Source organism: Streptomyces sp. NRRL S-350, from assembly GCF_000719705.1.
Classification (GTDB): domain Bacteria; phylum Actinomycetota; class Actinomycetes; order Streptomycetales; family Streptomycetaceae; genus Kitasatospora.
On record NZ_JOHO01000008.1, the window covers coordinates 168,810 to 217,123 of the forward strand.

The 48,314-nt window shown below is 73.2% G+C and carries 39 protein-coding genes and 2 tRNA genes; 28 read left to right on the top strand and 13 right to left on the bottom strand.

Annotated elements, in window-relative coordinates; all coding sequences use genetic code 11:
* The first annotated feature begins 178 nt into the window (after window positions 1-178).
* Window positions 179-251: transfer RNA gene (locus tag IF30_RS0110825), tRNA-Arg, on the top strand.
* A gap of 106 nt (window positions 252-357) precedes the next feature.
* On the opposite strand, the gene IF30_RS0110830 is transcribed toward IF30_RS0110825, so the two are convergent.
* Window positions 358-1,236, bottom strand: coding sequence for a carbon-nitrogen hydrolase family protein (locus IF30_RS0110830; RefSeq protein ID WP_051709792.1), 879 nt, complete (start codon window positions 1,234-1,236; stop codon window positions 358-360).
* Window positions 1,237-1,278: 42 nt separating this feature from the next.
* Window positions 1,279-2,253 (bottom strand): phosphatase PAP2 family protein, encoded by a 975-nt coding sequence (locus IF30_RS43415; RefSeq protein WP_051709795.1) that lies wholly within the window; start codon window positions 2,251-2,253, stop codon window positions 1,279-1,281.
* A gap of 420 nt (window positions 2,254-2,673) precedes the next feature.
* On the opposite strand from IF30_RS43415, the gene IF30_RS0110840 reads away from it, so the two are divergent.
* Together IF30_RS0110840 and IF30_RS0110845 are read left to right on the top strand one after the other, a co-directional pair.
* Window positions 2,674-3,645 (top strand): sigma-70 family RNA polymerase sigma factor, encoded by a 972-nt coding sequence (locus IF30_RS0110840; protein WP_030235471.1) that lies wholly within the window; start codon window positions 2,674-2,676, stop codon window positions 3,643-3,645.
* A 172-nt stretch (window positions 3,646-3,817) separates the two neighbouring features.
* Window positions 3,818-4,129 (top strand): hypothetical protein, encoded by a 312-nt coding sequence (locus tag IF30_RS0110845; RefSeq protein ID WP_234322669.1) that lies wholly within the window; start codon window positions 3,818-3,820, stop codon window positions 4,127-4,129.
* A 49-nt stretch (window positions 4,130-4,178) separates the two neighbouring features.
* Here the strand turns inward: IF30_RS0110845 and mscL are convergent, their stop codons facing one another.
* The 5 genes from mscL to IF30_RS0110870 all read right to left on the bottom strand — a co-directional run bounded on the left by mscL (window position 4,179) and on the right by IF30_RS0110870 (window position 9,008).
* Window positions 4,179-4,598 (bottom strand): large conductance mechanosensitive channel protein MscL, encoded by a 420-nt coding sequence (gene mscL / locus IF30_RS0110850; protein WP_030235474.1) that lies wholly within the window; start codon window positions 4,596-4,598, stop codon window positions 4,179-4,181.
* A 30-nt stretch (window positions 4,599-4,628) separates the two neighbouring features.
* Complete coding sequence (locus tag IF30_RS0110855) at window positions 4,629-4,901, bottom strand: hypothetical protein (RefSeq protein WP_030235476.1); 273 nt, start codon at window positions 4,899-4,901, stop codon at window positions 4,629-4,631.
* A gap of 349 nt (window positions 4,902-5,250) precedes the next feature.
* Window positions 5,251-5,559, bottom strand: a complete 309-nt coding sequence (locus IF30_RS0110860) for an FmdB family zinc ribbon protein (RefSeq protein WP_030235478.1) — start codon at window positions 5,557-5,559, stop codon at window positions 5,251-5,253.
* A gap of 247 nt (window positions 5,560-5,806) precedes the next feature.
* Window positions 5,807-7,168, bottom strand: a complete 1,362-nt coding sequence (locus IF30_RS0110865) for an MFS transporter (RefSeq protein WP_420791133.1) — start codon at window positions 7,166-7,168, stop codon at window positions 5,807-5,809.
* A 355-nt stretch (window positions 7,169-7,523) separates the two neighbouring features.
* Window positions 7,524-9,008 (bottom strand): potassium/proton antiporter, encoded by a 1,485-nt coding sequence (locus tag IF30_RS0110870; RefSeq protein WP_030235482.1) that lies wholly within the window; start codon window positions 9,006-9,008, stop codon window positions 7,524-7,526.
* 240 nt (window positions 9,009-9,248) lie between these two features.
* Here IF30_RS0110870 and IF30_RS0110875 point away from each other — a divergent pair, with 240 nt between their 5' ends.
* Entirely contained in the window at window positions 9,249-11,966 is a 2,718-nt protein-coding gene (locus IF30_RS0110875; protein WP_030235483.1) for a penicillin acylase family protein, read from the top strand.
* Between the two features lie 81 nt (window positions 11,967-12,047).
* Here IF30_RS0110875 and IF30_RS0110880 read toward each other — a convergent pair whose 3' ends face one another.
* Window positions 12,048-12,623: a 5-formyltetrahydrofolate cyclo-ligase gene (locus IF30_RS0110880; RefSeq protein WP_030235485.1), complete on the bottom strand. Its 576-nt coding sequence runs from the start codon at window positions 12,621-12,623 to the stop codon at window positions 12,048-12,050.
* Window positions 12,624-12,685: 62 nt separating this feature from the next.
* Between IF30_RS0110880 and IF30_RS0110885 the strand changes: the two genes are divergently transcribed.
* The 10 genes from IF30_RS0110885 to IF30_RS0110930 all read left to right on the top strand — a co-directional run bounded on the left by IF30_RS0110885 (window position 12,686) and on the right by IF30_RS0110930 (window position 22,258).
* On the top strand, window positions 12,686-13,597 hold the full coding sequence (locus tag IF30_RS0110885) for a GGDEF domain-containing protein (RefSeq protein ID WP_051709798.1): 912 nt from the start codon (window positions 12,686-12,688) through the stop codon (window positions 13,595-13,597).
* Between the two features lie 51 nt (window positions 13,598-13,648).
* Window positions 13,649-14,569 (top strand): UTP--glucose-1-phosphate uridylyltransferase GalU, encoded by a 921-nt coding sequence (gene galU, locus IF30_RS0110890; protein WP_030235489.1) that lies wholly within the window; start codon window positions 13,649-13,651, stop codon window positions 14,567-14,569.
* Window positions 14,570-14,605: 36 nt separating this feature from the next.
* Window positions 14,606-15,967 carry a gephyrin-like molybdotransferase Glp gene (gene glp / locus IF30_RS0110895; protein ID WP_051709801.1) on the top strand — a complete coding sequence of 454 codons (1,362 nt, stop codon included), beginning with the start codon at window positions 14,606-14,608 and terminating at the stop codon, window positions 15,965-15,967.
* Window positions 15,968-16,070: 103 nt separating this feature from the next.
* Window positions 16,071-16,571: a cyclic pyranopterin monophosphate synthase MoaC gene (moaC, locus tag IF30_RS0110900; RefSeq protein ID WP_030235494.1), complete on the top strand. Its 501-nt coding sequence runs from the start codon at window positions 16,071-16,073 to the stop codon at window positions 16,569-16,571.
* Window positions 16,568-17,086 (top strand): MogA/MoaB family molybdenum cofactor biosynthesis protein, encoded by a 519-nt coding sequence (locus tag IF30_RS0110905; protein ID WP_030235497.1) that lies wholly within the window; start codon window positions 16,568-16,570, stop codon window positions 17,084-17,086. The genes moaC and IF30_RS0110905 overlap by 4 nt, the downstream gene beginning before the upstream one ends.
* The gene (locus tag IF30_RS0110910; protein WP_030235500.1) at window positions 17,083-17,709 is read left to right on the top strand and encodes a GNAT family N-acetyltransferase; all 627 of its coding nucleotides are present in this window, start codon (window positions 17,083-17,085) and stop codon (window positions 17,707-17,709) included. The genes IF30_RS0110905 and IF30_RS0110910 overlap by 4 nt, the downstream gene beginning before the upstream one ends.
* Window positions 17,710-17,859: 150 nt before the next feature.
* Complete coding sequence (locus tag IF30_RS0110915; protein WP_030235504.1) at window positions 17,860-18,873, top strand: hypothetical protein; 1,014 nt, start codon at window positions 17,860-17,862, stop codon at window positions 18,871-18,873.
* 104 nt (window positions 18,874-18,977) lie between these two features.
* Window positions 18,978-19,051, top strand: a tRNA-Ala gene (locus IF30_RS0110920).
* Window positions 19,052-19,412: 361 nt separating this feature from the next.
* The gene (locus IF30_RS0110925) at window positions 19,413-20,591 is read left to right on the top strand and encodes a glycosyltransferase 87 family protein (RefSeq protein ID WP_158834929.1); all 1,179 of its coding nucleotides are present in this window, start codon (window positions 19,413-19,415) and stop codon (window positions 20,589-20,591) included.
* A 44-nt stretch (window positions 20,592-20,635) separates the two neighbouring features.
* A complete protein-coding gene (locus IF30_RS0110930; RefSeq protein WP_234322663.1) occupies window positions 20,636-22,258 on the top strand; it encodes a DUF2079 domain-containing protein in 1,623 nt (540 codons plus the stop codon).
* A 103-nt stretch (window positions 22,259-22,361) separates the two neighbouring features.
* On the opposite strand, the gene IF30_RS0110935 is transcribed toward IF30_RS0110930, so the two are convergent.
* On the bottom strand, window positions 22,362-23,237 hold the full coding sequence (locus tag IF30_RS0110935; RefSeq protein ID WP_051709806.1) for a hypothetical protein: 876 nt from the start codon (window positions 23,235-23,237) through the stop codon (window positions 22,362-22,364).
* Between the two features lie 2 nt (window positions 23,238-23,239).
* Window positions 23,240-24,589 (bottom strand): VWA domain-containing protein, encoded by a 1,350-nt coding sequence (locus IF30_RS0110940; protein WP_037899586.1) that lies wholly within the window; start codon window positions 24,587-24,589, stop codon window positions 23,240-23,242.
* A gap of 207 nt (window positions 24,590-24,796) precedes the next feature.
* On the opposite strand from IF30_RS0110940, the gene IF30_RS0110945 reads away from it, so the two are divergent.
* From IF30_RS0110945 to IF30_RS0110960, 4 genes are all read left to right on the top strand, one after another.
* Complete coding sequence (locus IF30_RS0110945; RefSeq protein ID WP_063752570.1) at window positions 24,797-25,774, top strand: ATP-binding cassette domain-containing protein; 978 nt, start codon at window positions 24,797-24,799, stop codon at window positions 25,772-25,774.
* Window positions 25,771-26,457, top strand: coding sequence for a hypothetical protein (locus IF30_RS0110950; protein WP_051709810.1), 687 nt, complete (start codon window positions 25,771-25,773; stop codon window positions 26,455-26,457). Before IF30_RS0110945 ends, IF30_RS0110950 begins: the two co-directional genes overlap by 4 nt.
* Window positions 26,458-26,800: 343 nt before the next feature.
* Window positions 26,801-28,300 (top strand): amino acid permease, encoded by a 1,500-nt coding sequence (locus tag IF30_RS0110955; RefSeq protein ID WP_234322668.1) that lies wholly within the window; start codon window positions 26,801-26,803, stop codon window positions 28,298-28,300.
* 128 nt (window positions 28,301-28,428) lie between these two features.
* Complete coding sequence (locus IF30_RS0110960; protein WP_158834932.1) at window positions 28,429-29,853, top strand: glycosyltransferase family 87 protein; 1,425 nt, start codon at window positions 28,429-28,431, stop codon at window positions 29,851-29,853.
* Between the two features lie 23 nt (window positions 29,854-29,876).
* On the opposite strand, the gene IF30_RS0110965 is transcribed toward IF30_RS0110960, so the two are convergent.
* Together IF30_RS0110965 and IF30_RS0110970 are read right to left on the bottom strand one after the other, a co-directional pair.
* Window positions 29,877-31,646 carry a penicillin-binding transpeptidase domain-containing protein gene (locus tag IF30_RS0110965; RefSeq protein ID WP_030235531.1) on the bottom strand — a complete coding sequence of 590 codons (1,770 nt, stop codon included), beginning with the start codon at window positions 31,644-31,646 and terminating at the stop codon, window positions 29,877-29,879.
* A 192-nt stretch (window positions 31,647-31,838) separates the two neighbouring features.
* The gene (locus tag IF30_RS0110970) at window positions 31,839-33,629 is read right to left on the bottom strand and encodes a dolichyl-phosphate-mannose--protein mannosyltransferase (protein WP_030235533.1); all 1,791 of its coding nucleotides are present in this window, start codon (window positions 33,627-33,629) and stop codon (window positions 31,839-31,841) included.
* 105 nt (window positions 33,630-33,734) lie between these two features.
* Here IF30_RS0110970 and rsmI point away from each other — a divergent pair, with 105 nt between their 5' ends.
* From rsmI to IF30_RS0111005, 7 genes are all read left to right on the top strand, one after another.
* Window positions 33,735-34,640, top strand: a complete 906-nt coding sequence (rsmI, locus tag IF30_RS0110975) for a 16S rRNA (cytidine(1402)-2'-O)-methyltransferase (protein WP_078891299.1) — start codon at window positions 33,735-33,737, stop codon at window positions 34,638-34,640.
* A gap of 235 nt (window positions 34,641-34,875) precedes the next feature.
* Window positions 34,876-35,301 carry a hypothetical protein gene (locus IF30_RS0110980; RefSeq protein WP_051709825.1) on the top strand — a complete coding sequence of 142 codons (426 nt, stop codon included), beginning with the start codon at window positions 34,876-34,878 and terminating at the stop codon, window positions 35,299-35,301.
* 259 nt (window positions 35,302-35,560) lie between these two features.
* Window positions 35,561-37,186: a methionine--tRNA ligase gene (metG, locus tag IF30_RS0110985; RefSeq protein ID WP_030235542.1), complete on the top strand. Its 1,626-nt coding sequence runs from the start codon at window positions 35,561-35,563 to the stop codon at window positions 37,184-37,186.
* Window position 37,187: 1 nt separating this feature from the next.
* Window positions 37,188-38,066 carry a TatD family hydrolase gene (locus tag IF30_RS0110990; RefSeq protein WP_030235546.1) on the top strand — a complete coding sequence of 293 codons (879 nt, stop codon included), beginning with the start codon at window positions 37,188-37,190 and terminating at the stop codon, window positions 38,064-38,066.
* A 126-nt stretch (window positions 38,067-38,192) separates the two neighbouring features.
* Window positions 38,193-39,206 (top strand): 16S rRNA (adenine(1518)-N(6)/adenine(1519)-N(6))-dimethyltransferase RsmA, encoded by a 1,014-nt coding sequence (rsmA, locus tag IF30_RS0110995; protein ID WP_078891300.1) that lies wholly within the window; start codon window positions 38,193-38,195, stop codon window positions 39,204-39,206.
* On the top strand, window positions 39,203-40,237 hold the full coding sequence (locus tag IF30_RS0111000) for a 4-(cytidine 5'-diphospho)-2-C-methyl-D-erythritol kinase (protein ID WP_078891301.1): 1,035 nt from the start codon (window positions 39,203-39,205) through the stop codon (window positions 40,235-40,237). Before rsmA ends, IF30_RS0111000 begins: the two co-directional genes overlap by 4 nt.
* Before the next feature lie 112 nt (window positions 40,238-40,349).
* A complete protein-coding gene (locus IF30_RS0111005; protein WP_030235556.1) occupies window positions 40,350-42,173 on the top strand; it encodes an ABC-F family ATP-binding cassette domain-containing protein in 1,824 nt (607 codons plus the stop codon).
* Window positions 42,174-42,196: 23 nt separating this feature from the next.
* Here IF30_RS0111005 and IF30_RS0111010 read toward each other — a convergent pair whose 3' ends face one another.
* The gene (locus IF30_RS0111010; protein ID WP_030235559.1) at window positions 42,197-44,107 is read right to left on the bottom strand and encodes an FUSC family protein; all 1,911 of its coding nucleotides are present in this window, start codon (window positions 44,105-44,107) and stop codon (window positions 42,197-42,199) included.
* Window positions 44,108-44,548: 441 nt separating this feature from the next.
* Between IF30_RS0111010 and IF30_RS43420 the strand changes: the two genes are divergently transcribed.
* From IF30_RS43420 to IF30_RS0111025, 3 genes are all read left to right on the top strand, one after another.
* The gene (locus tag IF30_RS43420) at window positions 44,549-45,013 is read left to right on the top strand and encodes a hypothetical protein (protein WP_051709828.1); all 465 of its coding nucleotides are present in this window, start codon (window positions 44,549-44,551) and stop codon (window positions 45,011-45,013) included.
* Between the two features lie 43 nt (window positions 45,014-45,056).
* Window positions 45,057-46,712 (top strand): WXG100 family type VII secretion target, encoded by a 1,656-nt coding sequence (locus IF30_RS0111020; RefSeq protein WP_030235563.1) that lies wholly within the window; start codon window positions 45,057-45,059, stop codon window positions 46,710-46,712.
* Window positions 46,713-46,861: 149 nt separating this feature from the next.
* Window positions 46,862-48,181: a S8 family serine peptidase gene (locus IF30_RS0111025; protein WP_234322664.1), complete on the top strand. Its 1,320-nt coding sequence runs from the start codon at window positions 46,862-46,864 to the stop codon at window positions 48,179-48,181.
* Window positions 48,182-48,314: the final 133 nt, after the last annotated feature.

The following is a 48,314-nucleotide window of genomic DNA, read 5'->3' on the forward strand; positions in this document are numbered from 1 at the left end:
CGAACGCTTGCGGGCAGGCTACTTGACCCGTCCTGACACCCCGTCGGCGCCCGACCCCCGCACGCAGCCCGCTCCCCGCCGCGGCCCAGCCCCACCGCTCCCCGCCCCCACCACTCCCCAACCCGCCCACCATCCCCGATCCGGTACGCTGTGAACGGCCTCGCCGCAGCCTGGCCACGCCTCAGTAGCTCAGGGGATAGAGCACGGCTCTCCTAAAGCCGGTGTCGCAGGTTCGAATCCTGCCTGGGGCACGACGCGGAACGCAGGTCGCAGGCCCCCCGCCCACTCCGGGCCGGGGGGCCTGCCCCTTTTCCGGACGGCTGCGGCCGCCGACTCGTTCCGCCTCTCGCGCGCCGGTCAGGCCAGCGTGACGCGGGTGCGCCGCTCCGCCGGGCGGCCGGTGGTGAGGGCGAGGTCGGCGAGCAGGGTCTCGGTCTCGCGGGCGGTGCGCAGGACACCTGGATCGAGGTCGGTGACGACGAGTTCGCGCAGGTCCTCGCCCGCCTCGGCGATCAGGTGGCCGTCCGGGCCCCAGACCGCGCTGGCGCCGCAGGTGTGCCAGCCGCCGGTGTGGCCGACGTGGTTGGCGAGCACCGTGTAGAGGGTGTTGTCGAGCGCGCGGGCGGGGAACCAGGTGCGGGACTCGTGGAAGCCGTGGCCCCGGCTGAACAGCGCGCCGACCAGGTAGGCGTGGCAGCCGTCGAGTGCGGCGGCACGGGCGTGCTCGGGGAAGCCGGAGTCGTAGCAGACGCCGAGGCCGAGCCGCCAGCCGTCCAGTTCCACGGTGCAACCGGCCGTTCCGGGGCGGTAGTAGTCCCGTTCGCTCTTGAACAGGTACTGCTTGTCGTACCGGGTGGTGAAGCTGCCGTCCGGGCCGAAGACGAGGGCGGAGACCCGCAGGTCGGCGCCGTCCTGTACGGCGGCGCCGACGATGGCGGCGGTACCGGTGTCGCGGCAGGCGTCGGCGATCGGGGCGAGGCGTGGATCACCGGGCTGGACGGCGCACTTGAGCGGGTCGGCGCGGATCAGCTCGGGCTCGTAGCCGGAGAGGAACTTCTCGGCGAACAGCACCAGGCGGGCACCGGCCTGCGCGGCCTCGCGGATCAACCCGGCGGCCTGCGCGACGTTGGCGGGTATGTCGCCCGGCACGGCCTGGGCCTGGACGGTGGCGATGCGCAGTGGCTGCGCGGGGTATCCGGCGGGGGTGGCGGAGGCGGGAGCAGGTTCGGTGGACATGGCCGTCACGCTAGCGGAGGGTTCCGGACCGGTGAGGTGGCCTCAGCTGGCGGCCCGGTCCGGCCGATCGGCAGCGCCACGCGGCGCGCCGTCACGCCGTGCGTCGCCGCGGGCCGCACCGCTTCCCCGGGCGTCGCCGCCCGGTGCGGCATCTCCCAGCGCGTCGTTCCCGGGGGCGTCGCTGCCCGGGGCGTCGTTGCCCGCGGCGTCGTTCCTGGGATCGTCGTTGCCCGGGGCGTCGTCGTCGAGTGGGTCGGCGGTGCGGGGCGGCCGCACCGAAGGCACGATGACCCGCTGGACCCGCGGCCTGGTGCGCCAGTTGACCCGTCGGACGTCGCGGGCCAGTGCGCCGGGGCGCCACAGCTCGATCACGGCGGTGACGGTGCCGAGCACCACCCCGGCGGCCAGCCAGCCGGCCGGCACGTCGCTGGGCCAGTGCACTCCGAGGGCGATCCGGGTCCAGCCGATGGTGAGGACGGTCGCCGCCGCCACCACGCAGGCGGCGGTCCGGCCGCGGCGGTGGACCCGGTACCAGAGCAGGCCGACCAGCACGGCGCAGGTGATCGCCGACGTCATCGCGTGCCCGGAGGGGAAGGCCGGGCCGCCGGCGTGCGAGACCGGGTCGGTGAAAGCCGGTCGGCGACGGTCGAAGGCCAGCTTCAGCGCCCACTGGGCGCCCCAGCCGACCAGGGCCTGGGCGGCCACCCACCCGGCCAGCACCCGCGCGCCGATCAACCAGAGCCAGGCGGCTGCGAGTCCGAGGAGCGCACGCATCGTGACGGTGCCGCCGATGTCGGAGAGCGTCTGCACGGCGGCGGTCCAGATCCGGTGCCCCCGGGCGTAGGTGTGCAGTTCGCCGACCCACTCCTGGTCGAAGCGCTCGAGCGGCCGCCAGTGGCTTGTCACCAGAGCCGCCAGGACGCCGAACAGCGCGGCACAGCCCACCGCGAGCGCGGCATCCCGAAGGAGACTGCGGTGACGCGCAGTGACGGAGTTCGTGCGGTTGGTCAGGTGCATGGCTGACACCTTCCCAGTGTCCCGTGCCGTTGAGGAGCGGGGACGATAGCGATTTGGCATCGTTTGTAGGGAGGTCCTGCGTGCGCCGGGGTGTGGGCGCGGGCGGAAACGGGGGCGTGCGGGAACGCCGGCGGCCGTTCGCCGGTTCAACGAGTGGGCGACGGTCGCGTGTGGGTCGAGTGAAGGAATCCCTCCCCGAGCGGTCGGACCCGGGCGCGGAAGGTGTTCGGTCGGTCACCGAACGTCCAAGCTCGGAGTGAAATCCGGCAGCATACTGCATCGCCGGGAAGAATCGGAGTGACTTGGGAATGTTGTCCGGATTCTGTTCGTTGGATCGTTACGTGTGAGCCCGACGGGCCCGCACTTCTTGCCCTCATGGCAGGCAGGCAGACCTCGGCAACATCAGCAAAGGGAGCAAGCATGGCCACCCGTGCCGTCGTTCGCGACAGGGCCGACCGGACTCGCGCGGCCCGCCCGACCAACCTTGAGGCCGACCGCGACCTGGTCGGCATGTACCTCGACGAGATCGCCAGGACGCCCCTGCTCGATGCCGCCGAGGAGGTTGAGCTCTCCCTGCGGATCGAGGCCGGCGTGTACGCCCAGCACCTGCTGGAGGAGGGGCAACTCCCCAGCGGTGTCACGCGCGAGGAGCTGGAGACGATAGCCGCGGACGCGGAGCGCGCCAAGGACGTCTTCATCCGCTCCAACCTCCGCCTGGTGGTCGCGGTCGCCCGCCGCTACCCGCGCAGCGGCCTCCCGCTGCTGGACCTCATCCAGGAGGGCAACGCGGGCCTGGTGCGCGCCGTCGAGAAGTTCGACTACGCCAAGGGCTTCAAGTTCTCCACGTACGCGACGTGGTGGATCCGGCAGGCGATCACCCGGTCCATCGCCGACCAGTCGCGCACCATCCGGCTGCCCGTGCACCTGGTGGAGGAGCTGGGCCGGATCCGGCGGGTGCAGCGCGAGAAGTCCAAGGAGCTGGGCCGCGAGGCCGAGCCGGCCGAGATCGCGGCCGAGTTGGACACCACCGAGGCCCGGATCAAGGACGTGCTGGACTGGGCGCGCGACCCGGTCAGCCTCAACATGTCGGTGGACGACGAGGGCGAGACCCAGTTCGGCGACCTGGTCGAGGACACCGGGGCGACGTCCCCCGAGGACGCCGTGATGGTGATGCTGCGCCGGGAGGAACTGGACGGCCTGATCGGGCGGTTGGACGACCGTACGGCCTCGATCATCCGCTCCCGCTACGGGATGGAGGACGGTCGCGAGCGCACCCTCACCGAGGTGGGCAAGCAGCACGGCCTCACCCGCGAGCGGATCCGCCAGATCGAGAAGCACGCGCTGGCCGAGCTGAAGAAGATCGCCGACCACGCGGGCTTCGAGGCCGCCTGACGGACCACCCCGGCAGGCTGCCGGGGAGCCCGCGGACGTCCCGGTCGGCGCAGGGCCCGAGCCCTCATCCGGGCCCCGGTACGGAGCGTTCCGCGCCGGGGCCGGAGGCGTGCCACGGGGCTCTTAGGCTGGAGGGGCAGGACGAGGCGAGCGAGGACGGGGAGTGGACGCGGTGAGCGAGCAGCGACAGGAACAGTCGGCGCGACAGGGGCAGTCAGCAGGGCAGGGGCAGGGGCAGGGGCAGAGGCAGGGGCGGAGCGAGGTGCGCGAGCAGGGGCAGCAGGGGCAGCAGAACCCGGCCGAGGCGCCGACCCAGGGCCCGCGGAAGGATGCCGCGGTCAAGGCCCGGCTGGTCTTCCGCGACCCGTTGGACGAGCAGTCCCGGGACGACACCGATGCCGGTTGGGGCGACCGGCCCGGGGCGGGCGGTGGGCGGGGGCTGGACTGGTACCTGAGCCAGCGCCCGCCGCACCACGGGGGCTGAGGCAGCGGACCGCGAACAGGGTGGGAAACGGGAACGGGAACGGGGACGGTCAGCGGATCGGTGAGACGAGCGCGTCGCGGATCTCGGTGAGCAGTTGGACCTCCTTGGCCTCGGCCTCCGCCGCCACCTCGGCGTCGGACTTGCGGCGGGCCGCCAACCTGTTCATGGGCACGATCAGAGCGAAGTAGACGACCGCCGCGGTGATCAGGAACTGCAGGGCGGCACTCAGCACCGACCCCCACAGGATGAGGATCCCGGACGCGACCTCACCGGCCGGGCCCACCTCGCACGGCCCCTTGAGGCAGGAGCTGTAGGAGGCCAGGTCCTTCGTTCCGAACACGCCGACGATCGGGTTGATCACGCCCTTGACGAAGGCGTTGACGATGTTGGTGAATGCCGCGCCGATGACGACGGCGACAGCGAGTTCGACGACATTTCCACGCAGCAGGAATTCCTTGAAGCCCTTCATGCCGCCTCGAACGACGAAGTCGTCGCCCGGTTACGGGTGATCTTCCGCGGCTCCGGACTGACAACCCGTCCGGCCCAGCAGGCCGTCGGCGGGCGGCGGCAGCCCGGCCCGCGCGGGCCCGAGCGCGAGCGCCGCGGCCACCGCGAGCAGGACCAGTACGGGCACCCCGGCCCGCCGCCGCACCGCGCTGCGCCAGCGGTGCCACCCGCCGCACCCGCGCCGGATCGGCGGGAAGATCGGCAGCTCCTGCCGGGGCGGCACGGTCGGCGCGGGCAGCGGGACGGAGAAGCTCACGGTCGTCATGGACGCACCTCCGGATCGGTCGGTCGGCCGGCCCCGGTGGCCCGGCCGAACCCCACGATGAGCGCTCCTGCCGACCCTGGAAAGGCACTTTCCCCAGCCTGTGGAAAACCCGCCCCTGTGGATAACTTCGTACACTCGCGCGAGTGGGAGAGCCCCGTCCGAGGTGACGGCGACCGCCGGAAACCGGCGACAGGGCGGGGAGCGCGGCGGCGGACGGGGAAACCGGCGGTAGGCGGGGAACTCGGCGAAAGGCGGGGGGACGCGGAAAGGCCCGCCGCCCCCGCGTGTGAGCGGGGCCGACGGGCCTTTCCGAGGTCTGCTGGGCGTCCGGTCGGATCCGGCGCCCGCGTCAGCTCGCGGCCGGAGCCGGGCTGGACGAGGTCGAGGACCCGGTGCCCGACGTGGCGGGCGAGGGGGTCGACGAAGTGGTCGACGTCGAGGTGGTCGACGACGAGCCGGAGCTCACCGAGCTGGTGGAGGACGAGCGGCTGTCGGTCCGGTAGAAACCCGAACCCTTGAACACGACACCCACGGCCGAGAAGACCTTGCGGAGCCGTCCCTGGCAGTCGGGGCACGTGGTCAGCGCCTCGTCGGTGAACTTCTGCACCGCCTCCAGGCCGTTGCCGCACTCGGTGCACTGGTACTGGTACGTGGGCACTTGTCTTCCTCCTGGCACTCTCGCCTGATGAGTGCTAACGATGGTCAATGATGCGGCATTCCGCTGGATCAGTCCAGCGACTCAGGTGTGAGATCGGCCCGCCCGGGCGATTCCGCTCCGCCGCCGACCGCCCCGACCGTCCCGGCGCACGGGCCGCCACGGGCCGCCGCAGGCCGCCACAGGTCGGACGAGCCGCCCCGCTGCCCGGGCCGACCGGTCCACCCGGGTCCGCCCGGCGGCGCCGCGCTCAGCCCTTGGCCGCGCCCACCAGCTGACCGGCGCCCCCGCGCTGCGCGGAGCCGGCGGCCGGGCCCGCGGCGATCCGGTCGCCCCCGGTCTCCGGCGCCACCAGCAGGTGCCGCAGCGTGAACAGCGCGAGCAGTCCTAGGCCGGCCCCGATCACCGGCACCAGGAACCCGGTCGAGGGCCCGTGCCCGTCGATGAGCTTGCCCGCCGCCATCGAGCCGACCGCCAGGCCGAGCCCGATGGCGCCGGTCAGCCAGGTGAAGGCCTCCGTCTTGGCGCCGTCCGCGACCAGCGTCTCGACCAGGGTGTAGCCGCTGATCAGGGTGGGCGCGATGGCCAGGCCGCAGACCAGTCCGGCGACGGTGAGCGCGACGAGGTTCGGCATCGCCCACAGCGTCGAGCAGCCCAGCACCAGCAGCGCGTAGCTCATCAGCATCCGCTGCTGGACGGGCCGCCGCCAGGCGATCACGCCGTACAGGACGCCGGCCAGCATCGAGCCGCCCGCGAAGATCCCGTACACGGTGCCGCCGGCGTCGTGCTGCCCGACCGAGTCGGCGAAGGCGTTCACCGACACCTGCATGCCGCCGAACACCGCGCCGACGCCGAGGAAGGTCCCGGCGAGCAGGCGGACGCCGGGGGAGGCGAGGGCCGAGGCGCGCCTGGCGCCGGGCTGGGGCAGGATCCGGGCGGGGGCGGTGCGTCGCTGGGCGGCGAAGGCGAGGCCGCCGACGAGGGTGAGCGCGGCCTCGGCGACCAGGGCGGCCGCCGGGTTGGCGAGGGCGGCGATGCCCGAGGCCAGGATGGGGCCGATCACGAAGGTGAACTCGTCCGTCACGGACTCGAAGGCGAAGGCGGTGCTCACCCGGGCCGCCGAGGCGTCGGACGGGCCGTCGGCGGTGAACCGGGCCACCCAGCGGGCCCGGACCATCGCGCCGATCTGCGGCACGCTCGCGCCGGCCGGGACGGCGGCCAGGAACAGCGTCCAGGCCGGTGCGTGGCCGAGTGCCAGGGCGATCAGCACGCCGACCGAGGCGCCGTGCACCAGGACGGCCGGGACGAGCACCGCGGCCTGCCCGTAGCGGTCGGCGAGCCGCCCGGTCTGCGGCCCGATCAGGGCCTGGGCGACAGCGGCGACGGCGGTGACGGTGCCGGCGGTGCCGTACGAGCCGTGGGTCTGGGTGACGAGCAGCAGGATGCCCATGCTGAGCATCGCGTACGGCAGTCGGGCGACGAGGGCGGGGGACAGGAAGGTCCAGGCCCCGGGGGTGCGCAGCAGTTCGCCGTACCCGACGCGGGCGGGGGCCTGGGCTGCGGTGGTGTCCGCGATGTCCGCGGAGGTGTCGACCGTTCGGCGGGCCGTCACGGTCGGTCCTTCCTGCTGCCTGGTAGCGCGGCAGGGCATGGGGTGGCCCCGACGGCGCCGAGAGTCGTCCTCTCGCGCGTCGACCGGGGTAGATACCGGGTCGGCCCGGTGTGGTTGCCGGGGACGGACCGCGGCCGCCGAGCGGTCGCGCCAACTCTGCGTCAGGCAGATGCTGGGGTGGTCTAGCGGTGGTTATACGGCGTAGTCGAACCAGCATACAGTTACGCGCGTAGATTCCGCCAGTCCACCCCTTTTCGACGCCCCGCCGAACCGCGAACCCCGCTCCCCGCCCGGAGCCCGCCCCCCGCTCCCGCCCGAAGCCCCGCTCCCGGCTGCGCCCGGCTCATCGCCCGGCTCACCGCCCGTGGAGCCACCCCGCGAGCTTGCCGCCCTTGTCGACGGCCCGCAGCCGGCGCTCCGCCGCCTCGCCGACCTCGTCCGTGGTGACCACGAGCAGCTCGTCCCCGCCGCGCAGCACCGTCGCCTTGTCCGGCACGAAGGAGTTGCCCTCGCGCACGACCAGGGTGACCGCCGCGCCCTTGGGCAGGCGGAGTTCGCCCACCTCCACGCCGGACATCCGGGAGGTGGGGGAGAGCGCGACCGAGAGCAGGTGCCCGTGCAGCTTCTCCAGGGGTGCGGATTCGATGCCGAGGTCCTGGCCCATCGCGCCCTCGCCGATCCGCAGCCGCTTGGCCACCCACGGCAGGGTCGGTCCCTGGAGCAGGGTGAAGGTGACGACCAGGATGAAGACGATGTTGAAGACGTCCGCCGCCCGGTGCGCTCCAGACACCACCGGGATGGTGGCGAGCACGATGGGCACCGCCCCGCGCAGCCCGGCCCAACTCAGCAGTGCCTGCTCGCGCGGCGGCACCTTGAACGGGGTCAGTGAGGCCACCACTGACAGGGGCCGGGCCACGAAGACCAGCACGGCGCCGATCACGAGCGCGGGCACCACCGCGGAGCCCATGGTCGCGGGCGTGCAGAGCAGACCGAGCAGCACGAACATGCCGATCTGCCCGATCCACGCCAGCCCGTCGGCGAAGCCGCGGACGGCGGGCCCGTGCGGCAGCTTGGAGTTCCCGAGGATCACCGCGCTGATGTAGACGGCGAGGAAGCCGGAGCCGTGCAGCAGCGCGCCGCCCGCGTAGGCGAGCACGGTGAGCGCCATCACGGCGATCGGGTAGAGGCCGGAGGAGGGCAGTGCGACGTGCTTGATCCCGTAGGCGCCGAGCTTGCCGACGGCGAAGCCGACCGCGGCGCCGATCGCCAGCTCGGCGAGGATGGTGCCGATCAGGACGTACCAGGGGTCCAGCTCCCCGGCGGTGGCGAAGGCGACGACCAGGATGACGACGGGCGCGTCGTTGAAGCCGGACTCGGCCTCCAGCAGTCCGGTGAGCCGGTGCGGCAGCGGGACCATCCGCAGCACGGAGAAGACGGCGGCCGCGTCGGTCGAGGAGACTATGGCGCCGAGCAGCAGTGAGGTCCGCCAGTCCAGGCCGACGAGCCAGTGGGCGCCGGCCGCGGTGGCGAACACGCTGACCCCGACGCCGACGGTGGCGAGCACGGTGGCCGCCGGCACCACCGGTCCGATCTCGCGCCAGCTCGTCTTGAGGCCGCCCTCGGCCAGGATCACCACGAGCGCCGCGTAGCCGATCACCTGGGTGAGCTCGGCGTTGTTGAAGGAGACACCGATGCCGTTCTGGCCCAGCGCCACGCCGATCCCCAGGTAGATCAGCAGGCTGGGCAGCCCTGATCGGGTGGAGATCCGGACGGCGACCACCGCGAAGAGCAGGATCACGGAGGCTTCGAGCAGGAGCTGGTTCAGATGGGCGACGTTCACGCAGGGGCACCTCGGGCAGGCAAGGGCGGACGGGGTGTCTGGTGGTGCTGTGGGGCCGACCCGTTAAGAAGGCGTCAATGCTCCTCTTGCGGATCGTTACGCAGTCTAACATTTTGCCATATCTTTAGCTTGGTCCCCCGTTCACGGTGCCCGCCGGACTCGGCCTAATGTGGTGCCCTGCCACGGCCGCAGGCCCTGGACACGCCCGCCCGCCCCGAAGTCAGGACCGCAAGGACCCAGATGCCCCGCTCGAAGAAGTTCCGGCGCGCCCGTCTGTTCGTGATCGTGCTGGTCGTGCTGCTGGTGGCCGGCGTCGGCTACGGCGGCTACCGCGGGGTCTCCGCGGTCCGCGCCTCCTTCCCGGAGGTGGACGGCAGCGTCAAGGTGGCGGGCCTGAGCGCGCCGGTCGACGTGAAGCGGGACGCCAACGGCATCCCGCAGCTGTACGCCGACACCCCCGAGGACCTGTTCCGCGCCCAGGGCTACGTCCAGGCGCAGGACCGCTTCTGGGAGATGGACGTCCGCCGGCACATCACCGCCGGCCGGCTCTCCGAGATGTTCGGCGACGGCCAGGTCGACACCGACACCTTCATCCGCACCATGGGCTGGCGGCAGGTGGCGCAGAAGGAGTACGACACCAAGCTGTCGCCGGAGACCAAGAAGTACCTGCAGGCCTACTCGGACGGCGTGAACGCCTGGCTCGCCGAGCACCCCGGCGGTGAGAAGGCCTCGCTGGAGTACGCGCTGCTCGGCGCCGTCAACAGCGGCTACCAGCCCGAGCAGTGGAGCCCGGTCGACTCCGTGGCCTGGCTCAAGGCGATGGCCTGGAACCTCTCCGGGAACCTCCAGGAGGAGATCGACCGCTCGCTGCTGGCCCAGGACTTCAGCCCGGACAAGATCGCCGAGCTGTACCCGGACTACCCGTACTCCCGCAACGGCACCATCGTGAAGACCGGCACCGTCAGCGGCGACACCTACCGCCCCGCCGACGGCTCCCCGCAGTCCGGCCCCGGGAACGGCACCGCCACCGCCCAGGGCGCGGCCACCACCAAGGCGATGCTGCAGGGCCTCACCGACCGCATCGACGGGATGCCGCAGCTGCTCGGCCGCCCCGGCCAGGGCATCGGCTCCAACTCGTGGGCGGTGGCGGGGACGCACACCACGACCGGCAAGCCGCTGCTGGCCAACGACCCGCACCTCGGCCCCGGCCTGCCCTCCGTCTGGTACCAGATGGGCCTGCACTGCCGGACCGCCTCCCAGGCCTGCCAGTTCGACGTCTCCGGCTTCACCTTCGCGGGCATGCCCGGCGTGGTGATCGGCCACAACAAGGACGTCGCCTGGGGCTTCACCAACCTCGGCGCCGACGTCACCGACCTCTTCCTGGAGAAGGTCACCGGCCCGGACACCTACCAGGTGGACGGCAAGGACGTGAAGTTCGACCTGCGCAAGGAGACCATCAAGGTCGCCGGCGGCCAGGACCGCACCATCACCGTGCGCACCACCCAGACCGGCGCCCCGCTCATCTCCGACCAGAGCAGCGAGCAGCAGAACGTCGGCAGGTACGCCCCCAACGGCACCTCGGCGCCGGACCGCGGCACCGGCGGCTACGGCGTCGCCCTGCAGTGGACGGCCCTGAGCCCCGGCAAGACCATGGACGCCGTCTTCGAGCTGGACAAGGCCAGGAACTGGGACGAGTTCCGGTCCGCCGCCAAGGACTTCTCCGTCCCCGCGCAGAACCTGCTGTACGCCGACGCCAAGCACATCGGCTACCAGGCCCCGGGCACCGTCCCGGTCCGCGGCAAGGGCGACGGCACCTACCCCGCCCTGGGCTGGGACTCCGCGTACCAGTGGAAGGACCCGATCCCCTTCAACGCCATGCCGTGGAGCCTCGACCCGTCCTCCGGCTACATCGTCACCGCCAACCAGGCCGTGGTCGACCCGAGTTACAAGTACAGCCTGACCAAGGACTGGGAGTACGGCACCCGCGCCAAGGAGATCACCGACCAGATCGAGGGCCTGCTCAAGAACAACGGCAAGATCTCGCCGGACGACATGCAGACCCTGCAGCTGGACAACACCAGCATCATGGCCAAGACGCTGGTCCCGCTGCTGCTCAAGCAGCAGATCGACGACCCCTACGTGCGCCAGGCCCAGGACCTGCTCAAGGACTGGAACTACCACCAGGACGCCGATTCCGCCGCCGCCGCCTACTACAACGGCGTCTGGCGCCAGCTGCTCACCCTCGCCTTCGGCCAGAAGTTCCCGGCCGACCTGCGGGCCAAGGACAACTGCCTGCTGGTCCGCCAGCAGGACGACCCGACCAGGCCCGACAGCACCACCAGGATCGTCACCGAGTGCGGCACCCGCGACCCGGGCAAGGCCCAGCCGGACGGCGGGGACCGCTGGACCGAGGTGGTGCGCCAGCAGCTGGACAAGCCCGACAGCTCCTGGTGGACGTACATCGACTCCCAGCACACCGTCCAGAAGGGCCTGGACAACCTCCTCAAGGAGGCGATGAAGAACGCCCGCCAGGAACTCACCTCGCTGCTCAGCAAGGACATCTCCACCTGGAGCTGGGGCCGACTGCACAAGCTGGAGCTGCGTGAGCAGACCCTGGGCACCGACAACTCGTCGATCGCCTCCGGCGCGCTCCACAAGCTGCTCAACCGCGGCCCGTACCGCCTCTCCGGCGGCTCGGCGGCCGTCGACGCGGCGGGCTGGAACGCGGCGGCCGGCTACGAGGTGGACTGGATCCCGTCGATGCGCATGGTGGTCGACCTCAACGACCTCGACTCCTCGCGCTGGGTCAACGTCGGCGGCGCCTCCGGCCACGCCTTCCACGACAACTACAACGACCAGACCGACCTCTGGCTCAAGGGCAAACTGCTGACCTGGGCCTACACGCCGGACGCGGTCGAGAAGGCCACCAAGCACAGGCTGGTGCTCACCACCGGCTGACCCCCGCTCCACCGTCCGGCGGCCCCGCTCCCTTCCCCGAGGGAGCGGGGCCGCCGCCGTTCGCCTCCCGCCCCGTCCGCGTCACCCCAGCCGCCGCACCCCCGACGGCGTGACCGCCAGGTCCACCGGCAGGTCGTGCGGCTCGGCCGGCACCCGGTCCAGCAGCTCGTGCTCGTACAGCAGCACCGCCAGCACCGGCCGCGCGCCCGCCCGCCCCAGCCGGGCCAGCACCCGGTCGTAGCTGCCGCCGCCGCGGCCCAGCCGCGCTCCGCCGCGGTCCACCGCCAGGCCCGGCAGCAGCACCACCGAGGCCTCGGTCACCGCCTCCGGCCCGAGTCGCGGGCCGGCCGGCTCCAGCAGCCCCCGCCCGGCCGGGGCCAGGGACTCCGGCCCCCCGTACTGCGCCCAGTCCAGGTCGTTGTCCGCCAGCAGCACCGGCAGCAGCACCCGCACCCCGCGCGCCCGCAGCGCCTCCAGCAGGGGCCGCGTCCCCGGCTCGGCCCCCACCGAGACGTACGCGGCCACCGTGACGCCCGGGCCGGCCAGCTCCCCGGCGTGCCCGGCCAGCGCGAGCGCCGCCTCCGCGCGCTCCGTGGCGGAGAGCGCGCGCCGCTGCGTCAACAGCCGTGTCCTCAGGTCGCTCTTCTCGTTGTGCACCGGATCCTCCACGTCTCCAGACCGCCGACGCGCAGAGCCTGCCACGCGAAAGGGCGCCCCGATTGTCCACCCCGCTGCTGGTCCAGGCCCTGGCCGCGCTCAGCGCCCCCGCGCTGGCCGGCGCCGCCGCCCTCGGCCTGCGGGGACGGCGGGAGCGGGCCGCGGCCGCCGCCGTGGCCGCGCGGCTGCGCGCCCGGGCCGCCGAACTGGAGGAGCGCTGCGCCGAACTGGAGCGCACCGCCTCCTGCGACCCGCTCACCGGCGTGTGGAACTACCGCCACCTGCAGCTCACCCTCGACCGGGAGATCGAACGGGCCCGCCGCGCCGAGCACACCGACCAGGCGGACGGCCCCCGCCCGCTCGCGGTGCTGATGCTGGCGATCGCCGGTTTCGACGCGGTCGTCGCCGAGCACGGCCGCGGCCGGGCCGGCACGATACTGCGCGACCTCGCCCAGCGCCTCGCGATGGAGATCCGCCGGGCCGACACCCTCGGCCGGTACAGCGGCGAGGAGTTCCTCGTGGTGCTGCCCGACACCGGCGCCGAGGGCGCCGCGCAGGTCGCCGAACGGCTGGTCTGGTCCGTCCGCCGGCACCTGCTGCTCGACTGGTCCTCCGGCACCCGCGCCCCCCGCCCGGCCCACGGCAACGGCCTCACCGCCGCCGTCGGCATCGCCGTCCTGCCCGACGACGGCACCCACGCCGCCGTCCTGCTGCGCGCCGCCGACACGGCGCTCGCCGAGGCCCGGGCGGCCGGCGGCGACTGCTCGCGGACCTCGGCGCCGCCCCGCGACCGTCCCGCCACCGGGCTCCGCGCGTCGGCCGATTCCGGCACCGAGGACGGCCCGACTGCCGAACGTGACCGTTCGGAAAAGCCGGGTAGTCTGTCGCCCTGTGCCGGAGGGGACCCCCTCGCCCAGCCGGTCGCTTCCCATACGCCAGCCACTGTGGCCGTGCCCCGCGACGTGCTGTCCTAGCCGTCCCAACGCGCGCGGTCGGGCGAAAACGTGCCTGAGTAAGGTAAACGCATGACGACGAGCAACTCCCGAGTTCCGGTAACCAAGGCCGTGGTACCCGCGGCCGGACTGGGCACCCGCTTCCTCCCGGCGACCAAGGCCACCCCGAAGGAGATGCTGCCCGTCGTCGACAAGCCGGCGATCCAGTACGTCGTCGAGGAGGCCTCCTCCGCGGGCCTGTCCGACATACTGATGGTCACCGGCCGCAACAAGCGCGCGCTGGAGGACCACTTCGACCGCGCCTACGAGCTGGAGGAGCTCCTGGCGCGCAAGGGCGACAAGCAGCGCCTGGCCAGGGTCCGGGAGTCCGTCGAACTGGCCAACATGCACTACGTCCGCCAGGGCGACCCCAAGGGCCTCGGCCACGCCGTCTCGGTCGCCGAGCAGCACGTCGCCGGCCAGCCCTTCGCCGTCCTGCTCGGCGACGACCTGATCGACCCGCGCGATCCGCTGCTGGCCCGGATGATCGAGGTGCAGCAGGAGCTCGGCGGCTCGGTCGTCGCCCTCATGGAGGTCGACCCCTCCCAGATCCACCTCTACGGCTGCGCCGCCGTCAAGGCGAACGGCTTCGGCGAGGACGTCTTCCAGGTGACCGACCTGGTCGAGAAGCCCGAGCCCGGCGAGGCCCCGTCGAACTACGCCGTCATCGGCCGCTACGTCCTCGACCCGCTGGTCTTCGACGTGCTGCGCGAGACCCCGCCCGGCCGCGGCGGCGAGATCCAGCTCACCGACGCCCTGCGCGAGCTCACCACCCGCGAGCCGGAGGCCGGCGGCCAGGTGCACGGCGTGCTCTTCAAGGGCCGCCGCTACGACACCGGCGACCGCGCCGACTACCTGCGCGCTATCGTCCGACTGGCCGCCGAACGCGATGACCTGGGCCCGGAGTTCCGCTCCTGGCTGCGGGAGTTCGTCGGCTCCGAGATGCAGGACTGACGCAGGACTGACTCCGCGAGAGAGAGCGAGCCGCCGATGACCGGGTCCACCGAGCACAGCACCACGCCCGCAGCCTGCTGCGACGCCGGAGCGGACCCGGCCCCGTCGGCCCCCCGGCTCTGGACGGTGGAGGAGCACCTCGCCGACGTGCTGTCCGGGGTCGGCCCGCTGCCCGCGATCGAGCTCCGACTGCTCGACGCCCAGGGCTGCCGGCTCGAGGACGACGTGGTCGCCGAGGGCGACCTGCCGCCCTTCGACAACAGCTCGATGGACGGCTACGCGGTCCGCACCGCCGACACCGAGGGCGCCACCGACGCGTACCCCTCGGTGCTCTCGGTGGTCGGCGACATCGCCGCCGGCGCGGACGACCTGCCCCGGGTCGGCCCCGGCCAGGCCGCCCGGATCATGACCGGCGCACCCGTCCCGCCCGGCGCCCGGGCCGTCGCCCCGGTCGAGTGGACCGACGGCGGCACCGGCACCGGAGTGGCCGCCGCCGCGATGACCGCGCCCGTCCCGGACGAGGAGGTCCGCGTCCTGCGCCCGGTCGCCGACGGCGCGCACATCCGCCGCCGCGGCAGCGACGTCGCGGCCGGCACCAAGGTCCTGGAGGCCGGCACCCGGCTCGGACCCACCCAACTCGGCCTGCTCGCGGCGATCGGCCGGCCCACCGTGAAGGTCCGCCCGCGCCCGCGGGTCGTGGTGCTGTCCACCGGCAGCGAACTCGTCCAGCCCGGCGAGCCGGTCGGGCCCGGACAGATCGCCGACTCCAACAGCTTCACCCTCACCGCCGCCGCCCAGGAGGCCGGCGCCATCGCCTACCGGGTCGGCGCCGTCCCGGACGACGCCGACCGGCTGCGCGCCGTCCTGGAGGACCAGCTCGGCCGGGCCGACCTGATCGTCACCAGCGGCGGCGTCAGCGTCGGCGCGTACGACGTGGTCAAGGAGGTCTTCGAGTCCTACGGGGGCGGGGACCGAGGCGGAGCCGCCGCCGTGGAGTTCCGCAAGCTGCGGATGCAGCCCGGCAAGCCGCAGGGCTTCGGCCGGATCGGCGACGGGGCCGGGGTGCCGCTGCTCGCCCTGCCCGGCAACCCGGTGAGCGCCTACATCTCCTTCGAGCTCTTCGTCCGGCCGGTCATCCGCACCATGCTCGGCGCCCCCGACGTGCACCGCCCGGTCGTCCGCGCGCTCTGCCCGGTGGCGCTGCGCTCCCCGGCCGGCCGCCGGCAGTTCCTGCGCGGCCGCCACTCGGCGGCGGACGGCACCGTCGAGCCGGTCGGCGGCGCCGGGTCGCACCTGGTCGGCGCGCTGGCCCGGGCCGACTGCCTGATCACCGTGCCCGAGGACGTCACCGAACTGCCCGCCGGCAGCGAGGTGGACGTCATCCTCCTCGACTCCTGAGCGTCGGCCGCGCCGGCCGCCCCAAGCGCGCCCGGAGGCGGGCGGCGCGGCACAGCGGGGTACGGTAGCGCGGTATTCGACCTGCGCGCCCCTGGAGTTACCCGTGACGACACCTCCCCCCGGCGACCGCCTCACCCACGTCGACGACCAGGGCGCGGCCCGGATGGTCGACGTCTCCGAGAAGGCCACCACCGCGCGCACCGCCGTCGCCGCCGGGCGGGTGAAGGTCTCCCCGAAGGTGGTCGAGCTGCTGCGCGGCGAGGGCGTCCCCAAGGGCGACGCCCTCGCCGTGGCCCGGATCGCCGGGATCATGGGCGCCAAGAAGACCCCGGACCTCGTGCCGCTCTGCCACCCGATCGCCGTCTCCGGCGTCAAGGTCGACCTCGCGGTCGCGGACGACGCGGTCGAGATCACCGCCACCGTGCGGACCGCCGACCGCACCGGCGTCGAGATGGAGGCGCTGACCGCCGTCGCGGTCGCCGGGCTGACCGTGATCGACATGGTCAAGGCCGTGGACAAGGCCGCCGCCATCGAGTCCGTCCGGGTGCTCAGCAAGACCGGCGGCAAGAGCGGCGACTGGTTCGCGCCGGAGGTGGAGGCGTGACGGCGCCGGCCGGGAAGGCCCTGGCCGTGACCGTCTCCAACCGGGCCTCGGCCGGGGTCTACGAGGACCGGGGCGGCCCGCTGCTGGTGGCCGGCCTGACCGCGATGGGCTTCACCGCCGACGGCCCCCGGGTCGTCCCCGACGGCGAGCCGGTGGAGGCCGTCCTGCGCGAGGCCGTGGCGGCCGGCTACGACGTCGTGCTGACCACCGGCGGCACCGGCATCTCGCCGATGGACCTCACCCCCGAGATGACCGCCCGGGTGATCGACCGGCAGATCCCCGGCATCGCCGAAGCCATCCGCGCGTACGGCCGGGACAAGGTGCCCACCTCGGCGCTCTCCCGCGGGCTCGCCGGGCTCGCCGGACGTACCCTGATCGTCAACCTGCCGGGCTCGACCGGCGGCGTCAAGGACGGCCTGGCCGTCCTGGAGCCGCTGCTCGCCCACGCCGTCGACCAGCTCGGCGGCGGGGACCACCCCCGGCCCGACACCCCAGCACCCGGGAGAGCGCACTGAACGCCGGCTGGCCGGTAGAACTCCACGAGGGGGAGGTCACGCTGCGCCCGATCCGGGTCCGTGACCAGCGCGAGTGGCAGGAGGTGAGCCGCCGCAACCGGGACTGGCTGCGGCGCTGGGAGGCCACCGTGCCGCCCGGCGCGGCCGGCCAGGTCGCCGGTCCCCGCCCGACGTACCGGCAGATGGTCCGCTTCCTGCGCGGCGAGGCCGCGGCCGGTCGGATGCTGCCCTTCGTGGTGCTCTACAAGGGCCGACTGGTGGGCCAGTTGACGGTCGGCGGGATCACCTGGGGCTCGATGTGCTCGGCGAACATCGGGTACTGGGTCGACGAGACGGTGGCCGGCCGGGGCATCATCCCGACCGCCGTGGCACTCGCGGTGAACTACTGCTTCCGCACGCTCGGACTCCACCGGATCGAGGTCTGCATCCGCCCGGAGAACGCCCCGAGCCGGCGCGTGGTGGAAAAGCTGGGCTTCCGCTCGGAGGGAATCCGCCCCCGCTATCTCCACATCGACGGCGACTGGCGCGACCACCTGGTCTACGCGCTGACCGACGAGGAGGTCCCGGAGGGGATGCTGGCGCGCCGTCGGGCCCTCAGTTCCGGCCGCGAGACGAGTAATTGAATAAATGTTCGAAAGAAATATCGATATGGCATCGGCGCGACGGCGGACCGCCACAAATGCCGGCAAAATAGTCGGAGAATCAGCTTGATCACACGACACGCCGCGCCAAATTGCTGCCAGGCCTTCCCCAGCGCCCGTACGGTGTGAATCGTGAGCAGTAGCGGCCTTATCTACGCCGTCATCGTAGGGGCCTGGGCCGCCTATCTGGTGCCGATGTGGCTCCGCAGGCAGGACGAACTCAACGAGGCGCGCCCGACGGAACGCTTCAGCACCGCCATCCGCCTGCTGGCCGGGCGTTCGGCGATGGAGCGGCGGGCAGCCCGGGCCCTGGGCGACGAACCGCGTGACGACGAGCAGAGCGACGACGGCCCTCCCGAACGGGACGGGGCCGCCCCAGGCGACCCCGGCGAGCCGGAGGGCGACCGGGAGCCCGAACCCCCGGCGGAGCGCCCGGCCGAGCGGCCGGCGCCCGCACCGCAGGCCGGTGTCGAGCGCCGGGCGCGGCTGCTGGCCCGCCGACGCCGGATGGTCACCGTCCTCTTCCTCTGCTTCGCGCTCGGAGCGGTGGCCGCCGCGGTCGCCGGACTGGCCTTCCTCTGGGTCCCGGCGGTCCCGGCGGTCCTCCTCACCCTGTACATCGGGCACCTGCGCAAGCTGGAGCGCCAACGCTACGAGGTGAAGCTGGACCGCGTCCGGGCCGCCCAGGCGGCCGAGCGGCTGCGCAGGCGCGAGCAGCAGCGGGCCCAGGCCCCGGCGGCCGACGGCGCCCCGGCCGAAGCCCCTGCGGACGAGCCGGCCCCGGCCCCGCGCGGCGAGGAGCGCACCGGGCGCCGCCAGCACCTGCGGCTGGCCGCCGACCCCGAGGAGGCCACCGTCTCGGTGCCCTCCGCCTCCGCGGTCGCCGAGGCGACCGAGCACGAGGAGTGGGTCGACGGCATGCGCGAGCGCGGTGCGGCCGGCCCCGACTCCTGGGAGCCGGTGCCCGTCCCGCTGCCGACCTACGTGACCGCGCCGGTCGCCCCCCGGGTCTCCCGCGGGCTCGACCTGACGGCCCCCGGCACCTGGACCGCCGGCCGCCCCGCCGAGGCCCGCAGGACCCCGCTCTTCGACCAGTACGCCGAGTCCCAGGCCCCCGAGAGCCGGCCCCGAGCGGCCAACGAATGACCCCGGCCGCCCCCGGCCGGCAGCGTGCGCCGGGGGCGGCCGCCGGGGCGGCCCCGGGGGTGGTCACGGACCCCCTCCGGAAGGTGCTAGAGTTTCTTCTCGTTGGGGCTGTGGCGCAGTCCGGTAGCGCACCTCGTTCGCATCGAGGGGGTCAGGGGTTCGAATCCCCTCAGCTCCACCCAACGGATCGGCTCCGGCCGGTCCACCGAATCCCGCCGGGAGGCAACTCCCGGCGGGATTTCGCGTTTCCTGACGCCGGGTCGGATCCGGGGGCCGCCGTGGCCGAGGTCACAACACCTTCCAGGCACGGTTTCTGACGCGGCCGGGGCCTCAGGGGGGTCGGTTATGGTGGGTGGGCCCAGACGCGGACGACGGAACGATCTGGTCTATCTCAACGGGGTGCCATCGCGGTGCGCGAGTTCGGTCTGACACGGTGGGCACGGAAGTGCGGCCCGGGAGGGCCCGGCGACGGCGCGGCACCCGGAAGGTCGAACTCCTGGAACCTCGCGGCGACCTGCGCGGCCGCGGTGTCACTGGCGGTGTTCGCCTTCTTCCGGCACACCCACGGGGCCACCATGGTCGACATGCTGGTCTACCGGGCCGAGGGCGAGGCCGTCGTCCACGGCGAGGACCTGTACGCGATGCGGCTGCCCGGCTGGGACCTGCCGGCCACCTACCCGCCGTTCGCCGCGATGCTCTTCGTGCCGAGCGCCTGGTTCGACGTGAGCACCCTGCGCGTCCTGGTGATGCTCCTCAACTACGCGCTGCTCGCCCTGGCCGTGTACCTGTCGCTGAAGCTGGCCGGATGGGCGAAGCAGCACCGCACCGCCGTGGTCATCCTGGCGACCGGCGTCGGCATCTGGCTGGAGCCGGTCTTCACGACCTTCCAGTACGGCCAGGTCAACCTCGGCATCCTCTGCCTGGTCCTGTGGGACCTCACCCGCTCGGACCGCAACCGGTTCAAGGGCGTGGGCATCGGGCTGGCCACCGCCATCAAGATCACCCCGGGCCTGTTCGCGGTCTACCTGCTCCTGACCGGCCGGATCCGGGCCGCGCTCCTCTCCGGCGCCACCTTCCTGACGGCGGCCCTGATCGGCTGGGCCGTGCTGCCGGACGCCACCTGGGGGTTCTGGACCAAGTACCTCTGGGATCCGAGCCGGGTCGGCGTGACCGTCCTGGTGGACAACCAGTCGCTGCGCGGCGCCGTCTGCCGACTGCTCGACGTCAACGACCCGGGCCTGGTGGGGCTGGCCGCCTCCGCGGTGGTCGGCGCCTTCGGGCTCGCCGTGGCCGTCGTGGCCGGGCGCTCCGCGCGGGTGCTGCGCCGGGCCGACGCCTGGGGCGCGGTCTGCACCGCGCTCACCGCGCTGCTGGTCTCACCGATCAGCTGGACCCACCACTGGGTCTGGTGCATCCCGCTGGTCGCGCTGCTGATGGTCGAGGCCCGGACCAGGGCGCGGCAGGTGCTGCTCGGCGTCACCCTGGTCGTGTTTCTCTCCCACGTCATGTGGGCGGTGCCGCACCGGTGGGGGCGCGGAGTCGCCTGGTACTGGCAGCTGCCCGGCTCGCTCTACCCGCCGCTGGGCGTCGCAGTCCTCGTCGTCCTGGGCCTGCGGGTGTACCGCGCCCGGCGGCGGACCGTGGACGGGACCGGCGGTGCCCGGGCGCTGGCGGCCGCCATGGCGGACCGCGATCCCGCACTGACGAACCGGGCCTGACGGGCCGGACCCGACGGACCCACACCGGACGGATCAGACCTCACGTGACCACCCAGACCGCACCCCCGTCGCCGCCGGCCGCCGCCGTACCCGCCGCCCGCAAGGCGGCCGCGGCCCTGCTGGTCGGCCCCGCCCGGCGTACCGCGCTGCTCACCGCGCTCTGCTTCGCGGTGATGTGCGCCATCGGCCTGCAGGGCTGGACGTCCGTGTCGCTCGGCGGCTTCGACCTCGGCATCTTCGACCAGGGCGTGCGCGGCTACGCCCACTTCGGGCTGCCCGTCTCGACGCTGAAGAGCTACCACCACGAGTTTCCGCCCGGCTTCTCCTTGCTGGGCGACCACTTCTCGCCGGTCCTGGCACTGCTCGCGCCGCTGTACTGGATCTGGGACGACCCGCGCTCGCTGATCATCGGGCAGTCGCTGCTCTTCGCGGCCGGAGTGCCGCTGATCCGGCGGATCGCCGGGCACGGCTTCGTCGCCGCGCCGCCGCGCACCGCCCGCCGGGCCGCAGACCTGGCCGGACTGGTCTACGCCCTCGGCTGGCCGCTGCTGGTCGCCGCCCGGGTCGGGTTCCACGAGGTCGCCTTCGCGGTGCCGCTGACCCTGCTGATGCTGGAGCGCGGCCTGGCGCGCCGGTACGGCACGGTGGTGCTCGCCGCCGTACTGCTGTGCTGCACCAAGGAGGACCTCGGCCTGCTGGTCGGGGCGTACGGGCTGGTGCTGCTGCTGCGCACCCGCCGAACCGGGGACCGGGCGGGCCGCTTCACCGGCCTCGGCCTGCTGCTGGGCGGGCCGGTCGCCTCGGCCGCGGCCATCACCTGGCTCATCCCGGCGATGGGCGGGCAACCGGGCTACTACTGGAACTACCAGGCGCTGGGCGCGGACGGCGGCGACGCCCTGCGGCACCTGCTGCACAACCCGTTCCTGCTGCTGCAGACGGCGTTCGACCAGCCGCTCAAGCCGCTGCTGCTGCTCTGGCTGTTCGGCACGACGCTGCTGCTGCCGCTGCGCTCCGCCACCGTGCTGTGCGCGCTGCCGCTGCTCGCCGAGCGGATCCTCTCCAGCAACCCCAACCACTGGTCGATCGCCCGGCACTACGACTCGATGCTCTGGCCGATCCTGCTCACCGCCGCCATCGAGGTGCTGGGGCGGATGAGCAGCGCCGAGCGGCCCGCCCCGACCGTCCGACGGGCGCGGCTGCTGGGGCTCGGCGCGGGCGGCATCGCCCTGGTGGCCGCCGTGCCGATCGGGCTGCTGCAGCCGGCCCTGCCGTCCTCCTGGCAGGCCAAGCCCAGCGAGGCCGCGCTGGTGCGGGCCGCCGCGCTGATCCCCGACGGGGCCTCGGTCGAGGCGGACAACCAGATCGCGCCGCGGCTGACCGCCCGGACGGACGTGGTGCTGGTGGACGGCACGCCGCGCGGGCGCGAGTACGTCCTCACCAGGTCGAACAAGCGCTCGTTCCCCTTCGCCACGGACAAGGAGCAGGCCGCGCGGATCCAGCTGCTGCTGGACCACGGGTACCGGCAGCTCTGGGCCGAGGACGGCGTGGTGCTGCTGCACCGGGAGAGCGGCGAGCCCGTTCCCGGCGAGCACGTGCCGGGGCCGGACAGCAAGCCCGTCCAGGACGTGGTGCCGTCCGACGTGGGGCACGACCTCTTCCGCGGCTGACGCCCGCCGGGGGCGCGTCACGCCGGGGGTGCAACGGTCGAGGGCCGGCCGGAGGGGAACTCCGGCCGGCCCTCGGGCCCGCGTGAGGCGCCAGGACGGGGGGTCAGGGGCGGTCGGCGTACGAGCCGCTCTGGTGCGAACCCTGGGGCGGGACGGCGGCGCCGTGGTGGCCGGGCCGGTGGCCGCGCGGGTGCCGGGTCAGGTTGTAGCCGAGGACGCCCGCCAGCGCGGCCAGGAAGCCACCGCCGATCGTCCAGTACCAGCGGCTGTTCCAGCCCGAGAACCAGCCGGTGTACCAGTGCTCCTCCTCCGCCACCGGAGCGGCCGCCTTGGCCGTGCTCGCGCCACCGCCGGCCGGCGGGACCAGCGGGGCCTTCAGCTCCCCGCCCTCCGGCTGGGCGTTGTCGGCGCCGCCCTTGGCGGCGACGTGCAGCTGGACGGAGGAGGCCAGGCCCAGATCCGGCTGCGGGGCGTCGGTGACCGACAGCCGTACGTAGTAGGTGCCGGGCAGCGGGTCGCCGGACCACGGCTCGGCCCAGGTACGGACCTCGCGCAGGGTGCAGTCGAGCGCCAGGGTGGTGGTGCTCTGGTCGCCGGTGGCGTTCTGGGTGCCCGCGGTGCACGACTGGCGGCGGCGCAGCCCGTCGAAGACCTCGACGGACCAGGTCTGCGGGCCGTGCCGGTCGGTCGCGGGGGCCAGGTTGACGGTCAGCCTGACCGTCGGGGTCTGGCCCTCGGCGGCGCCGAACGCCCAGTACAGGTAGTCGCCGGTGGAGACGGCGACGTTGGCGTCCTGGCCGGGGGAGAGGTTGACCGCGGTCAGGAACGAGGTGCCGGCCTTGGTGACCGGGGCCGGGGTGCCGCTCGGGTCGGCCGAGGGCGACGGTGCGGCCGAGGCGGCCGGTGCACCCAGCGCCCCCAGGGCGACGGCGGGCAGCAGGGCGAGGGCGGCGAGGGCGCCGCGAATCGTCGTACGCATGGTCAGTTCTCCCGCCAGACGGCGATCCGCCAGCGCGCGATCCAGCCGAACAGCAGGCCGAAGGCCAGGCCGGCCAGGGTGAGGGTGAGCAGCAGGATCCAGCCGCGGCCGAGGCCCATCGCGGCGCCCTCGGGGGCGGGCGAGGAGGAGGCGAGGTCGACGGTCAGCTCCAGCGGCAGGCCGGGGTCGGCCTGGACGCCGGCCTGCGGGGCCAGCGCGTTGCTGACGACCAGGCAGACGGTGGTGTCCGGCTTGTCCTTCGACGAGTCCGAGGACTTCGAGGAGTTCGACGAGGACGTCGGGCTCGCGGTGACGTAGCCCTTGGAGTCGGCGGTCGACCAGCGCAGGCCGGTGGAGATCACGTCGGTGCGGCCGCTGCCGGCGTCGGTGCCGCGGACCAGCTCCTGGCCGGTCGCGCTGGTGGCCTGCAGCAGGACGCCGTAGTCCCGGGCCACCGGGCGGTCGAGCCCGACGCTGACCGAGGCGCGCAGCTCCTGGCCGGCCTTGACCGGCACCTTGTAGACGCGGTGCTCGGAGAACTTCTCGCGGTCGGTGTAGACGCCCGGGGCGAGGACCGGGGCGCTCTCGCACTTGTCGGTGCCGGCGGTCTTGACCGGCGTCACCGTGTAGGTGTCGTTGGAGCGGTCGACCAGCTGCTTCACCTTGTCGGTGAGCTGCTCCTGGGTGCGGACGTCGGTGTAGGTGCCGCCGGTCGCGTTGGCGATGCAGAGCAGCTGCTGGCGGGTCTTGTCGTCGTGGGCCAGGCCCAGGGTGTCGACCACCAGGTGGATGCCCTGGGAGGCGAGTTCGCGGGCGACGTCGCAGGGGTCGGGCGGGGTGCAGGTGTCCTCGCCGTCGGTGATCAGCACCACCCGGCGGGTGGTCTCGCCCTTGCCGAGGTCCTGGGCGGCACCGCGCAGGGCCAGGCCGATCGGGGTCCAGCCGGTGGGGCGCAGGGTGGCGATGGCGGTCTTGGCCTCGACCTTGTTGGTCTTGCCGACCGGGTAGAGCTGCTTGGTGTCCTGGCAGCCCTGGTTCTTGTCGTTGCCCGGGTAGGTCGCGCCGAGGGTGCGGATGCCGAACTCGGTCTCCGCGGGCAGTGCGTCGATCACCTCGTTCAGGGACTGCTGGGCCACCGAGATGCGGCTCTTGCCCTGGATGTCGGTGGCGGTCATGGAGCCGCTGACGTCCAGGACCAGGTCGACCCGGGGGGCCTCCTTGGGCCCGGGGGCGGCACCGGCTGATGGTTCGTCGGCGTGGGCGGGCAGGCCTAGGAGCAGCGAGGCGCCGGTTATCGCCAGGGCGGCCAGCAGGCTGCCGAGCCTGGTCTGTGGTCGTCGTCCGGTAGTCACCCGGCCGATCCTAGGGATCATCAGTTCGCGATGGCGAAACGAGTCCGGATCGCGCATCGGGCCGCCCCGGCGCGAACTCCGGCGCGGGCGTGCGGAATCCGGTCGCACGCCGGCCCCGCACGGGCCTGGCGCAGGCCCCGCACCGGCCTCACGCCGGCCTTATGGGAAGTCGATAGCCTTCTCGCACGGCGGAGGGATCGGGGCGCGATGGAGCTGGCGGCAGTCGGCAAGCGGTACGGGCGGCGCGGGCGGTGGGTCCTGCGGGGCGTCGATCTCACGCTCGGGCCCGGTGAGTTGGTGCGGATCGTCGGCGCGAACGGGAGCGGCAAGTCGACGCTGCTGCGGCTGGCGGCCGGGATCGAACGGCCGAGCGCGGGCCGGGTCGTGCGCCCCGGCGCGACGGCGTACGTGCCCGAACGCTTCCCGCCGGCGCTGCCGTTCGACGCGGCCTCGTACCTGCTGCGGGTGGGCCGGGTGCACGGGCTCTCGGCGGAGCAGTCGCGGCGTCGGGCGGGGGAGTGGCTGGACCGGTTCGGCATCGCGGACCGGGCGGGCACCCCGCTGAGCCGACTGTCCAAGGGCACCTGCCAGAAGGTCGCGGTCGCACAGGCCCTGCTCGCCGAGGCCCGGGTGCTGCTGCTGGACGAGGCCTGGACCGGGCTGGACCCGCAGGCCAGGGCGGTGCTCGACGAGGCGGCCGCCGAACGGGCGGCGGCCGGCGGCACGGTGCTGTTCGTCGACCACGACCCGGCCCGGCTGGCCGGGCTCACCAGCGCCGCGTACGGGGTCGGCGCCGACGGTGCGCTGCGGCCCGTGGCGGACGGCGCGGCGGTGCCGGCGCAGGGCGGCCCGGTGATGGAGATCGAGGTGGACGTCCCGGACGGCGCTCCGCTGCCGGACCGGCTGCCCGGCATGCCGGAGCTCACGCCGCTGGCCGGGACGGCGGTGCGGCTGGCCGTGCCGGCCGCGCACTCGGACGCGCTGCTGCGCCGCCTGCTGCTGGGCCGCCCGGCCGTCCGGGTCCTGGCGGTGCGTCGGCGCGGCCGTTCGGAGCCGGGCCGTTCCGAGCCGGGCCGTTCGGAGCAGGGCAGCTCCGAGCCGGGGACGTTCGAGCCGGGGACGTTCGAGCCGGGGACGTCCGGGCTGGGGGCGTCGGGGCCGGCCGAGGCGGAGGGCGAGCGGTGACGGGCCGGATCGGTCCGCTGACGCGGTACCACCTGGAGCTGCTGCTGCGCTCGCACGCCTGGCTGCCCCCGTTCCTGGCGTACGCGCTGCTGCTGGTGGTCGGCGTGACGCCCGGGGATCCGCTGCTGGGCAGCCTCGGCCTCGGCGCGGGGCTGCTGCTGCCGGTGAGCGCCTGGTACGTCCGCGGTGCGCTGGCCGCGGAGCCGTCGGCCTCCCGGGCCTGCCTGGTCGCGGCGGCGGGCCCGGCGCGGGTGCACCTGGCCGCGCTGCTGGCGGCGCTGACGGCCTCGCTGGTGCTGGCCGTGGGCCAGGTGGCGGCGCTGTGGTGGTCCGGCGGGACGGTGGCCGACCCGAAGGCGGAGCACCAGCCCCCGGCCGGGACGGCGCTGGCGGCCGGGCTGCTGACCTCGGTGGTCTGCGCGCTGCTGGGGGTGCTGGTCGGGGTGCTGACCAGCCGGCCGGTGCCGGTGCGCGCGCCATACGGCATTCCGGCGGCGCTGGCGCTGGCCACGCTGCTGCTGGCGGTACCGGCCTCGCCGGCCAACCCGGCGGTGAGCGCCCTGGTGAGCGCGGCCCGGACCGGTCGCGTCGCCATGCCGTGGGTGGAGCTGGTGGCGGCCGTCGTCCTGCTGGTCGCGGGCTGCGCGGGCGCGGCGGCGCTGGCGGGGCGGCGGCCGGAGTGAGCCGGCGGTCGCGGCGGTCACGGACAGTGACGCCTTGGGCGTCGCGGGTGGCGCCGCCGCCCCGGCCGATCGCCGGCTCGGTGCTGCGCGCGGTGCTCGGTGGAAGGCCGCCGCAGGGCGCTGAGCTGCTGCGTTAGCTGCTCCATGGCAGATGCGCCGTCTGCGAAGTGTCCGGTTTGTACAGCGATATGCGCCAATCCGTACAATGCGCTGATCCGGACTGTTCGTTTGCGACACTGGTGCTTTCGACGGGTACTGTCCCATCTTTGTTCGGTTGGTCCCCGATGACACCCCCCAGCGTCCCGGGCGGCCGACCGCCGGACACCCTCCCCCGCCCAGAAGGATCGCGGTTTTGACCAGCAACACCCTTGGTGCGCGTCTGCTGCGACGCAAGCCCGTCTCGTCACTGATCGCGGAGAGCGAAGGCAGGGATGCCCTTCCGGCCGGCGCGCCCGAGGAGGGCGGACGCTCCGGCATCCACCTGCGCCGCTCCATCGGGCTCTGGCAACTGTCCGCGATCGGCATCGGCGCCACCATCGGTACCGGCATCTTCTTCGTGCTGAACACCGCGGTGCCCTCGGCCGGCCCGGCCGTCATCCTGTCCTTCGTGATCGCCGCGGTCACCGCCGGACTCACCGCGCTCTGCTACGCCGAGATGGCGTCCGCGATCCCGGTCTCCGGCTCCTCGTACTCCTACGCCTACGCCACCCTCGGCGAGGGCGTGGCCTTCGGCGTCGGCATCTGCCTTCTGATGGAGTACGGCGTCTCCGCCTCCGCGATCGCGGTCAGCTGGGCCGAGTACCTGAACAAGTTCCTCGACCTGGCCTTCGGCGTCAAGATCCCCGAGCAGCTCGCGGGCGCGCCGGACAGCACCCACTGGTTCAACCTGCCGGCGCTGCTGCTGGTCGCGATGGTGTGCGTCCTGCTGGTCCGCGGCGTCAGCGAGTCGGTGAAGGTCAACGCGGCGATGGTCGGGATCAAGATCCTCATCCTGGTGCTGTTCATCGGTGTCGCGCTCACCGGCTTCCACTCCGGCAACCTGACCCCGTTCATGCCGCTCGGCATCGGCGGCGTGCAGGTCGCCGCGTCCAGCATCTTCTTCTCCTTCATCGGCCTGGACGCCGTGTCCACCGCCGGCGAGGAGGTCAAGAACCCGCGCCGCACCCTGCCGATGGCGATCATCATCTCGCTGGTCGTGGTGACCCTGCTGTACATCCTGGTCGCGCTGGCCGGCATCGGCGCCCAGCCCTGGAACAAGTTCGACGGCCAGGAGGCCGGCCTCGCGCAGATCCTCCAGGACATCACCGGCCAGAGCTGGCCGGCGATGGTCTTCGCGGTCGGCGCGATCCTCTCGATCTTCAGCATCACCCTCGTGGTGATCTACGGCCAGACCCGCATCCTGTACTCGATGGGACGCGACGGCATGCTGCCCAAGCGCTTCGCCGAGCTCTCCCCGCGCACCGGCACCCCGGTCTGGAACACCATCGTGGTCGGCCTCGGGGTCGGCGCGCTGGCCGCCTTCATCCCGCTGAACGTCCTGGCCGACATCACCAGCCTCGGGACGCTCATCGCCTTCTCGGTGGTCTCCATCGGCGTGATCGTCCTGCGCCGCACCCAGCCCGACCTGCCGCGCGGCTTCAAGGTGCCCGGCTACCCGGTCGTCCCGCTGGTCAGCGTCGGCTTCTGCATCTACCTGATCACCGGCCTGCACGCCGACACCTTCCGGGCCGGGGCGATCGCCCTCACCGTCGCCGTCGTCGTGTACTTCGGCTACAGCATCAGGCACTCGCGGCTGGAGCAGGCCGAACAGCAGGCCGTACCGGCCGACCACGCCGCCGGCTGACCGGAGGACGAACCCGACGTGAAGGGCCGCCGACCCGTACGACACCCGGCGGCCCTTTTCGTGCCGCCACCCGCCCAGTGCCCGATGTCATGGCGACAGGGCCGGGCCCGCACCCCTAACCTTCCACCATGGTGAGCACCCGCACGCCCGGCTACCTCCGCCCGCGCGGCCGCTTCACCGGCCGCAGCAGAACGCCGGCCCCGACCTTCACACCCGAGACGTCGTCCCGATCCGGGCGACCGCCGAGAGGATTCTCCGTCCGGCCGTTCCCCCGCCAGCGTGGTGAGAACACGTTCCCGCCCACGCACGATCGGCTGAATCCCGCCACGCTCGCCTCGACGCGGACCGTCCAGGTGCTCGGCTGCCTCATCGCGGCCAGCTGGGCCGCCGCCTTCCCGCTCGTCTCCGACCTGGCCAACCAGCGGCAGTGGGGCCTGATCGCGGCCCCCGCCTACCTCCTGGCCGGACTGCTCTGCCTGACCCTGCCGCGCCGCTTCGCGGCCCAGGCCGCCGCGGCGGTCGCCATCGTCGGCGCCGTCGTCGTGCCGCTCGGACTCCTCGCCCTGCACGGCCGCCACCAGTCCGAGGTCATGGTGGTCGAACGCTCGGCCCATCTGCTGCTCACCACCGGCGACCTCTACCTGCCGCACCCCGTGGTGGTCACCGACTACAACCCGTACCTGCCCGCGATGGCCCTGTTCGGGCTGCCGCGCCAGCTGCTCGGCGACTCCACCGCCTTCGCCAGGGTCGCCGGGGACGCCCGGATCTGGTTCGCCCTGACCTTCTTCGCCTGCCTGCTGGCCGCCTGGCGGCTGCTGCGGCCCGCCCGCCCCGACGGCGGCGCCCCCCGCGCGCCGCTGCTGCCGCTGGCCGTCCTGACCGCCTCGCCGCTGATAGCGCTCGCCCTGGCGGTCGGCGGGGTGGACCTCCCGCTGATCGGGGTCTGCTGCCTGGCCATGGCGCTCGCCGAGCGGGATCGCACGGTCGGCGCCGGACTGGTGCTCGCCCTCGCCTGCAGCCTCAAGTGGACCGCCTGGCCGGCCCTGCCGGTGGCGGTGCTGCTGCTCTGGCGGCTGTACGGCCGCCGGCCCGCCGCCCGGACCGCGCTGATCGGGGCCGGGGTGAGCGCGGCGGTGATCCTGCCGTCAGCCCTGACCCAGTCGGCCGCGCTGCGCGAGCAGGTGGTGCGCTTCCCCCTCGGAATGACCGCGATCCGCACCCCGGCGGGAAGTCCGCTGCCCGGCAAGGTGCTGGCCGGCTTCGGGCCGACCGGGCACTCCATCTCCCTGGCGCTGATGACCGTGTCCCTGGTCGGAGTGGCGATCTGGCTGCTGGCCCGGCCGCCGGTCTCCGCGATCGCCGCCGCCGACCTGCTGGCCGCCGGCCTCGCGATCGCCTTCACGCTCGCCCCCGCCGGACGGTTCGGGTACCTGGCGCTGCCGGCCGTCCTGGTGATCTGGCCCCGGCTGGCGGCCCGGCGCTGGACCAGCCGGCGCCCCGTGCCGCCCCGGCCCCTGCCGGACACACCGGAGCCCGCCCTGCCGAGAGGCTGAGCGGGCCCGCGGTACGACCTCGGTCAGCGGCCCGCGGCCGCCTTCAGCAGGGAGGCGACCGCCGGGCCGGCCGCGTCCACGCCGTGGCCGCCGCCCTGGACCTCGGCGGCGACCGCGAGGTTGCCGCGGAAGGCGGTGAACCAGCTGTTGGTGGTGGACGCCCCGGTGACCTCGGCGGAGCCGGTCTTGGCACCCGCGTTGTCGGTGATCCCGGCCATCACCTGACTGGCCGTGCCGCCGACGGCGGTGGCGTTCATCATCGCGCGCAGCTTGCCGGCGACGTCCGGCGAGATCTGGCGGGCCGCGGGCTGCTGCGGCAGGCCGGCGACCAGGACGGGCTGCTTGAACGCGCCGCTCTGGACGGTCGCGGTGATCGAGGCGATGGCCAGCGGGTTCATCTGGACCTTGCCCTGGCCGATGTAGTTCATGGCCTGCTCGTCCTTGCTGCCCGGCGTCGGCGGCACCTTGCCGTCGGTGTTCGGCAGGCCGGTCTTCCACTCCAGGCCGATGCCGTAGACGTCCTTGGCCGTGGCGGACAGCGTCTCGGGCTTGAGACTGGTCAGGCCCTGGTTGATGAAGGCCGTGTTGCAGGACACCATGAAGTCCTGCTGCAGCGTGTTGTTCGGGAAGGCGCCCGGGAAGTCGTTCGGGATCACGACCGCGTTGTTGCTCTTCTCCGGGCAGGGCACCACGGTGTCCGGGTTGATCCCGGCCTCCAGCAGGGCCGTCGAGGTGACGATCTTCATCGTCGAGCCCGGCGCGAGCAAGCCGGTGAAGGCCCGGTTCTGGCCGTTGGCGGGCGCGTTGGCGAAGGCCAGCACCTGGCCGGTGCTCGGCTCGATCGCCACGATCGAGCCGGACTTGCCGCCCAGGTCCGTCATCGCCTTCTCGGCGGCGGCCTGGACGGTGTTGTCGATGGTCACCTTGAACGGCTTGCCCGGCTTCGGCTCCACGATGGTGAAGAGCTTGTCCGCGGCGGCCTTGCCGGCCGGGTCGCTGATCACCACCGCCTTGCCCGCGTCCTGGTCCTTGGCCGGGTCCGGCGGGAGCAGCTTCTGGGCGTTCTCCTGGACGGTGTTCATCAGCGCCGGGGTGAGCGAGGCGCCCTGCAGCGGCTTGCCGTTGCGGTCCACCACGGTGGACGGCGGGGCGAAGACCTGCTGGGTGGCGATGGTCTCGTTGCCCGACAGGTGGGGGTGGATCACCGACGGCGCCCAGTGCACGGCCGGGGTGTTGTCGCTCATCTTCACGACGCCGAGGAAGCCCTGGTAGTCCCAGGCCCGGGCGGTGCCCTCGAACTCGGCGCGGGCCTTGAAGCTCATCAGCGTCCCGGTGGGCCCGGGCGTGGCGGTCGCGGACGGCGAGTCGCCGGCGCCCGGGGTGCCGGCCGCCGAGGGCGTCGCGGAGGCCCCGCCGGTGGGCTTGGCCGGGGCGGGGGTGCCGGTGGCGGCGGCGAAGACCTGCTGGGTGGTCGGACCGGTCGGGGTGAGGGTCAGCGCGCTCGGCTTCACCTGGTCCTTGAACGCGGTCAGCGCGGTGGTGGCCGCGGCCGGGTCGTCGGTCAGCGAGGCCGCCTTGGCGATGTCACCGGACGCCCAGGCCGCCAGGAAGTCCTTCGCACCGGCCGCCGCCTGATCGGCGGACGGCGGTTCGGCGACCACCGTACGGGCCTTCTTGCCCCCGGACCCGGAGTCGTCCGAGCCGCCCATCAGGCTGTAGGCGCCGTAACCGCCGCCCGCGAGGACGGCGATGGACACGCCGGTGATGATGCCGATCTTCGCGCCACTGCGCATGGTGCAGGTCCCCCAGGGGTCTCGCGTCCGGGCGCTCCGGCAGGGCCGGAAACGCGGTACTCCCCCCACCCTAGGCAGCGCGGATCGGTGCGCCGACGAATCGCCCGCTACTTGTGACGGATCTGGTACGTGTCGTGCACCGCATACGGACGAATCGGGGGGATGCGGTGCGCGCCGGGCCGCGGGGCGCGATCAGATCCAGCTGTTGAACCACATCCGGCGGCGCCAGTCCTCCAGCGGGATCGTCCGGCCGGTGAACAGCGGGAAGAAGAACAGGAAGTTCCAGACGATCAGCAGCACCAGCAGGCCGGCCGTCGCGGCACCGATGATCCGGCGGTCCCGGGAGGCCCCGGGCGGGCCGATCAGGGCGCCGACCAGCATCGTCACCGCGAGCACCAGGAACGGGACGAAGACCACCGCGTAGAAGAGGAAGATCGTCCGCTGCTGGTAGGCGAACCAGGGCAGGTAGCCGGCGGCCAGGCCGCACAGCAGCGCCCCCGCCCGCCAGTCCCGCCGGGCCGCCCAGCGCCACAGGCAGTAGGCCAGGGCCACCACGGCCGTCCACCACAGCAGCGGGGTGCCGATGCCCAGCACCTCGCGGGCGCAGTCGGCGGCGGTGCAGCCGGCCTGGCCCAGCTTCGGGGACTCGTAGTAGAAGGAGACCGGCCGGCCCAGCACCAGCCAGGACCACGGGTTGGACTGGTAGGTGTGCGGGTCGCTCAGGTGGGTGTGGAACTCGTAGACCGTCGAGTGGTAGTGCCACAGGGCGCGCAGGCCCTCGGGTATCCACGGGTAGTCGGTGGAGCGGCCGACCGCCCAGTCCCGGCCCCAGCCGCCCTTCCCGGGGGCGTTGCTGCTCGCGAACCAGCCCCACCACGAGGCGAGGTAGACGGCCGCCGAGACCACGACGACCGAGACGAAGGCCGGCACCACGTCCCGGGCGAGCACCGCCCGGTACGGGCGCGGCGCCCCGGCCAGCCGGCGGGCGCCGACGTCCCAGAGCACGGTCATCACGCCGAACGCCGCCGCCACGTACAGGCCGCTCCACTTGGTGGCGCAGGTCAGGCCGACGCAGACACCGGCCGCGATCCGGTACGGGCGCCAGCCCAGGCCCAGCCGCTGCGCGAGCGCCGCGTCCTCCACCCCGCCGAGCCGTCGCGCCAGCAGGCCCCTGGTGCGGTCGCGGTCCAGCAGCAGGAAGCCGAAGGCGGCGACGATCCAGAACATCACCACCAGGTCGAGCAGGGCGGCCCGGCTGAGCACCAGGTGCAGGCCGTCCACCGAGAGCAGGAGCCCCGCCACGCAGCCCAGCAGGGTCGAGCGGAACATCCGGCGGGCGATCCGGGCCAGCATCAGCACCGACAGGGTGCCGAGCAGCGCCACCGCGAACCGCCAGCCGAAGGGGTTCATGCCGAACAGCTGCTCGCCCGCGCCGATGATCCACTTGCCGACCGGCGGATGCACCACGTACGAGGGCGTCGACCGGTACGGGACGGCCGCGCCGGGCGTCATGATCAGGGTGTTGGCCTCCTCCGGCCAGCTGATCTCGTAGCCGCCGTGCCAGAGCGCGTAGGCGTCCTTGGCGTAGTACGTCTCGTCGAAGATGATCGCGTGCGGCTGTCCCAGGTCGGTGAACCGCAGGGCCCCGGCGAACACCGCCACCGCGACCGGGCCCAGCCAGCCGGACCAGCGGCACAGGAAGTACCACAGGCCCTGCGGCAGCGAGACGCCCAGGCGCAGCAGCAGCGGGGACTGCGGGACGTCGCGCGGGGTCACCCGGGGGCCGTCCGGCATCGGCGGCACCAGCCGCTCGGCCAGCGGCGCCGTCGGGCGGGCGACGTAGCCGTGGCGGGCCAGGCGCCCGCGCCAGCCGGAGACCGCGGGGGTGGCCGGCTCCGCCGCGCGCGGGGACGGCAGGCCGACGCCGCCCCGCGCCGAGTGGTCCGTACCAGTGGGCGCCTGCGCCGCCGTGTCGCCGTTCATCCGCCACATCGTAGGGGCGCTCTTCGTACACGCGTCCGCTCCCTCGGAAGCTGCCCGAATCGTCACCAAAAGCCCCGCGCGGCCGCAGCTGGAAGGATGGGGCCCGTGACAGGCGTACTCGTACTTGCAGGCACCCCCATCGGCGACGTCTCGGACGCCCCGCCCCGGCTGGTCGCCGAACTGGCCACGGCGGACGTGATCGCCGCCGAGGACACCCGGCGGCTGCGCCGGCTCACCCAGGCGCTCGGGGTGACCCCGGCAGGCCGGGTGCTCTCCTATTTCGAGGGCAACGAAGTCGGCCGCACCCCCGAACTGGTCGAGGCGCTGCTCGGCGGCGCCCGGGTGCTGCTGGTCACCGACGCCGGCATGCCCTCGGTGTCCGACCCCGGCTACCGGCTGGTCGCCGCGGCCGTCGCGGCCGACGTCAAGGTCACCGCGGTGCCCGGGCCGTCCGCGGTGCTCACCGCGCTCGCGCTGTCCGGCCTGCCGGTCGACCGCTTCACCTTCGAGGGCTTCCTGCCGCGCAAGACCGGCGACCGGGCACGGCAGCTCGCCTCGATCGCCGCCGAACCGCGCACCATGGTCTTCTTCGAGGCGCCGCACCGGATCGCCGAGGCGCTGGCCGCGATGGCCGACGCGTTCGGGCCGGAGCGCCCGGCCGCCGTGTGCCGCGAGCTCACCAAGACCTACGAGGAGGTCAAGCGCGGGCCGCTCGGCGAACTGGCGGCCTGGGCGGGCGAGGGCGTCAGGGGCGAGATCACCGTCGTGGTCGCGGGCGCCCCGCCGGCCGCGCCGCAGGAGCTGACCCCGGCCGAGCTGGCCCGGCTGGTCGCCCTGCGGGAGGAGGCCGGGGAGCGGCGCAAGGAGGCCATCGCGGCGGTCGCGGCGGAACTCTCGCTGCCCAAGCGGGAAGTCTTCGACGCGGTCGTGGCCGCCAAGAAGGCGGTCGTGCCGAACGCCGTCCCGGCGGCCGGGGAACAGGCCGCCGAAACGGGCCCGGGAAAGGGGTGAACACCGGGGGTTGCGTTGCGCACGGGGCGTCGTACCTTGGAGGGAAGGCCCCGGTAAACGCCCGCTGAGCTGAAGTTTCGGTCGCGGTTTTCACCCCCCGGGAGGCCCTTCGTATAGGACTTCCCAACCCGCATCCAAGTCTTCACAAGTGGGGCATCGGCCGAGGCGGTCCGGGCATTTCCTGAAAAGGAAAGACCCAGCCGGGCGAGCGCCCGGCGGGCGCTGGGAGACGGCTATGAGCGAGATCGTCGGTAGCCCCCGCGGTGGCAACGCACTGAGCACGGCCGGCCTGGCCGGTCGCCCGCAGACTCCCGTCGAGACCGTACGGGAGGCCTACTCCTTCGCGTGCCTGCGCTGCGGGTACGGCTGGGAGCAGGCGTACGACATCGAGCACCACACGGCCAAGGACGGGCACGTCGTGTTCGAGTACCACGCCAACGGTGTCCGGGTACCGTCTCCGCTGCTCAAGCCGACCTGCCCGGGATGCGGCGGCCACACCGTCCGGATCATGCGCGCGGGCCGGGTCGCCTCCGCCGACCAGGCCTGGCAGCACGCCCCCGGCTACCCGGCGCACGCCGAGCCGGCCGGGCCGCCCCCGGCCGAGCCGGCCGCCAGGCCGCGCGGACGCTGGGCCCGGTTCTGGGCGCGACTGCTCCGCTGACGGCGGCACGGGGGCTCGGAGAACACGGCGGCACGGGGAGCACGACCGGGGCCGTCCGCCGCACGGATCGCGGTGGGCGGCCCCCACCCGCGACTGCGGGACTGCGGGACTGCGGCACTGTGTGACCGGCTGACCGGCTGACCGTGCGGCGTGAGGGTGTGACGGCGGAACGGCGTGGCGGCGGGGCGGTGCGGTCACGCCGCGGCCACGCCGCAACGCGGTCGAGGGGCGGCTGCCCGCCCGACTAAGCTTTCCGACCATGGCGGCCACTGCAGACCACAGCACCACCGGGACGAGCGCCCCGGCGTACTACGTTTCCACCCCGATCTACTACGTCAACGATCGCCCGCACCTGGGCCACGCGTACACCACCGTGGCGGGCGACGTCCTCACCCGCTGGCACCGCCAGCGCGGCGAGAAGGTGTGGTACCTGACCGGCACCGACGAGCACGGTCAGAAGATCATGCGGACCGCCGAAGCGAACGGCGTCAGCCCGCAGGAGTGGTGCGACAAGCTGGTCGAGGAAGCCTGGAAGCCGCTCTGGGAGCACCTGGAGATCGCCAACGACGACTTCATCCGCACCACCCAGCAGCGCCACACCGACCGCGTGCAGGAATTCGTCCAGGACCTGTACGACAAGGGCGAGATCTACAAGGGCGGCTACTCCGGCCCGTACTGCGTCGGCTGCGAGGAGTACAAGCTCCCCAACGAGCTGCTCGACGGCGCGAGCGAGGACGAGAAGCTCTGCCCGATCCACAAGAAGCCGGTGGAGTGGCTGGAGGAGGAGAACTACTTCTTCCGCCTGTCCGCGTACGGCGAGAAGCTGCAGGAGTTCTACGCGCAGAACCCCGGCTTCATCGCCCCCGAGTCCGCCCGCAACGAGGTGCTGCGCTTCGTCGAACAGGGCCTCCAGGACCTCTCGATCTCCCGCTCCACCTTCAACTGGGGCGTGCCGCTGCCCTGGGACGAGAAGCACGTCCTCTACGTGTGGGTGGACGCGCTGCAGAACTACATCACCGCGGCCGGGTACGGCAGCGACCCGGAGCGCTTCGCCGAGCTGTGGCCCGCCTCCGTCCACCTGGTCGGCAAGGACATCCTGCGGTTCCACGCCGTCATCTGGCCCGCCATGCTGATGGCCGCCGGCCTGCCGCTGCCCAAGCGGGTCGTCGCCAACGGCTGGCTGATGGTCGGCGGCGAGAAGATGTCCAAGTCCAACCTGACCGGCATCGCGCCCACCGACCTCACCTCGCACTTCGGCGTGGACGCCTACCGCTACTACTTCCTGCGGGCGATCCCGTTCGGCACGGACGGCTCGTTCTCCTGGGAGGACTTCACCGCCCGCTACACCTCCGAACTCGCCAACGACTTCGGCAACCTGGCCTCCCGGGTCGCCGCCATGGTCGGCAAGTACTTCGGCGGCGTGCTCCCGGCCGCCACCGCCACCGCCTCCGGCGAGGCCGAACAGGCCGTGGCCGACGGACTGGCCAAGGCCGTCGCGACGGCCGACCGGAAGATCGGCGAGGAACTGGACTTCGCCGGCGGCCTCGCGGCGATCTTCGAGTTCGTCAAGCAGGTCAACGGCTACATCACCGAGCAGGAGCCCTGGAAGGTCGCCAAGGACGGATCCGACGAGGGCCGGGCGCGCCTCGCGACCATCCTCTACACCGCCGCCGAGTCGCTGCGCGCCACCGCCGTCCTGCTGAACCCGGTGATGCCGTCCACCGCCGAGAAGCTGTGGGACTCCCTGGGCGCCGAAGCCGGACTGGGCGCGCTGTCCGCGCAGACCATCGCCACCGCGGCCGACTGGGGCCGGCTGCCCGTCGGTGCCACCGTCACCAAGGGCGAGATCCTGTTCCCGCGCCTCGAAGAGAAGCCGGCCGCCTGACATGGCCGCCAAGGACGACGACCGGTCGACCCCGCCGCCGCTGCCGCAGCCGCTGGCAGTGGCGGTGGCCGACTCGCACACCCACCTCGACATGCAGTCCGGCACCCCGGCGGAGGGCCTGGCCCGGGCCGCCTCCGTCGGCGTCACCACGGTGGTCCAGGTGGGCTGCGACGTACCCGGCTCACGCTGGGCCGCCGACCTGGCCGCCCAGTACGAACAGGTCCACGCGGCCGTCGCCCTGCACCCCAACGAGGCGCCGCGGATCTTCCTCGGCGACGCCGACGGCTGGTCCGGCCGACAGCGCGAGGCCGGCGGCGCCGCGGCGCTCGACGAGGCGCTCGCCGAGATCGACCGGCTCGCCGCCCTGCCGCAGGTCCGCGCCGTCGGCGAGACCGGGCTGGACTACTTCCGCACCGGGCCGGAAGGCGTCGAGATCCAGAAGGAGTCGTTCCGCCGCCACATCGAGATGGCCAAACGGCACGGCAAGGCCCTGGTCATCCACGACCGCGACGCCCACGAGGACGTCATCGCCGTCCTCCTGGCGGAAGGCGCCCCGGAACGGACCGTCTTCCACTGCTACTCCGGCGACGCCGAGATGGCCAAGACCTGCGCCGAGCACGGCTGGTACCTCTCCTTCGCCGGGCCGGTCACCTTCAAGGCCAACCAGCCGCTGCGGGACGCCCTGCTGGCCACCCCGCTCGACCGGATCCTGGTCGAGACCGACGCGCCCTTCCTCACCCCGCACCCCTACCGCGGCCGGCCCAACGCCCCGTACCTGATCCCGGTCACGGTGCGCTCGATGGCCGCGACGCTGGGACTGCGCGAGGAGGAGCTGTCGGCGGCCATCGCCGAGAACACGGCCCGGGCGTTCGGCTACTGACCCGGCCGACCCGGGTTCGCCCGGGTTGGCCGAGCTGACCGGGTTGGCCGGGCTGACCTGGTGCGCGGGTGTCCCGTCCGGATCGGCGCGTCCGGACGGCACCCCCCGCGCCCGTATCCTTGGCCCGTGAGCACCACCGACCCCACCCCTGACAGCCACCTGCTGGGCGCCGCCGACATCCGGGAACTGGCGGCCGCGTTCGGCGTGAAGCCGACCAAGCAGCGCGGACAGAACTTCGTCATCGACGGCAACACCGTGCGGCGGATCGTCCGGGCCGCCGGGGTGACGGAGCAGGACGCCGTCGTGGAGGTCGGGCCCGGTCTCGGCTCGCTGACGCTCGCGCTGCTGGAATCGGCGCGGCACGTGACGGCGGTCGAGATCGACCCGGTGCTGGCCCAGCACCTGCCGGACACCGTCGCCGCCCGGATGCCGAACCGCGTCGACTCCTTCGACCTGGTGTTCAGCGACGCCATGGAGGTCACCGAACTGCCCGGGCCGGCGCCCACCGCGCTGGTCGCCAACCTCCCGTACAACGTGGCCGTGCCCGTCCTGCTGCACATGCTGGCGACCTTCCCCAGCATCGAGCGGACCCTGGTGATGGTGCAGAGCGAGGTCGCCGACCGGCTCGCCGCCAAGCCGGGCAACAAGGTGTACGGCGTCCCGTCGGTCAAGGCCAACTGGTACGCCGACGTCAAGCGGGCCGGTGCCATCGGGCGCAACGTGTTCTGGCCCGCCCCCAACGTCGACTCCGGGCTGGTCTCGCTGATCCGCCGCGAGCCGCCCAGGACCAGCGCCAGCCGCACGGAGGTCTTCGCCGTGGTCGACGCCGCGTTCGCCCAGCGGCGCAAGACCCTGCGCGCCGCACTCGCCGGCTGGGCCGGCTCCGCCGCCGGCGCAGAGCAGGCGCTCGCGGCCGCCGGGATCGACCACAAGCTGCGCGGCGAGATGCTGACCGTGGAGCAATTCGCCCGGATCGCCGAGCACAAGCCCGCGGGCCCCGGGCGCGAGCCTGCGCTCGCCGAGTCCGAGGCCGTCGGGGCCGGGGCCGTCGAGGCCGGGACCGTCGGGCCCGGGACCGCGGAAGCCGGGACCGCTGAGGCCGGAACCGCCGAGAACCAGCCCGTGAAGGACACCGAGTGATCACCGTACGGGTGCCGGCCAAGGTCAACGTCCAGCTGGGGGTCGGCGGGCTTCGCGCCGACGGCTTCCACGACCTGGCCAACGTCTTCTTCGCCGTCGCCCTCGGCGACGAGGTCACCGCCACCCCGGGCGAAGGCGTCACCCTGACCTGCTCCGGGCCCGACGCCGCCGTCGTCCCACTGGACGACACCAACCTCGCCGCCCGCGCCGCCCGACTGCTCGCCGCCCACCACGGCCTCGCCGACCCGGGCGTACACCTGCACATCGCCAAGGCCATCCCGGTGGCCGGCGGCATGGCCGGCGGCAGCGCCGACGGCGCTGCCGCGCTCGTCGCCTGCGACGCCCTGTGGCAGCTGGACACCCCGTTCGAGACGCTGCTGCGACTCGCCGCCGAACTCGGGTCGGACGTACCGTTCGCCCTGCTCGGCGGCGTCGCACTGGGCCGCGGCCGGGGCGAGATCCTGGAACCGCTGACCGTCGAGGGCACCTTCCACTGGGTCTTCGCGGTCGCCGACGGCGGCCTGTCCACCCCCGCCGTCTTCCGCGAGTGCGACCGGCTACGCGAGGAGGCCGGCACCGGCTCCAGCGACGCCCAGGTGCCCACCCCCGACGCCGACCCGGCGCTGCTCGCCGCCCTCGCCGAAGGCGACGCCGTCGCCCTGGCCGCCGCGCTCGCCAACGACCTCCAGGCCGCCGCGCTCTCGCTGCGCCCCTCGCTCGCCGCCACCCTGCGGGCCGGCACCGAGGCGGGCGCGCTCGGGGCACTGGTCTCCGGATCCGGGCCGACCTGCGCCTTCCTCACCAAGGACGCCGAAGCGGCCGCCGCCGTCGCCCAGGCACTGCGGGCCTCCGGCACCTGCCGCACGGCGCACGCCACGCACGGGCCGGTGCCCGGGGCGGCGGTGCTCGCGACGGCGGCGCCCGAGGCGGCGGTGCTCGGGACGACGGTGCTCGGGACGATGGGGCCCGAGGCGGGGCACGGGACGACGGGGCCCGAGGCGGGGCACGGGACGGCCGCACCCGGGGCCTGACCCCGGCGGAAAGGACCGCCGCCCTCGGCGGCCGAGTCCCGCGGCCGGGCGCACTAGGCTGAGGAGGTCGGGGCCTTCCCCGCCGACCGCCGAACCCAGGAGCGCAGCACACGTGGCCGTCAACCTCGCCACCATCGAGTCCGTCACGAAGGTCTACGGCACCCGGGCCCTTCTCGACGGAGTCAGCCTCGGCGTCAGTGAGGGGGACCGGATCGGCGTCGTCGGCCGCAACGGCGACGGCAAGACCACCCTGATCCGGATGCTCGCCAAGCTGGAGGAACCGGACGGCGGCCGGATCACCCACGCCGGCGGCGTGGAGATGGCCGTGCTCACCCAGCACGACTCGCTCGACCCGACGGCCACCATCCGGCACGAGGTGATCGCCGGCCGCGCCGACCACGAATGGCTCGGCGACGCCCGCATCCGCGACATCATCGAAGGCCTCTTCGGCGGCCTGGACCTGCCCGGTTTCGCCGACGGCCTGGACACCGTCATCGGCCCGCTCTCCGGTGGCGAGCGCCGCCGGATCGCCCTCGCCAAGCTGCTCCTCGGCTCGCCCGACCTGATCGTCCTCGACGAGCCCACCAACCACCTCGACGTCGAGGGCATCGCCTGGCTCGCCCAGCACCTCCAGAACCGCCGCTCCGCGCTTGTCTGCGTCACCCACGACCGCTGGTTCCTCGACCAGGTCTGCACCCGGATGTGGGACGTCCAGCACGGCTCCGTGCACGAGTACGAAGGCGGCTACTCCGACTACGTCTTCGCCCGCGCCGAACGCTCCCGGATCGAGGCCACCGAGGAGCAGAAGCGCCAGAACCTCGCCCGCAAGGAACTCGCCTGGCTGCGCCGCGGCGCCCCCGCCCGCACCTCCAAGCCGCGCTACCGGATCGAGGCCGCCAACGCGCTGATCGCCGACGTGCCCGAGCCGCGCGACGCGTCCGAGCTGATGAAGTTCGCCAACGCCCGGCTCGGGAAGACCGTCTTCGACCTGGAGGGCGTGACCATCAAGGCCGGCCCGAAGCTGCTGCTGGAGAACCTCACCTGGCAGCTCGGCCCCGGCGACCGGATCGGCCTCCTCGGCGTCAACGGCGCCGGCAAGACCTCCCTCCTGCGCGCCCTGCGCGACGCGTACGCCTCCGAAGGCGACGTGCAGCCCGCCTCCGGCGTCATCAAGGTCGGCAAGACCGTGCGGCTCGCCTACCTGTCGCAGGAAGTCGCCGAACTCGACCCGGCCACCCGGGTCCTCCAGGCCGTCGAACAGGTCCGCGGGCGGGTCGACCTCGGCAAGGGCCGGGAGATGAGCGCCGGCCAGCTGTGCGAGCAGTTCGGCTTCGGCAAGGACAAGCAGTGGACGCCGGTCGGCGACCTGTCCGGTGGCGAGCGCCGCCGCCTCCAGCTGCTGCGCCTGCTGATGGACGAGCCCAACGTGCTGTTCCTGGACGAGCCGACCAACGACCTTGACATCGAGACGCTCAACCAGCTGGAAGACCTGCTCGACGGCTGGCCCGGCTCCATGATCGTCATCAGCCACGACCGCTTCTTCATCGAGCGCACCACGGACACCGTCCACGCGCTGCTCGGCGACAAGAAGATGCGGATGCTGCCGAACGGCGTCGACGAGTACCTGGAGCGACGGGCCCGGATGGCCGCCCAGGCCGCCGCCGCGCCCGTCGCCGCCGCTGCTGCGGCCGCCCCGGCCACCGACGCCGGCGCCGCGCTGTCCGGCGGGGACCTGCGGGCGGCGAAGAAGGAAATGCAGAAGCTGGAGCGGCAGATCGCCAAGCTGGACGAGAAGGAGTCCAAGCTGCACTCCCAACTCGCCGAACACGCCGCCGACTTCTCCAAGGTCGCGGAGCTGGACGCGCAGCTGCGCGCGGTCCGGGAGGAGAAGGAGGAGCTGGAGATGAGCTGGCTGGAGCTGGCCGAACAGGTCTGACCGCCCGACCGACGGCCCGCGGGCTACCGCCCGGCCAGCAGCGCTTCGAGTTCGTCCGCCGCACGGCCCAGCGCGCTCCGCGCCGGGTCGTGCGGCACGCTCGGATCGGACGGCGGGGCGCCTGACGGACCGGGCGGGGCTGCGCCCGACGGACCGGACGGCGGGCGGTGCGCGCGGGCCGCGGCCGTCAGCTCGTCCAACGCGCGGCGGACCCGGTCGACCTCGGCGGGGTCCGGCACCCGGCCGCCGAACCGGAGCTGCGCCGCGAACGCCGCCACCGCGCCCCCCAGCCGCTCCAACGCCGCCGTCGCCGGCAGCCACCGCTCCGCCAGCCGACCGGTCGGCGGCGGCTCGGCCAACCCCTGCCGCACCTCCTGCCGGGCATCCGCCAGCGACCGGTAGGCCGTACGGCGCAGCCACACCTCGGCCCCGTCCACGCTCCCCCCGGTGACCGCGTCGAGATAGGCCCGCAGCGCCGTCGCCGCCTCGACCACCCGGGGCTCGATCCGGTGCCGCGGGCGCTCCGGCCACAGCAGGTACCCGAAGACCAGCACGATCGCACTGGCCAGCACGGTGTCCAGGACCCGGGGCCAGAACTGTGCCGCGCTGCTCTGCCCGCCGAGCTGGATCAGGACCAACGCCATCGGCGTCATCGCCACCGTGTTCAGCCCGTAGTGCGCCGCCGTCGCGTACGGCAGCAAGGACACACACAGCGCGGCGATCGCGGCCAACGCCCACTCGTCCGTGGTCAGCGCGACCAGCGCCGCCGTCACAGCCACCCCCAGCACCGTGCCGATCGAACGGCTCACCGCCCGCAGGAACACCGAGCCGAGATCCGGCTTGAGCACGAACGCGATCGTCATCGGCACCCAGTAGCCCCTGCTGAGCGGATAGTTGGCGGTGACCACCGAGCCCGCCGCGATGCACAGCGCCACCCGCGCCCCGTACCGGACCGAACCCCGGGACAGCAGCCGCACCCGCAGCCGCCACGGATCCGGCGGAGGCGCCGGCGCGACGCCGGGCGGGCCGCCCCGGCCCGCCACCGCATCGGCAGCGGCCCGCAGCGCCACGTCCAGAGCCTGCCGCGACGGCGTGTCCGGCCCCCAGCCAGGGACGACGACCTCACCGCCCCCCGACCGCACCGCCGCCGCCAGCCGAACCGGCACCCCCGCCACCTCGGGCGGCACCGGACGCCGGGCCCACAGCAGACCCGTCGCCGCCTCCGTCGCGGCGAGAGCCGCCTCGTACATCCGGCCCGTACCGGAGCCCCGGCCGGGCAGCAGATCCTGCAGCTGGTTCAGACGGGCCGTCAACACCTGACGTGAAGCCGCGGCCCGCGCAGTACCCAGATCGGCGAGAGTACGGCCGAGCGCCTCGTACACGATCGCGAGCGCCCGGACACGCGGATCGGCCCCAGGCCGGCCCGGCACCCCCGCGAACAAACCCAGCACCACCACGAACACGGCACCCGCGACCATCATCGGCGCCGCCGCCCACCACGGATCCGGCAACGGCATCCCGCCGCCCAACGCCGCCGACACCAACAACAGCATCCCCGCCGCCGAACCGCGCGGACCCGTCGCACTCAAAGCACCGGACACGAAAGCCGTGAGCGTCAGCGCCACCCCCAGCACCACGCCATCCGCGTCCGCCCGCTGGAGCGCCGAACCGACCACCATGCCGAGCGCGGACGCCAGCACGGCCCACCCGATCCGAGCCAGCCGCAACCACGACGGCTCGACACGGTCATTCATCGTCGCGTGCATCGCACCGAGCCCCGCGAACACCCCCAGATCCAACCGGTGCGCCAGCAGCCCGGCCCCCAGCGGCACCGCCATCCCCACCGCGGCCCGAACCATCAACGCCACCGGCAACGGCACCCGCACCGGCCGCGCGGCACGCGCCCACCACGGCGTGGGGTCCAGGGAACTCATGCGATCACGTCCGTTCTGCGGCCTGGAGTCGCTGCTGTGCGACATTGCGCGGCAGATGGGGGCGTACCGGTCAGTCTACCCAGCGGCGCCGGGGGGACACTGTACGTGTCAAGTTCGTACCGATCGCGCACGGGCGGGCCAAGGTCCCTGCCGGTCCGACAGAGGCGGTGGCTACCATGGCGGAGGCGAAAACCGCCCCCAGGGCGGCCCGTTCGCCGACCAGGACGGTACGACGACGGCACGAACCAGAAGTTGACGGAGTATTGCGGCGCGGAGCCCACCCGGACGCCCCGGGCGCGGGCCCGCCGTACGGGGGAGAGGTGAACTGCTGTGGCAGATGACGGCAAGCCGGGGACAACGACGAACCCGACGACGCCTGCGGGCCCTGGCGGCCCTGCGGGGACCAGCCCGGGGGCTTCGACAGCCGACGTCAAACCGTACGTGCTGCCCCCCAGCCCCGGGACCTACGGGCCCTTCGTCAGCGAGGCGCAGACGTACGGCGACGCCAACGCCCTGGTCGCCGCCTTCGGCAAGCAGAACGTGAAGGTCGAGCTGGACACGCTCACCGAGTTCGCGAAGAAGGTCGACGCCCTGCTGCAGGTCATGGAGGGCTCGGCGGCGGCCCCGTACAAGATCCAGGAACAGAAGCTCACCGCAAAGAGCTTCGCCAGTGCGCAGTTCGCGGAGGCCACGGCGCTGACGACCGCCTACGAGAAGGTGCACGCCCAGCTCGTCCAACTGCACAAGGACTTCGCGGCCCAGATCCAGTCGATGCAGACGGCCGTTTCGCAGACGGCGAACAACTACGCGGCCAACGAGGACCAGACGACGGCCGCGCAGAACACGGTCGCCAAGACCGCGGATACCACCACGCCGACGTCAGGGTCGGACAACACCAAGTACTGATGGTCGCCTGGGGAGAGTCCTACGGGGAAACGGGGAGCAAGTAGTGTCAGGCGGAACGAACTTCGAAAGCATCGACCACGCCCACCTGCGGAAGATGGTGGACAGCACGGACCCCGCGACGGTCCTCAGCCGCGGCACCCAACTGCAGGCCGCCGGCCAGGTGCTGAAGGAGCTGAGCACGGCGCTCAAGGCGCACGTCGGCGGAGTCACCTGGGAAGGCCCGGCAGCCGAGAACTTCAAGACCTGGGCCACCAACCTGCAGCAGTCGGCACAGATCATCAGCGACCACGCCACGACCGCCGGCAATGCCATGCACCAGGCCGGGGAGGCGCTCAGCACCGCCAAGTCCGCCGTGCCTGAGCCGCCGCAGACGGAGATCGACGCGGTCGCCAAGCGCAACTCGCAGACGGTCTACATGCCGTCGAGCGTGCAACTCGCCGTCGGCCAGACCGTCGACGACTACATGGCCTCCGTCAACAAGAACTGGGTCACCGCCACCCAGGCCGCGCAGGCCCAGGCGACCGTCGAGAAGGAACACCAGGAAGCCGTCCTCCAGATGGAGAAGCTCGCGCAGGCGTACGGCGCGGCCACGACGACGCTGAACGGGATCCCTTCCGATGTGGTGCTGCCGGGGACGCCTGACGAGCGTGGCAACAAGGGGGGCTCCGACGAATACACCGGGAGCGGCGGTTCTGGTGGCGGTTACGGCGGTTCCGTTCGCAGCCCGCGCTCGAGTGGCGGCAGCGTCGGTGGAGGGTACAACCCGTCCGGCGGAGGCGGCGGTTCGGTGACGCCTTCCAACCCTGGATCGGGATCCACTGGATCGTCCGGCCCGGGTCACACCACCCCGACGCCCCCGCACGGCGGTGGCCAGGTGCCGCCGTCGCCGCAGGACCCGGGCACCTCGGTCCCGCCGTCCCACCCGTCGGACCCGGTCAACCGCCCGGGCACCGGGCTCGACAGTGTGCCCACCCTCCCGACCCAGACGAGTCCGTCCGGCCCCGGTGGTGGCCCGCTGCCGACGGACGGGCCGATCACGGTACCCGTCCACCCGAGCGGGCCCAACGGCCCCGGCGGCGGCCCCGGCTTCCCCGGCGGCCCGGTGCCCGGCTTCCCCGGTGGACCGGGTGGTGGTTCGGCGCAGACCAAGGGTGGCGGTTCGCTCCAGGCCAAGGGCGGCGGCAGCGAGTACCTGCTCGGCAAGGGCGGCAGTGTCAACGCCCGCACGCCGTTCGGCGGCCAGACTCCGGGGAAGAACGGTACGCCCGGTCTTCCGACCGGGACGGTCTTCGGCGGACGCGAGGCGGGGCCCGGCGGCGGCCGGGTCGGCGGGCCCAACGGCATGGGCATGCAGCCCGGCATGGGTGGCCATGGCGGTGGCGGTGTCGTCGGTTCGGGCGGCGGCTCGCGCGGCCGGGGCCTGGCCTCCACGCCCGGCGGCGCGGTCGGTGGCCGCAAGGGACCGACCGCCGGCGGGGAGTTCACCCCCGGCGGCACGGGCCTGCGCAACCGTGCGGCCGCGGCGGAAGCAGCCGAGGGCGGTGCCCGGTCGGGGCAGAACGGCATGATGGCCCCCGGCGGGGCGGGCCACCGAGGCCGCAACGAGCGCGACCGCCGCAAGCGGGCCGACTACCTGCACGAGGACGAGGAGACCTGGACCAGCGGTACGCCGCACAGCAATCCGGACGTGATTGAGTAGGACGGCAACGACTGCCCGGCCACTGGGCTTCCCCGGTGGCCGGGCAGTCACGTTCGGAGCACTGGTCTTACCGACGGGGACACTGACGAGGAGCTGTGATGGGGCGGACGAAGTCGCGGGGACGTAGGCAGCGGTTCGCTGCGGCGCTCATGACTGCGGGATTTCTGGTAGGCCCGGCCGTATGGCCCGCAGCCGCAGCCGACTCGATCCGCGATGATCAATGGCATCTCGAGGCCATGCACGCAGCGGAGATGTGGAAGGTCACCCAAGGGCAGGGCATCACGGTTGCGGTCATCGACGGTGGCTTCAAGCTGGACCACCCCGACCTGGTGGGGCAGTTTCTGCCGGGCAAGGACTTCAGCGGAAGCCAGGGCGGGGTCGGCTCCTATGCCGATGAGCACGGTACGCAGATGGTCGGGCTGATCGCAGGAACGGGCAAGGCCAATGGGGGGAAGGGTGCCTACGGCTTGGCGCCCGGGGTGAAGGTCCTTCCCCTGAAGATCAACAATGGTTCGGTCGGATCTCTTGTCTCGACCGACTTCTTGGACCAGATCGGCCAGGCTGTGACCTTTGCGGTCGACCAGGGGGCCAAGGTCATCAGCATTTCGCAGGGCATCAACTCCGTGACGGCCTTCCCTGCGGACGTGGCAAAGCTGAACAGGATCCTTGCGGCGGCTAGGGCGAAAGGCGTATTGACCCTTGCCGCTGTGGGGAACGAGGCGCAGTCGGGCAACCCCGTCGACTATCCCGGAGCCCTTCCCAACGTCGTAGGTGTCGGGGCGGTCGACCAGAACGGGACCGTGACGGACGAGTCCGAGCGCGGGCCTCAGGTGGCGCTTGTCGCCCCGGGCAAGGACACGATCGCGGCTTGCACGGCCCCCTCGGGTTACTGCAAGGGGCATGGCACCTCTGATGCGACAGCACTGGCTTCCGCGTCGGCCGCACTGGTCTGGTCGGTGCATCCGGAGTGGACGGCGAATCAGGTGCTGCGGGTGCTCATCAACACTGCGGGCAGGTCGAATGGTGGAGACAGCCGCACGGATGGCGCCGGGTGGGGTGCCGTGCGGCCGCGTATTGCGCTGACGGACCCCGGTGACCCGGGCCCGGCGAACGTGTCGCCTCTCCCGGCTGACGCAGCTTCGCCGGCGGAGTCGGTGAGTGCGACCGCTTCCCCATCATCGCCGTCGAGCCCGAGCGTGACGGCCGGGAGCGCACCGACCTCGCAGCCGAAGGCGGATGCGGCGTCCGGGTCGGGCAGCGCGCTTCCGGTCGTGGGTGCCGTGGTGGCCGGGTTGGTGTTGGTGGCCGGCGTGTTGTTCGCCGTGGTGCGGCGGCGGAAGTCCGCCGGACAGCAGCCCGGTGTCCAGGTGCCGCCGATGCCGCATCAGCAGCCGATGGGGGCGGTGCCGCCGCCGCCGTCGTCGTTCCAGCCGCCGGTGCCGCCGGAGGACAACCCGTACGCGCGGTAGCCGGTCGGTGGGTGACGCCCGAGGGGGCGCCAGGGGAGACCTGGTGCCCCCTCGGGCGTTTGTCGGTTCCTGCCGGGGCGGTGCAGGCGCCCGGTTGGCGGGGCGCGGTGGGGGCGGGGCGGGGCACGGCGCC

Excerpts from the sequence above, each read along its gene's own strand:
- IF30_RS0110830 (WP_051709792.1), bottom strand. The coding sequence starts at position 1,236 with ATGTCCACCGAACCTGCTCCCGCCTCCGCCACCCCCGCCGGATACCCC.
- IF30_RS0110855 (WP_030235476.1), bottom strand. The coding sequence starts at position 4,901 with ATGACGACCGTGAGCTTCTCCGTCCCGCTGCCCGCGCCGACCGTGCCG.
- IF30_RS0110965 (WP_030235531.1), bottom strand. The coding sequence starts at position 31,646 with ATGCGCAGTGGCGCGAAGATCGGCATCATCACCGGCGTGTCCATCGCC.
- IF30_RS43415 (WP_051709795.1), bottom strand. The coding sequence starts at position 2,253 with ATGCACCTGACCAACCGCACGAACTCCGTCACTGCGCGTCACCGCAGT.
- IF30_RS0110990 (WP_030235546.1), top strand. The coding sequence starts at position 37,188 with ATGGCCGCCAAGGACGACGACCGGTCGACCCCGCCGCCGCTGCCGCAG.
- IF30_RS0111010 (WP_030235559.1), bottom strand. The coding sequence starts at position 44,107 with ATGAGTTCCCTGGACCCCACGCCGTGGTGGGCGCGTGCCGCGCGGCCG.
- IF30_RS0110980 (WP_051709825.1), top strand. The coding sequence starts at position 34,876 with ATGAGCGAGATCGTCGGTAGCCCCCGCGGTGGCAACGCACTGAGCACG.
- glp (WP_051709801.1), top strand. The coding sequence starts at position 14,606 with ATGACCGGGTCCACCGAGCACAGCACCACGCCCGCAGCCTGCTGCGAC.
- IF30_RS0110840 (WP_030235471.1), top strand. The coding sequence starts at position 2,674 with ATGGCCACCCGTGCCGTCGTTCGCGACAGGGCCGACCGGACTCGCGCG.
- galU (WP_030235489.1), top strand. The coding sequence starts at position 13,649 with ATGACGACGAGCAACTCCCGAGTTCCGGTAACCAAGGCCGTGGTACCC.
- IF30_RS0110945 (WP_063752570.1), top strand. The coding sequence starts at position 24,797 with ATGGAGCTGGCGGCAGTCGGCAAGCGGTACGGGCGGCGCGGGCGGTGG.
- metG (WP_030235542.1), top strand. The coding sequence starts at position 35,561 with ATGGCGGCCACTGCAGACCACAGCACCACCGGGACGAGCGCCCCGGCG.
- IF30_RS0110875 (WP_030235483.1), top strand. The coding sequence starts at position 9,249 with ATGCCCCGCTCGAAGAAGTTCCGGCGCGCCCGTCTGTTCGTGATCGTG.
- IF30_RS0111025 (WP_234322664.1), top strand. The coding sequence starts at position 46,862 with ATGACTGCGGGATTTCTGGTAGGCCCGGCCGTATGGCCCGCAGCCGCA.
- IF30_RS0110935 (WP_051709806.1), bottom strand. The coding sequence starts at position 23,237 with ATGCGTACGACGATTCGCGGCGCCCTCGCCGCCCTCGCCCTGCTGCCC.
- IF30_RS0110960 (WP_158834932.1), top strand. The coding sequence starts at position 28,429 with ATGGTGAGCACCCGCACGCCCGGCTACCTCCGCCCGCGCGGCCGCTTC.
- mscL (WP_030235474.1), bottom strand. The coding sequence starts at position 4,598 with ATGAAGGGCTTCAAGGAATTCCTGCTGCGTGGAAATGTCGTCGAACTC.
- IF30_RS0110970 (WP_030235533.1), bottom strand. The coding sequence starts at position 33,629 with ATGAACGGCGACACGGCGGCGCAGGCGCCCACTGGTACGGACCACTCG.